The 41,016-nt window shown below is 44.9% G+C and carries 31 protein-coding genes; 19 read left to right on the plus strand and 12 right to left on the minus strand.

The window, feature by feature from the left end:
- The 6 genes from QT979_RS22405 to QT979_RS22430 form a co-directional block, all read left to right on the plus strand.
- Window positions 1-1,022, plus strand: a 1,022-nt coding sequence (locus QT979_RS22405; RefSeq protein ID WP_333311727.1) for a pentapeptide repeat-containing protein, incomplete at its 5' end; no start/stop codon positions are given.
- A 213-nt stretch (window positions 1,023-1,235) separates the two neighbouring features.
- Window positions 1,236-1,418 carry a helix-turn-helix transcriptional regulator gene (locus QT979_RS22410; RefSeq protein WP_333212016.1) on the plus strand — a complete coding sequence of 61 codons (183 nt, stop codon included), beginning with the start codon at window positions 1,236-1,238 and terminating at the stop codon, window positions 1,416-1,418.
- 225 nt (window positions 1,419-1,643) lie between these two features.
- Entirely contained in the window at window positions 1,644-2,471 is an 828-nt protein-coding gene (locus QT979_RS22415) for a M15 family metallopeptidase (protein WP_333212000.1), read from the plus strand.
- A 153-nt stretch (window positions 2,472-2,624) separates the two neighbouring features.
- The gene (gene coaD, locus QT979_RS22420; protein ID WP_333211998.1) at window positions 2,625-3,203 is read left to right on the plus strand and encodes a pantetheine-phosphate adenylyltransferase; all 579 of its coding nucleotides are present in this window, start codon (window positions 2,625-2,627) and stop codon (window positions 3,201-3,203) included.
- Window positions 3,086-3,772, plus strand: a complete 687-nt coding sequence (locus QT979_RS22425; protein WP_333081909.1) for a DivIVA domain-containing protein — start codon at window positions 3,086-3,088, stop codon at window positions 3,770-3,772. The genes coaD and QT979_RS22425 overlap by 118 nt, the downstream gene beginning before the upstream one ends.
- 238 nt (window positions 3,773-4,010) lie before the next feature.
- Window positions 4,011-5,063 carry an acyltransferase gene (locus tag QT979_RS22430; RefSeq protein ID WP_333311728.1) on the plus strand — a complete coding sequence of 351 codons (1,053 nt, stop codon included), beginning with the start codon at window positions 4,011-4,013 and terminating at the stop codon, window positions 5,061-5,063.
- A 13-nt stretch (window positions 5,064-5,076) separates the two neighbouring features.
- Here the strand turns inward: QT979_RS22430 and QT979_RS22435 are convergent, their stop codons facing one another.
- Window positions 5,077-5,808: a TIGR04283 family arsenosugar biosynthesis glycosyltransferase gene (locus QT979_RS22435; RefSeq protein WP_333211995.1), complete on the minus strand. Its 732-nt coding sequence runs from the start codon at window positions 5,806-5,808 to the stop codon at window positions 5,077-5,079.
- Between the two features lie 230 nt (window positions 5,809-6,038).
- On the opposite strand from QT979_RS22435, the gene ubiG reads away from it, so the two are divergent.
- Together ubiG and QT979_RS22445 are read left to right on the plus strand one after the other, a co-directional pair.
- Window positions 6,039-6,884, plus strand: coding sequence for a bifunctional 2-polyprenyl-6-hydroxyphenol methylase/3-demethylubiquinol 3-O-methyltransferase UbiG (gene ubiG / locus QT979_RS22440; RefSeq protein ID WP_333311729.1), 846 nt, complete (start codon window positions 6,039-6,041; stop codon window positions 6,882-6,884).
- Between the two features lie 371 nt (window positions 6,885-7,255).
- Window positions 7,256-8,164 (plus strand): alpha/beta hydrolase, encoded by a 909-nt coding sequence (locus QT979_RS22445; protein ID WP_333311730.1) that lies wholly within the window; start codon window positions 7,256-7,258, stop codon window positions 8,162-8,164.
- Window positions 8,165-8,256: 92 nt separating this feature from the next.
- Here QT979_RS22445 and QT979_RS22450 read toward each other — a convergent pair whose 3' ends face one another.
- From QT979_RS22450 to QT979_RS22470, 5 genes are all read right to left on the minus strand, one after another.
- Complete coding sequence (locus QT979_RS22450; RefSeq protein WP_333067855.1) at window positions 8,257-8,700, minus strand: DUF4079 domain-containing protein; 444 nt, start codon at window positions 8,698-8,700, stop codon at window positions 8,257-8,259.
- Window positions 8,701-8,894: 194 nt separating this feature from the next.
- Window positions 8,895-9,689 (minus strand): WecB/TagA/CpsF family glycosyltransferase, encoded by a 795-nt coding sequence (locus tag QT979_RS22455; protein WP_333311731.1) that lies wholly within the window; start codon window positions 9,687-9,689, stop codon window positions 8,895-8,897.
- Window positions 9,690-10,133: 444 nt separating this feature from the next.
- Window positions 10,134-11,504: an O-antigen ligase domain-containing protein gene (locus tag QT979_RS22460; RefSeq protein ID WP_333169349.1), complete on the minus strand. Its 1,371-nt coding sequence runs from the start codon at window positions 11,502-11,504 to the stop codon at window positions 10,134-10,136.
- Between the two features lie 105 nt (window positions 11,505-11,609).
- Window positions 11,610-12,734, minus strand: coding sequence for a glycosyltransferase family 4 protein (locus QT979_RS22465; protein ID WP_333211991.1), 1,125 nt, complete (start codon window positions 12,732-12,734; stop codon window positions 11,610-11,612).
- A 445-nt stretch (window positions 12,735-13,179) separates the two neighbouring features.
- Window positions 13,180-14,331, minus strand: a complete 1,152-nt coding sequence (locus tag QT979_RS22470) for a glycosyltransferase family 4 protein (protein WP_333211989.1) — start codon at window positions 14,329-14,331, stop codon at window positions 13,180-13,182.
- A 1,192-nt stretch (window positions 14,332-15,523) separates the two neighbouring features.
- Between QT979_RS22470 and QT979_RS22475 the strand changes: the two genes are divergently transcribed.
- Window positions 15,524-15,757, plus strand: a complete 234-nt coding sequence (locus QT979_RS22475) for a hypothetical protein (protein ID WP_333311732.1) — start codon at window positions 15,524-15,526, stop codon at window positions 15,755-15,757.
- A 138-nt stretch (window positions 15,758-15,895) separates the two neighbouring features.
- On the opposite strand, the gene QT979_RS22480 is transcribed toward QT979_RS22475, so the two are convergent.
- Window positions 15,896-16,585, minus strand: coding sequence for a type II CAAX endopeptidase family protein (locus QT979_RS22480; protein WP_333311733.1), 690 nt, complete (start codon window positions 16,583-16,585; stop codon window positions 15,896-15,898).
- Window positions 16,586-16,949: 364 nt separating this feature from the next.
- Between QT979_RS22480 and QT979_RS22485 the strand changes: the two genes are divergently transcribed.
- A complete protein-coding gene (locus tag QT979_RS22485) occupies window positions 16,950-18,539 on the plus strand; it encodes an Hsp70 family protein (RefSeq protein ID WP_333211984.1) in 1,590 nt (529 codons plus the stop codon).
- Between the two features lie 129 nt (window positions 18,540-18,668).
- On the plus strand, window positions 18,669-19,496 hold the full coding sequence (locus tag QT979_RS22490; protein WP_333311734.1) for a DUF1963 domain-containing protein: 828 nt from the start codon (window positions 18,669-18,671) through the stop codon (window positions 19,494-19,496).
- 188 nt (window positions 19,497-19,684) lie between these two features.
- On the opposite strand, the gene QT979_RS22495 is transcribed toward QT979_RS22490, so the two are convergent.
- The gene (locus QT979_RS22495) at window positions 19,685-20,206 is read right to left on the minus strand and encodes a L,D-transpeptidase (RefSeq protein WP_333211981.1); all 522 of its coding nucleotides are present in this window, start codon (window positions 20,204-20,206) and stop codon (window positions 19,685-19,687) included.
- A gap of 101 nt (window positions 20,207-20,307) precedes the next feature.
- Window positions 20,308-20,946 (minus strand): bifunctional 4-hydroxy-2-oxoglutarate aldolase/2-dehydro-3-deoxy-phosphogluconate aldolase, encoded by a 639-nt coding sequence (locus QT979_RS22500; protein WP_333311735.1) that lies wholly within the window; start codon window positions 20,944-20,946, stop codon window positions 20,308-20,310.
- A 370-nt stretch (window positions 20,947-21,316) separates the two neighbouring features.
- Here QT979_RS22500 and QT979_RS22505 point away from each other — a divergent pair, with 370 nt between their 5' ends.
- Window positions 21,317-21,469, plus strand: a complete 153-nt coding sequence (locus tag QT979_RS22505) for a hypothetical protein (protein ID WP_333211977.1) — start codon at window positions 21,317-21,319, stop codon at window positions 21,467-21,469.
- A 338-nt stretch (window positions 21,470-21,807) separates the two neighbouring features.
- Here QT979_RS22505 and ftsH3 read toward each other — a convergent pair whose 3' ends face one another.
- Window positions 21,808-23,646, minus strand: coding sequence for an ATP-dependent zinc metalloprotease FtsH3 (ftsH3, locus tag QT979_RS22510; RefSeq protein ID WP_006633639.1), 1,839 nt, complete (start codon window positions 23,644-23,646; stop codon window positions 21,808-21,810).
- Between the two features lie 343 nt (window positions 23,647-23,989).
- On the opposite strand from ftsH3, the gene QT979_RS22515 reads away from it, so the two are divergent.
- From QT979_RS22515 to QT979_RS22535, 5 genes are all read left to right on the plus strand, one after another.
- Complete coding sequence (locus QT979_RS22515) at window positions 23,990-25,306, plus strand: RNA-guided endonuclease InsQ/TnpB family protein (protein WP_445304804.1); 1,317 nt, start codon at window positions 23,990-23,992, stop codon at window positions 25,304-25,306.
- A 77-nt stretch (window positions 25,307-25,383) separates the two neighbouring features.
- The gene (locus tag QT979_RS22520) at window positions 25,384-28,335 is read left to right on the plus strand and encodes a glycosyltransferase (RefSeq protein ID WP_333311736.1); all 2,952 of its coding nucleotides are present in this window, start codon (window positions 25,384-25,386) and stop codon (window positions 28,333-28,335) included.
- A gap of 128 nt (window positions 28,336-28,463) precedes the next feature.
- Complete coding sequence (locus tag QT979_RS22525; RefSeq protein WP_333211974.1) at window positions 28,464-29,792, plus strand: glycosyltransferase family 1 protein; 1,329 nt, start codon at window positions 28,464-28,466, stop codon at window positions 29,790-29,792.
- 22 nt (window positions 29,793-29,814) lie between these two features.
- Window positions 29,815-34,101, plus strand: a complete 4,287-nt coding sequence (locus QT979_RS22530) for an O-linked N-acetylglucosamine transferase family protein (protein ID WP_333311737.1) — start codon at window positions 29,815-29,817, stop codon at window positions 34,099-34,101.
- Window positions 34,102-34,208: 107 nt separating this feature from the next.
- The gene (locus QT979_RS22535) at window positions 34,209-36,059 is read left to right on the plus strand and encodes a tetratricopeptide repeat protein (RefSeq protein ID WP_333311738.1); all 1,851 of its coding nucleotides are present in this window, start codon (window positions 34,209-34,211) and stop codon (window positions 36,057-36,059) included.
- Between the two features lie 61 nt (window positions 36,060-36,120).
- On the opposite strand, the gene QT979_RS22540 is transcribed toward QT979_RS22535, so the two are convergent.
- A complete protein-coding gene (locus tag QT979_RS22540; RefSeq protein WP_333311739.1) occupies window positions 36,121-37,014 on the minus strand; it encodes a CNNM domain-containing protein in 894 nt (297 codons plus the stop codon).
- Between the two features lie 319 nt (window positions 37,015-37,333).
- On the minus strand, window positions 37,334-38,419 hold the full coding sequence (locus QT979_RS22545) for a hypothetical protein (protein WP_333311740.1): 1,086 nt from the start codon (window positions 38,417-38,419) through the stop codon (window positions 37,334-37,336).
- A 111-nt stretch (window positions 38,420-38,530) separates the two neighbouring features.
- On the opposite strand from QT979_RS22545, the gene QT979_RS22550 reads away from it, so the two are divergent.
- Both QT979_RS22550 and QT979_RS22555 read left to right on the plus strand, forming a co-directional pair.
- The gene (locus QT979_RS22550) at window positions 38,531-39,439 is read left to right on the plus strand and encodes a YihY/virulence factor BrkB family protein (RefSeq protein WP_333311741.1); all 909 of its coding nucleotides are present in this window, start codon (window positions 38,531-38,533) and stop codon (window positions 39,437-39,439) included.
- Between the two features lie 404 nt (window positions 39,440-39,843).
- Window positions 39,844-40,860, plus strand: coding sequence for a glycoside hydrolase family 104 protein (locus QT979_RS22555; protein ID WP_333311742.1), 1,017 nt, complete (start codon window positions 39,844-39,846; stop codon window positions 40,858-40,860).
- Window positions 40,861-41,016: the final 156 nt, after the last annotated feature.

Consider the following 41,016-nt stretch of genomic DNA (forward strand, 5'->3'; position numbering starts at 1 on the left):
CTTGCACTTTACTATTGAGCGCGCGATCAAATAACCCAGGCCACGTAACACGCGGGCGATATATTCAGCAAGCCCTATATAGTGCTAATCTGAATCAGGCAAACTTAGTCAATGCCAACCTTACTCAGGCTAGTTTATCCAGTGCCAATCTGGAGCGGGCAAATTTAATCAATGCCAACCTCTCTCAGGCTAATTTACAATCAGCTAAACTAGAAAAAGCAAAATTGAGCAAGGCGAGTTTAAGAGGAGCAAAACTAGAAAATGCAAATTTTAGTGAAGCCGATTTGAATGGTGCAAACCTCAGCGGGTCTAAACTTAGTCAACAAACAAAATTCACAACTGCAAACCTCAGTCAAGCTAACTTAAGCGGGCTATACTTAAGGAAAACCGACCTAAACAATGCTGATTTGACAAAGGCAAATCTGAGTAATTCTAACCTTTTAGAAGCCAACCTCGATCGAGCAAATCTCAAAGGAGTTCAGCTTCAAGGAGCTATTTGCAATCAAGCAACTTTATTTCCTACTGATTTCGATCCCGTGAAAGCGGGCGCTTACTTAATTGCTCCTTATGTATCGCTGCAAAATGTCGATCTAACTGGTAGGGACTTGAGCAGTGTTAACTTGATGGGAGCCAATTTACAAGGTGTTAATTTGATTTCTGCACAATTGACGAGTTCCAATTTGAGAGATGCGAATTTGAGTGGGGCAAAACTTCAGGGAGCAAACCTAGACGGCACAAATTTGAGCCGAGCTAATTTAAGACAGGTTAACTTGAATGATGCAAGATTACAAAGTGCCGATCTAACTACAGCAGACTTAACCGAAGCTGATTTGCGACAAGCATATTTATATGTTGCAAAACTGCGTGGTGCTGACCTAATTTCAGCAGACCTCCGCGCGGCAAACTTAACAGGTGCAGACTTATCTGGCGCTAACTTAACTGGTGCAAAAATAGGAGGAGCAGAGTTGGCAAATGCTAAACTCACTGGTGCAATTATGCCAGATGGATCTACTCACGAATAAAATTAGTTAAGGGGTTTGCTAAACAAACTCTACTCAAAAAGCCTGAATACATTCTTTCACCATAAAATAAATATAATGAGAGGTTGTCTAAAAAAGTGATTGCTCTTCCGTTTCTAAGGTCGGGGGCCGATCGCCCTTTAATATCTAATTACTTAAATTCACAATACTTGCCCTTTGTCAAGCATAGAATTGGTGAGGTTGCGGATTTGAGAGCTGGCTGCTGAGAACGGTTCGACTCAGACAGAGGTTGCCACTCGATCGGGCGTTCACTACAGCACGCTGAAAAGCTATGCCCGATCGCCCGGTATGGCAATGGCTGACATCGGTGCTCTGCTAAAATTGGCGCGGACGTTTGATGTGTCGATCGCAGAATTGTTCGATTTTGTGGAACAGTAACAAATTACACTTAAAATAAACCAGCGCTACCAGCGCCAACCAGTTCGACCTCGCAGGGACGATCGACTGTGGGCCCAAGTAACAAATGCGAGAGTTGGCGGATGGGACGGGGCGAGGTCAGAAAGAGATGATATACTCTCAGCGGCAATTGTAGCTGTCCGATCGCCCATATCGGTCTACAATTTGTAACGTTGAGCCTTATTGAAGTGCAGGAGTGGAGCTGGCTTGGATAACGCTAGTCTGTCAAGAAAACCCCCGCAAGCCTCGGAGCTTGTCGCCGACGAAATTCCAGAAGCAGTGCGAGACCACCCATACCCAGAAGCACGGCAGAGTCAGTCTAAGAAAAAAGGGCTGATTTGGAAACTGCTAGGGTTGGCCGCCTTAGCCTTTGGGGTCAGCATCTGGCTGCACCTCAACTTTAACTTGTTCCCAGCCACCAGTCAGGCAGAGCAAACTCAACAAGACTCAGCGCCCACCAGTTCCGCGTCTCCGTCTGTCGCGAGTCCAGCTACCACCCCCAAAGTCCCCGCAATCCCAGAAAACCTGCTGGGACACTTGCCATACCCAGAAGCACCAGCAAAAGACTTGGTAAGCGTCACCTCCGACGGTAGCGTCAAACTCCGCACCTCAGCAGCAGCAAAATATCAGGAAATGGTTAACGCCGCAGCGGCATCAGGCATCTACTTCGCTCCCATTTCCGGCTTTCGCTCCCTGCAAGACCAACAGCACGTATTTTTTGACGTGAAAGCCGAACGCAGGCAAAACGCCAGCAAGCGAGCCGAAGTCAGCGCCCCTCCAGGTTACAGCGAACACCACACCGGTTATGCGATCGACATTGGCGACGGCACCGCCCCGGAACACAACCTCAGTCCCAGTTTTGAAAATACCCAAGCATTCAAGTGGTTAGAAGCCAACGCCGTCGCCTTCAGCTTTGAAATGTCATTTCCCAAAAACAATCGCCAAGGCGTCAGTTACGAGCCTTGGCATTGGCGGTTTGTGGGCGACAAGCAAAGCCTCGAAACTTTCTACAAAGCTCATTCCATGAAAAAGTAGATGTCAGTTGACAGTTGACAGTTGACAGTTGTCAGAAGGAAGGCACTACACGGATTAACACGGATACAAGGATAATAGACTCTCCCACTCCCCCGCTCTCTCTCCTCTTATGCCACATTCCCCCACTCCCCCCCACTTCGTTGAGCCAAACTCGTGATTGCAATCTATCCAGGCAGCTTTGACCCCATTACCTTCGGTCACGCAGACATTATCGAGCGGGGATCTAAACTTTTTGACCGGGTAATTGTTACCGTCGTCAGAAACCCCAGCAAAACGCCTCTCTTCACCGTAGAGGAACGGATCGAGCAGATCCGGCGCTCTACCCAACACTTGCAAAATGTAGAAGTAGACAGTTTTGAGGGTTTGACAGTAAACTATGCTAAGATTCGACAAGCCAAAGTGCTGCTGCGGGGGCTCCGGGTATTAACAGATTTTGAAATGGAACTCCAGATGGCCCACACCAATAAAACCCTTCTGGGTGAAATTGAAACAGTTTTTTTGGCAACTTCTAACGAGTACAGCTTTTTAAGTAGTAGTGTAGTTAAAGAAATAGCCAAGTTTGGTGGCTCCGTAGATCATCTTGTTCCGAAACACGTCGCCCTAGATATTTACAAATGTTACGCCAGCAGGAACCAACTCGCATCGAACCCGACACTACCGGACGCGGCACTGAGAACGAATCACCTCAGAACACAGCCACCTTCGGAGACCCCACCCGAACCGCAGGAGTAGACATCCAGCGGGAATTGAATCGGCTTGAGGAAATTGTTCTCGACAGTCCGCGAATTCCCATGACCAGACGCACTCTGGTGGATGAAGAACAGTTGCTCGATCAGTTAGACTTGGTGAGGTTAAATTTGCCGATCGCCTTTCAGGAAGCCGAGACGATCATCCGGCACAAGGACGACTTGCTTCAAGAAGCGGAACTTTACGCTCAGGAAGTGATAGAAGCAGCAGAACAGCGAGCAGCAGAAATTTTAAACGATATGGGCTTGCTCCAGCAGGCGAAGATAGAGGCAGATCAGTTGCGACAGCAAGTTTTGCTCGACTGCGAGGCAATTCAGCAGGCGACGCTGGCGGAAGTCGAACAAATTCGCTACCAGGCTCAAGAAGAATTGGAAGAGATGAGAGTCAGGGCGATGGCTGAATGCGAGGAAATTCAGAACGGAGCTGATGATTATGCCGACCAAGTTCTCGATAATATCGAGCACAAGTTGAGCGATATGCTGCGCGTGATCCGCAACGGGCGCGATCAGTTGGATAGTGTTTCTGCGTCGCACATCCATCACAGCAACGGTTAGCCAACAGTGAACTCATTGCTTGAACATTTCTAAAAGTCTACCTAATTTAGGTAGATTTTTTTTCGCAATAGTCTCTATAGTCTTTATTCCTCAGTCCCAGCAGTCGGTGACTTATTTTTGCCGGCCTAAGTTTTGTGAAGATAGGAGCAGATATAAAATTTCATGCTAGAGTTTGGTGAAAACTAATCAGACAAAAAATTCTTAATTGGGTTCCAATTTTTACAATCTAATTTTTACCATGCAAAAAGTTTCTAATCGGTTCGCTGAATTTGATTTGATCCGAGCTTTAGCAATCGTCAGTGTGGTGATTACTCATGCTGGGTTCTTTACATTTCGCGATCGCAGAATTTTATTTGTGGCGATCGATACATTTCAACTATTTTGCGTACCTGCATTTTTACTGTTGAGCGGTTTTTTTCTTAGCAACAAACTGGAAAATCAAAATAATCCCGCACTGGTAGTCAAAAAAAGACTGTCAAAAATTATACCCCCTTATCTGTTTTGGTCAGTAGCTTTGTACATCTTAAATAATTTGGGAGAAATCCAAAAATTTGACTTACTTTCATTACTCAGAGATATCTTGACGGGTTCAGTGATGCCTCCCTATTACTTCATCGTTGTGATTGTTCAATGCTACGGCTGGTGGTGGCTTCTCGTGAAGTTAAGATTTTTAGAACCCAGAAAAATTTTGGCTTTGGGCTTAACAATTCAAACAATTTTTACAATCTTCTTCTACTTAACCGCTTTCCAATACATATCAATACCTCTACCTTTGATGGAGCGGTGGATTTTCAGTTGGATTTTGCCATTTTCAACTGGTCTATTTTTGGGCAGCTCCTATGACAGAATTCAACCCGTTCTCGAAGGAATGAAAATGCCAATTTTAGGGGCTACCATCCTTTTTTATCTAGCTAGCATTTGGGAATTTTACCTAAAAAGTGGAGTTAATTCGGAGGCATGGTTTCTCCGATCGTTTTTTAAACTATCTGCTCAAGGATACGCAATTTTATTCGTATTGTCGATCCTCGCATTTTCTAAGAATATTGCACTTCCCATTAGAGTGTCTGGGTTAGTCAAAATATTGGCTGCTTACTCATTCCCTATATATCTGCTGGATTCGACAGTAGTGAAATATGTCTTGTTAGTGTTTTATAAGTTTATTGACCCGGTAAATCCGCTACTGAAGCTCGGCTTTTTAGTTACTGGGACTTTGTTAGGTTGTTGGGCGATTATTTACCTGTTGCAGAAAGTTTTGCCGCCAAAATACAACCAATACATTCTTGGAATTTAAGCGGGTTTTGTGTTCAGCGGATGTCTTCATAAAACTGCTTGAGATACCTTGGGGAAACGCCAAAACCCCACAAAAAACCAATCGAAAGATAGATCGCAATAGCTTTAAATTCGCCCCAAGTTGCAACTCGACGGTCGCTACTTTCCACTACCCGATTGACTAACTTAAGTCTTCCCCGTCGCACTAACTTCAAACACAAATCCGCTTCCTCCATAATTGGCAGCGCGGCATCGAAACCAGCGCATTCCCAAAAATCGGTACGGCGGCAAAAAATAACTTGGTCGCCAAACAGCAAGCGCAATCCTTTGAAAAATAAATGAGGTCGAAATAACAGCGGCGCGTAATAAGTTTTTAGGTAATTGTGGAGGGAAAAACCCCATCTTGTTTGCTGCGAACCAGCCATCATGGAGATAAACCCGCCGCCGGCAATTTCGGCATCGGACAATGTTTTCTGGATGACTGCTACAATGTCGTCGGGAACTAAAGTATCGGCGTGGAGAAAGCACAGAATTTCACCGGTGGCGACTTGAGCACCTAAGTTCATTTGCACGGAACGTCCGGCTATACTGCTAGAAATAACGCGCGTGGCGGCGGAAAGTGCGATCGCCACTGTTTCGTCTTGACTGCCACCGTCTACCACCAACACTTCCCAAGCGGGAGGATTAAGGATGCTGAGTTGGCGGAGGGTGCGTTCCAGACAAGTCGCTTCGTTGAGGGCTGGGATGATAATAGAAACGCGATCCATCTGGTTGAAATTTATGCCAAAGATATTATAATAAACAACTGTGGCGATTCACAATTCACGAGAAAATAGAACTTACGCCCACAGATTCAAAAACCCGGTGTCTGCCTGTGAACTCGTCACGAAACATCCGATTTTATACAGAAATTGGGTTTTTTGGCGTCATTCCTATAAAATCACGCAAAAGTGCAATCGCCATCTATATTTTCCACTAAGTCAGGACAGAGAAAATCGTGCAGAAAACAGAAGTAAAAAATGATTTAGAATTTTATGAGGAAAATGCCAATAATTGGTGGGACGAAAATGCTAAAATTTATGCCTTATACCATCTAAATAAACCCAGATTTGAGTTTTTCGACAGACACGCGACTAATTGGCAAGGGCTGAAAACCTTAGATGTCGGGTGCGGCGGCGGCTTTTCTTGCGAGTTTATGGCCGAGAGAGGTGCTATTGTTTCTGGAATAGATCGATCGCAAAAATGTATTGTAGCAGCTCAAAATCACGCATTTACCAGCGGTTTCGAGATTAACTACAGGCAAGGTTTTGCCGAAAATATGCCCTACGAAGACAATACCTTTGATGTTGTAATCTGCGTGGATGTTTTGGAACATGTGGCCGATTACAAAAAAGTTGTGTCTGAGGTTCACAGGATTCTTAAGCCTGGGGGACTGTTCTTTTTTGATACAATCAACCGAACTTTTTCCTCGCAAGTTGTGATGATTGGGCTGATGGAAAATATTTTGCAGGAGATTAGGCGGGGCGTTCACGATTGGGAAAAATTTATTACCCCGGATGAACTGTCTGTTGTAATGCGCGATACGGGTTTCGGCAAGATTGAAATTAAAGGTTTTGATATGTTTGGAGAAATGGGCGCTATTTTAGCCCAGATGCACGGTTTTTGGGGGAATCTTACAAGTGGAAAGCAGCTATTTCCTTCGGGGGAAAGTTTCCAACAAGTTTCTCAAGTGCTAATCTCTAATATCGCTAACTATTTTGATTACAAAAAGTCGGGCTTGTTTAAAATCAAAATTAATGAGGATACGTCGATTATGTATGTGGGCGTAGGGGCGAAGAATTAGTCGGTTAATTGGTGACTCTTGTCATTAGGGGCGGGTTTTAGACTGGTTTTTGCGATTGACAAATCCGGCTAAACCCCGCCTCTATTACATTTTTTAGGGTAAGCACGCAGCGGTACACCTTATCCTGTTGAGTGCAATACACATATTCCGTAGGCACGGCGCCGTATCCTTACTGTATTGCGGGCAATTGAGAATTGCTATATTGGCGAGCGCACGACAAACCTAAGTCTGGGCTCAGGGATACTGAGTATCGATCGAATTTTCATGACTCGCCCCAACTCCTCAAATAGCGATCGAGCAAGCATATATACTTAAATGTTAGGGCGGACATAGTGGCATCGCCCCTACCGATTCACAATTTATCAAGAATTATGCCAGCAAGTTTTCTGCCAAAATCGATCGCACAACTTACAGAATCTACCTCAATTGCCTTAGCCCAAAGCATTCAACAAGCAGCAATTACAACTCCCCTATCTTCTCGACCAATTGCCACAACCTACGTGCGCCAAGGCAGTGGCAACACACCAATTTTGCTAATTCACGGCTTCGACAGTTCCTTGTTTGAATTCCGCCGCCTGTTGCCGCTGCTAGCTGCCGAAAATGAAACTTGGGCGGTTGATTTGTTGGGTTTCGGGTTTACAGAAAGAGCGGCAGGCTTGGCATTCAGCGCGAGGGCAATTGAAAGTCACCTTTACTATTTTTGGAAAACGCTAATTTCGCAGCCTGTAATCTTAGTCGGTGCTTCAATGGGAGGTGCAGCAGCAATTGATTTCACTCTCAATTATCCAGAAGCTGTAAAACAATTAGTGTTAATAGATAGCGCAGGTTTTGCCATCAGTTCTAATAAGGGAAAGTTTTTAATTCCTCCTTTAGGGTATCTGGCAACTTCATTTTTACGCAATCCCAAAATTCGCCAGCGAATTAGCGTCAATGCTTATTTCGATAAAAATTTGGCTTCTCAAGACGCTCAAACTTGTGCTGCTTTGCACTTGGAAATGCCCAACTGGAATCAAGCTTTAATTGCGTTTACCAAAAGCGGAGGTTACGGTGGTTTTGGGGAAAAATTATCGCAAATTCAGCAGCAGGCGCTGATTTTGTGGGGAAAACAAGACCGGATTTTGGGGACGGCGGATGCGGAAAAGTTTGCCAGGGCGATCACAAATTCTCAACTAATTTGGATACCCGACTGCGGGCACGTTCCCCACTTAGAAAAGCCACAGATTACCGCGCAACATATTTTAGAATTCATCACAAAAAGCGGACTCACGCAAAAAAATTAAACCTAGGGTGCGCTGCGGCGCACCTTATATATATGTTATATATATGTTTTCCCTTGGATATTTGGTATAGTTTGAGGTCAAATAGACAGGTTTCAAACTTTCGGCAAATACTTTTGTACGATCGTCCATCCTGTGAGCAACACAGTCACAAATCCCCCAAACAAGGCCAAATTAGTGCCGATGTGGAGGGGGCGCGCCCAGGGATGTTTAGGACCAATTTGCAGCCCGCTGCCAACAGAAACCAACACCAAAGCTACAACAGCTAACCCCGCCGGTAAATGAGCCGAGTGACCCAAATTGCCGTAGTATCCTAGCGTACCGACTACACCAATTCCCAGCAGTAAAATTACCAAAGTCGCCATCCCCGCACCAGTGGCTAAATGAAAGGGACGCAGCCATTTTGGGCGCGGTTGTTTGGTACTCCTAGCGGCAAACATCCACGTTCCAGTAACGGCCAGCAACAAGTAAGCCAACAGGGAAACACCCATTGACCAAGCCGCTATTTTCCACAACCACAAGAAAGAAGGCAGATTCATCGGTTGTATCCCTAATTAGGATTTTCCACAAAAGGTTTCTTTCCGATTTTAGCTGGACTTGAAAGCAAAAATGAATTATTTTGAGAGAAAGTGCGATCAGACTATCCACAGATTGCATCAGTCTTACCTTAAAGTCAAACCCACTTTCTCCGATACTCAGCTTAATTTATGCTAGAGATTGGTCGCTCACCTTTTTAGGAGCCACCTTTCCATTCTAGCTGGCTGGTTTTGCTCTCCAGGAAAGGCATTTTATAAAACCCTAATTTTTGTTCTAAGATTAACCGGAAAAAAGGCAGACCTTCAATCAAATATCTTTTCCACAACCTTCTCGGTTCACTTAACAGTCGGTACGCCCATTCTATGCCGACTTCGCTCATCCATTTGGGAGCTCTGGCTTTGCAACCAGCTTCAAAATCAATGGTTGCACCTACGGCTAAGAAAATTTTGACGTGTGTTAATTTGCTCCTGTATTTAACCAGCCACTTCTCTTGCTTGGGCGCTCCCACTCCTATAGCGAGAACAGTCGCTTCTGATTTATTGATCGCGTCAATTATTGTTTCACATTCTTCCTCGTTTTTTTCAAACCCAAAAGAAGGAGAAAGTGCTTCAACCACTATTTCTCTACCAATTTTTTGGTTAATTTTTTCCTGGGCTTTCTTAGCAATACCTTCAGCCGCTCCTAGCAAAAATATTTTAATCTTCTCGTTATCTTTGTGATACATATAAAATGCAGGGAACAAATCAGAACCAGAAATCTTTTCTTTGAGAGGAGTACCCAAAAACTTGGAGGCATACATCAATATTTGACTGTCGCAGACTCTATAAGTAGATGTATTGTAAGCTTCATAGAAGTCGCGGTCATACTGCAACTTAATCAAGTGGTCTACATTGGGTGTAAATACGACACCACCTTCGCAGTCGAGTTTTTCAAATAACTCTGTGATTGACAAGTTATCTATCGAGACATTCAATAAATTAACTGTTTTCATTTATGATGCCCTTCCCGCTTTATATTAAACTACAACCCAAACTATTATAACCCACAATTCAGTTTCGTGTTTTAACTACCTGGGTGCTTCAGTGAACATACTTTTCTCAGTATATCCTCCTACACCCTGCCTGTCTAGTGAGGATTTTTAAAGATTATGTAAAGAATCAGCTCGTTTTAGAAAAAGTGTATAAAGCCAATTTTTAAGTTTATAAGTCGCAACACAGTTTCAAGTAAAAAGCCATCCAGTGCTAATACTTGTTGAAGCATTGCAAATGAATGTAAAAAAAAGAGTTTATGAGATTAAGAGTTTAACCTAGTGACAAATATCTGGCAACTTCCGAACTGGATTTCATCCAAAAGTGGTAGATTTTTTAGTTTTTGTCTCCAGGGAAGGCAAGCTAGTGTCAAGCTTGAAGTGAAGCAGCGATCGCCTTCAGGAAAATCATCCGGATTTTTGGTGAACCAGCGCCTGTCTTCTTGGTGGCGAACTGGTTTTCTTTGCCTTAAGACTTTCTGGAGCTTTTAAGACGAGACCCGATATTCCTCCAGCAATCAGCGCAAAAATCGGGTTAGTCATAGCATTCAAAACACAGTCAAACACGTACATACTTAAGGCTACTCCCAGGGCGGCAGCAGGGGCTACTTTGGGATTAGACCAGGTTCTGGCGGGATATTTGAACAAGCAAAAGACGATAACAGGAAGTAACATTGAAGAAAATAAACTAACTAAACCGACTGCACCGTTGATGCCAAATGCAATAATCCATAAGCTGTCGGTGACCGAGATATCATCACCGTACTCGTTATACACGCGGTTTCCGCCGGAATCTCCCCAGCCAAACATAAATCTTTGCCGCGCCTTTTCCCCCAATATCTCTTCATTGTCAAATCTAAACTTCAAAGAGGCGGCTCGTTCTTCGCCAAATATTTGAGTAATGAATGCAACCACGTCTTGGCTCGAAAATTGACCCGATGCAGCTATGTACAGATAAAACACTATATATCCAATTATCAAGAGCAAGGGCAAAGAGGTGCGAAAAATCTTGGCAGAGAATAATACGAGCAACGCCATTCCAAATAAACTGTAGGCGCCAGTAGAACGGCACAGGAAAAAAGCTATAGTTAATATAATTGCTAAAGTCTTGATGTTACGGCCCATAAACTTTTTGAGCGTCCCAGTTTGCCACAGCCAAACAGCAATTAAGGCGGCTGTCATCATCCACAGGCCCACCATCAAACCGTGCTGCATAAACACTACTGGTCTCCACCCCCCCAAACGCCTTGCTTGACCCCAGTCCTCAAAGGCATTGACGCCGTAAATCATTTGGTGCAGAATTGGGCCCCTAACCCCTTCAATTAAAGTAAAAGGAATGTAGGCTAACCCACCTGCAAAAATGCCGATCGCTAATTGTCGCAGCCCGTCTAAACTACCCACATACAAGCGTCCTAAAAAATAAGGCAGACCCCAAGTAACGATTTGGTTGATAGTCGGAGAAATCGGGCTGCCACCATTACTAACTTGTGAAATAATTGGACACAAACAGTAAATTACCATTGGCACGTCCAGCCAACCGGGCTTAAAAGAGGTGAGGCGCGCAGTATCGTAGATAAGAGTCCCCAGCAAAATCCCGTAGCAAGCTGCAGAGATTTTGGTATACGGTGGCAATGAGGGGATGGGATAAGAAGCTTGCGGTAAAAAAAGCCACGCTACTACAAAACTTATAATTACCGCCCGCTGAGCCGGAAACCTTATAAACAGGTAACAAACGACTGGAATAAAGCCGAACATAGCCAGTGGGATCAATGCAACCATAGGTCTTTTTTGGCAGTAAAATTGTAGAAAGAAAACTCAAATTGCCCGATAAAAATTCTCGATTAAACGATCGCCCAACCCCACTCTTTTAAATCAACCTCAATTTTACATCTTGTTCGTTAATTGTGCCTGACGTTCCAAAGCAGTGTACAGTGCCGCCTCGAAGAGATTAGTTGCATCCTCCCAAGTATAATTTATTACCGTATCCAAAGCTGCCTCGGACATTGCGCGCCATTCGGCATCAGGCAACTGACAAATCTGCTCGATCGCTTTTGCCATATCCTCTGGGTCTTCTGGCTTGACAAGTATGCCACCCCCGCCAGCAAGTAGTTCCGGAGCCGCACCAGCAGGAGTGCCGATGACTGGAGTGCCACAAGCCATAGCTTCTAAAATTGGCAAGCCGAAGCCTTCGGATCTGCTGGAAAACAGCCAAGCATCGCATTTGCTGTAAAATTCTTTTAGTTGGTCTTGAGTAGGTTCCTTATTATACTCAGTATCCTCTGGCATCAAATGGGGAAGAGGACTATCGTCGCCGGAACTAAATGCAACTAAACGAAGGTTAGGAATTTTTTTAGCAGCTATAGACAAAGCTTTCAGGGCAATATCGCAGCCTTTCCAAGGAGTTGTAGTATAGTACATTCCGACTGTAGGAACTAATTGCTTGCCTCGTGGCTGCTTCGCTCGCGACTGGGGGTCGTAAAACTGTTTGGTGTCCACCGTAGGAGGGACGAGAGATACAGACAAATCGCCGTATTCATTCCGAGCTATGTCGGCCAGCCACTGGGCCACAGCGATTTTGTGCATCGGCAGCCGCCAAGTTGCCTCTACTCGACCTTTTGGTACGTAGTCAAAAGCCTCATAATGTTGGAGAAAATATACTTTCGCTCCTTTGCTGGGAGAGAGTTTTGCCACCCACTCAGCAGTTTCCCACCAAGTAGCCATGATAATATCGGCATCAGGCACGTCCAGGTCGGTAATTGGACGGTTGGTTTCGAGAACTCGACTTTCGACATCCACTTTGTCAAAGTGAGACTTTTGTGTCTGGGAAGCGGACAGCCAACCCCTACCCCTCAGCAGTGATCGCAATTGTTGGAGCAAAGTTGGTTGCGGCACGGGCATAGACACGATAAATATTTTGTGTCCTCGCTTTTGCAGCAGTTCTGTGTAGATAGATAACACCCTCATACCACCTGTAAGGCTCAGGGTAGGAAGGACAAAAGTAATTTTCATGAATAGATGCTGAAGATTGATACTGGTTAAAACTCCTCCATAACAGCAAGTTCGCACTTACCAGCCTATTTTTGGCTTTTTTGCGGGGTGCGGATCTGTGCTGGAGGCGATCGTAACTCGATAGTCGAGCCGATCTTAACTTTGTCGTCAGGGACTTTTCCCAATTACAAATCGGGAGATGTTTGATGACAAGACAAGTTTAACCGGTAACGGAGCCAGCCTTAAAACCTCCGTTGCCCTCTAGTTAAGATTTTGGCAGATCAATTTATAACCTGTATTCCGTCGTCGCTGCGGTCAGAATTCGTGTCGAGACTGCTGCGTAGAAAACAGGACACAGGCGATTTTATTTGTAGCAGAAGTACCCCACCAAACGATATTGAGTTTCTCCCCAGAATCCGGCGCCGAAAACGCCCGTAGCGCCGAATTTCAAATGGCAGCGCGGCACTTAGCATTCAACCAGAATTTTTTTGTCCGCATAGTAGGGAGAAAAGCAATCTATGTTAACCTCGCGGTTTTTAGATTTGTCTACAGCAACTTCCAATGCCGCTTCAAAATGATCCGTGGCATCTTCCCAAGTATAATTGTTTACCTTGGCATAGGCGGCTTCAGACATGGCTTGCCACTTGGAATTTGGCAACTGACAGATAGACTCTATGGCTTTTGCCATTTCTTGGGGATCTTCTGGTCTTACAAGTATGCCAGTACCGCCGCTCAAAATTTCAGGAGCAGCACCTGCTGGGGTACTGATGACGGGAGTGCGGCACGCCATCGCTTCGATAATTGGCAAGCCGAAGCCTTCTGATCTGCTCGCCAGCAGCCATGCATCGCATTTGCTGTAATAGTCTTTGATTTTGTCTTGGTCGGGTTGAATTACATACTCGGCATTGGCCGGTAGGGGCAATTCCGAGGATGGGGCATCTACACCGAAGGCAACCAGACGCAAGTTGGGGATCTTTTCGGCTGCTAGGGAAAAAGCTTTGAGGGCGATGTCGGTTCCTTTCCAGTAGATTGTAGAGTACATTAGGCCAACTGTAGGAACCGATTGTTTGTTGCGAGGACAGGCGTAAAATTGTTTGGTGTCCACGCTAGGAGGAGCTAAGGAAACTTGGTCATCGCCATATTTAGTCCGAGCTAGCTCAACTAACCACTCAGAGATCGTAATTTTGTGCATGGGCAGCATCCAAGTTGCTTCTACTCTTCCTTGAGGTAGATAGTCAAAAATTTCGTGGTGCTGGATAAAATAAGCTTTTGCTCCTTTGCTAGGAGAGAGTTTGGCTACCCACTCGGCGGTTTCCCACCAGGTGGCAACTACTACGTCAGCGTCAGGTACATCTTTGTCTTCTACGGGGCGGTAGCGATCGGTAATTTTGTGTTCTACACCTAAGTTATCGAAAAATGAGGGTTCATTTTCAGGTGGGGAAATCCAACCCCGTCCTCGCAGCAGCGACTTGACTTGCTGGCGCATACTCGGCTGGGCACTGGGTACAGAGATGACGAACACGGAGTGTCCTCGCTTTCTCAAAAGTTCTGCGAAAATAGATATTACTCGTATTCCACCAGTCAGAGACAGAGTAGGAAGAACAAAGGTGATTTTCATTTTTAAGTCCCGCTGACGACTTTAACTCGCTCTCGGCGCTGCTAGCAGCGCTGATATTAGAGCCCAAAAGGAAAGAGGGGCGGGTGAATATTAATTACCGCTTTCCTGGTGTTTACATAGAATCCAACTGATCGACTGTTCGCAACACCCCAACATCTATCTGCCAAAATATCACTGTCATTGCATTGATGATAAGGATTTATTTGATCGCGAAACAGTTCCTAGAGGGATAATTTTCAGGTCAGCGAAAGTTCCTCCTGAAGATAGATTCCTCATCAAATAGGAGCTTTGTTCGCGACAAACACCAAGCTAGACAACACCCTCTGTTAAAGATAACATCATTTACGATTAAACAGACAGAGATGTACGGTAAACCGAATATCAGCCAACTTTTAATGTGGGGGATAAAGGTAGCATTAACAACAATATGCAGTAGATAGACACCGCTTTTGGCAAAATTTTATACTCGATTCAAGAGGGGAATTCTTACCTTGAGAATGTTGATTGCCTCATTGAACCAACAGAGCTAAATACAATCAGTGGCTGTGGTTTTTTGGTAACTGTGCTGTCGGTATTGCTTGATACAATATCCTATTTGGTCAAGATTCAGAGATGGTGGTTTTCTCAGATACCAGCAGGGGCGCGATCGCGCGAATCACCGTTGTGAACGCGCGAATGAGGGGAGAAACCCTGTTTTTCAAGCGATATCCCTAGCCCTCACTTGTCGTATGTTCGTGTAAAAACCCGGTTGATGCGTCCACTGTTTGACAAAATAGGTTTCCCAATCGTGCTAAAGAAGATAGAGTTTTACCGATATAAATTTAGTTAGCTGCCTGAGTTTTAAATTTGTTAATAAAAGGCGATCGCATGAAAAAGTTCCCAAAAGAGACTGCCACTTCGGGGCAAAGTATATGTAGCGTCCCTGCCCAAGTTCTGTATAAGTAATTACCGTAAAAAACTTCTTACACAAATTATCAAATTATCCTAGAAAGATCAAAGGAATACTCAAGGTTGAGCCGCCTATATCGTGCAAACCTTGACTCCTAAGCAGTAGCAGCAACTTCGTGGTATGTATCAAGCGATTTCGCGTACAAAAAATTTCATGTTATGAAGGGATCATTTTTCCTAAGTTTGCAATTCCAGATGACAATCGGTGTGCTGTTGGGGCCCGGCCGCCGATGATTGTAGCGGTATGTGGGCCAGTTTTCATGCAGCTAAAATTATGCGATCGCCAGCAAAACCCAACCTAGAATTAAAATCAGATGCCTTAACGAGAAGCATCTTCCGGTGGGAAGATATGAACGGTCGATTATTGCACAGCATCAGTCAAGAGCTCAGTACAATCAGCATCAATGCCAGCAAACACTTGTCGCTGCTAGTTGGCATCAACCGCAGCTATAGCCACATATACCTTGCCGAATTTTAAAATTTGTCAGGGTACATTATCGCCCGCGGCAGTGGCACGCCGCCCGGATGATGGGGGGAGAGATTAATCTGGAGAGTGAGTTGGGCAAAAAGTCAATTTTTACTGTAGAATTGCCTGCGATTGTCGCTGAAAAAGCAGCTAGTTAAAAAGAATTTCCCAACCAATAGTTGCTAGGGCTAAATCTGCGATCGCGTGGCTGATATAACTCGACCAAAGCGAACGGTAAGTCACATAAGAGTGCGACCAAATTATCCCGGCGGCGAAGACAGCTAATGAACCTAATAGCACAGCCTGCCAGTCGCTGTAAGCTGCTATTACAAAAATGTGGTGGAGGGTGAAAAATAGCGAACTCAGAAATATTGCTTTTGGGCCCGGTATGAGAATCTGGCACTTGTTGCAGACAAACCACCGCCAAGTAAATTCTTCAATCAGCGAGTTAACTAGCACAAAATATGCTTCTACAATCAAGTAAATAGTAGGGCTGCTAATACCTAATTGGTACGATTTTTCTTTAGCAACTACAGGATCGATCCACTGCTGACCGAAAAGGCTAGAGATACCCAGAATTACGGCAAACATGAATATTCCCCAAATAGATCCAGCCAGCAATTCTTGGCGCTTGGGCAGGGATAAACGGAGCTTTTTGCGATCGACAAAAACAGACCACGCGATCGGAAAAACCAACAACCAAACTTGACAAAAGACTGACAGTGTTTGTCCCCAGCTTCCAGGGGCAATATACAAGGCTGCTATGATACCGATACTAGCGGCAGGGACAAGCAGTGTTAAAGCCAATAGTGCTGAGTTGCGATCGCCCATGTCCAACATTTTTCACGCTTCATTACAAAATTGGATTAATACCAAAGGTAAAAAATTGCGACGGCGGAGAGATTATACCATTTTCAAGAAACAATGCAACTTTATGCCCAAATTCCCAACCCTTATGCAGTTAGTCATTCTCAAGGTTTTAATATAAAATCTAAAAGGGGAGGAGTTTTGTGCCGCTTATAAAAGTGGCGCTTATTTGTTGCAAATAAAAATATGCAGTTGCACAAAATTGAAGACTCGGCCGCGAAAGCTGTTCCGGTTGTAACAAAATCTTTATTCAAGCACAATTTGAGAATCTATTTGCATTTGCCGCTCCAAATACCATATTATAATCTAATCCCTAGTAGCTGTGTATTTTGGCTGAATGACGATCGCAATTGACTTTGGAACTAGCAACACCGTCGTCGCTCGCTGGAATCAAGTCCTCCAGCAGCCCGAAACTTTAAAATTACCGGGGTTGTCGGCAATCTCGGCTCAAAATCCGCCCCTAATTCCCAGTTTACTCTACGTTGAGGACGCTGCTCAAAGTAAAGTCATACTCGGTCAGCAAGTCCGCGACAAAGGCCTGGATTTGAGTGGAGATTCTCGGTTTTTTCGCAATTTTAAGCGGGGAATTGGCACTTCTGTTCAGGGTTTTGTGCCGGAACTTGACGGGCAACTTATTACTTTTGAACAAGTAGGTGAGTGGTATTTAAGCCAAATTGTGAACTCAATTCGCGAACTGCCTTTGCCGATCGACTCTTTGATTTTTACAGTGCCTGTAGATAGTTTTGAAGCTTACCGCCATTGGTTGGGCAAAGTGTCACAATCTCTGCAAGTAGAACAGGTGCGAATGTTGGACGAACCTACGGCGGCTGCTTTGGGTTACGGTTTAGCCGATCGCGAAAATCTGTTAGTAATTGATTTCGGCGGCGGAACTCTAGACCTTTCTTTAGTGCGTTTGGACGCTTCCACCGACAAAAAGCCCCTCGGTTTTATTCTTAAGTGGGGCGAAAAGCTATTAGCTGAATCTTCAGCGCAAAAAACAAAAGTTGCCCGGGTTTTGGCTAAAGCCGGACAAAATTTAGGCGGTTCTGATATTGATAATTGGCTAGTTGACTATTTTGTTAAAACAAAAGGGCTGGCAAAATCTCCGATTACAACGAGATTAGCAGAACGGTTAAAGATTCAGTTATCTTTAGTAAATCAGGCAGTTGAAGTTTATTTTGATGACGAAAATTTTGAGAGTTACGAATTAGAATTAGACAGAAGTCGTTTTGAATCTATCCTCGCGGAACATCAATTTTTTGACAAACTAGACGACTGTATAAATCAAGTATTGCAGCAAGCGCGGCGCCAAGGCTTAGAAATTGGCGATATTGATGCAGTTTTGCTAGTTGGCGGTACTGTACAAATTCCCGCTGTCGGGCGTTGGGTGCAGCAATATTTCGATCCGGCAAAAATTTGCTGTGACAAACCCTTTGAGGCGATCGCCCAAGGTGCTCTGCAACTGAGTCAAGGCATAGAAATCAAAGATTTTCTCTATCACAGTTACGGCATTCGCTACTGGAACCGCCGCGACAATTGCCACAGTTGGCACAGTTTAATCAAATCCGGCCAATCTTATCCGATGAGCGAACCCGTAGAATTAGTCTTGGGAGCTTCTTTAGAAAGTCAGCCAAGTATAGAATTAATTATCGGCGAATTGGGAGCGGAAACTGGTGGCACGGAGATATATTTTGACGGCGACAGGCTAATTACTCGCCAACTCGCGGGTCAAACATCGGTACAGCCCTTAAATGATAAAGAAGGTGCACGCAGCATCGCTCAATTGACGCCGCCTGGGTATCCGGGGAGCGATCGCATAAAAGTTTTGTTCCGCGTTGACGAACAGCGCTTTTTACGCATTACGGTGGAAGATTTGCTGACAAATGAAACTTTGTTAGAGGATAAACCCGTGGTGCAGCTAAGTTAAGCATTCCTGAACGCATAGGAGCTCAGAAACCGGGTTTTTTACGAAAATCCTTCGTTGCAGCCCGCCGATTAAGTGAAAAACCCGGTTTCTTTGATGGAGTGTGTCCAAAACTAAAATTATTAAAAGCAGATGAACTACAAACTAGAATGTCCACTCTCTCCAGAACTAGAAAAGTATCGCGACAGAATCGAAGCTACCATTAAACCTTACATCGAAATTCAAACCCAGAATAATGATGACGTTAATTGGTGGCAGAGTAAATTTGGGGGATTGCCCTATTTACCTAAAGGCTTTGAATATCCCAAAACTTGTGACGGTAAATATTTATTTTTGCTAGCGCAACTCAACTTTGATGAAATACCGCCTTTAGATGGTTTTCCCGATCGGGGTATCTTAGAGTTCTATATAGCTGACGATGACCTATATGGTTTAAATTTGGACAATTCTGCCAATGCAAATAATCATACAATCGAAGACCAATTCAAAATAATCTATTTTCCTCAGCCCGACTTCAAAGTTGAAAACATCATTACCAATTATGATTTTTTGCCGGAACCAGAATATTTTCCTGTTCAGGGCTGTTACGGCTTGCAATTTACTAAAAAATATGCGCCGATTAGTACAAATGACTACCAATTTACCGAACTTTTAGGATCGGAAATTGAAGAGTTATTTATGAACTCTGAAATAGAGGATGAGTACCTAGAAATATCACAACCCGTTGGTCATAAAATAGGTGGTTATCCTGATTTTACACAAGAGGACGTAAGAAAATATAGTAATACATCTGAGCAAAAACAAAAGCTAGACATTCTTCTATTGCAAATGGATACCGATTGCAATGAGACAGTAGATATCATGTGGGGAGACACTGGTGTAGGTAACTTTTTTATTGATGAATCAGCACTCAGAGAATTAGATTTTAGTGAGGTTTTATATAATTGGGATTGTGCTTGAAGGCAGTAATGAAGTAAGCAAGCTAAAAAAACCAGAACTGATGAACTCCGATCGAATAAACCGGGTTTTTGACCGAATCTACGGCTGTAACGCAGTATTTCCCAAAAAAACCCGGTTTCTGACCATCGGTGCATAAGTTCTAATAATGTTCGACTATGCCCGATGCCCGATGCCCAATTCCCAATTCCCTAAACCTGAGATTTGTGCACAACCACGGGTGTTCCCACCGAGGCCCATTCAAATAGCCATTTAGCGTGATTGACAGCTACATTTGTGCAGCCGTGAGTAACGGGATTGCCAAACAAATTGTGCCAGTAAGCGCCGTGAATTGCCATGCCTCCGTCGTAATACATTGTATAGGGAACGTCGGGTACGTCGTAGTCCGGCCCAGTCATTCTAGTAACGCGGTGTTTGGTTTCAACGGCAAAGGTTCCCGTGCGGGTGGGAGTCGATGATTTGCCGCTGGAAATAATCACGGCGTAAACGGGTGTATTTCCTTCCCAAGCTATTAACCTTTGTCTTGACAAATCTATTTCTATCCAGCGTTCGCTGGATTGCTGCAACAGCATAATTTTATTGGCAATTATGTTGTGCTGTTCGCTGGCAAATGCGGTCATTGAACCGCCGCAGAATGTAGCAAAAGTGAGGGCGAAGCCGGCACAGAAAGTTCCAGCGCGACGGAAGTAAGTTGAGTTAATAATCCTGTTCATTTCTCACACCTCGTACTATTTTAGATTTTAGGTTTTAGATTTTAGATTGGCTTGTCCTATTTTAGATTTTAGATTTGAAATGTTGGATTGGGAAAGTGGACTTAACAAGTTGTTAAGTTTTGGGCGAGAGTTCGGGCAATTTGGACGATCGCCCGCCAATCGCGATTTTCCACTAAGTGTTTAGGAAATAAGTCTCCGGCTAAACCAACGGCGATCGCCCCGGCGTCAATAAATACTTTGGCATTTTCCAGCGTCACCCCGCCAGTGGGAATTAAAGGAATGTTTCCCAGGGGGCCTTGCAGGCTTTTCAGGTAAGCCGCGCCTCCCAAAGCCGATATCGGAAATACTTTAACGCAGGTAGCGCCTGCTTGCCACGCCGTCACAATTTCCGTGGGAGAAAAAGCACCGGGGACGATCGGCACTCCGGCGTCAACTGCTGTTTTAATCATCGCTAAATCGGTGTGCGGAGTAAACAGAAATTGAGCGCCGCAGTCTATTGCTTGTTGCAACTCTTTTAAGTTTAATAAAGTGCCGGTACCAATACTCAAAGTAGGAAATTCTGACCGGAGTTCGGCAATTAATTCAGCAGCTTTGTGCGTGTTCCAAGTGATTTCAATAAACTGGATTCCTCCTGCTGCTACCGCTTTTGCCATCTGGGAAGCGAGTTCTTTTTCGGAGGAGCGGATAACTGCGATCGCGCGGTGTTTTTTTAGTAGTGTCAGCCAAAATTGATGATTCATACAATTTTAGATTTTAGATTTTAGATTTTAGATTTTAGATTTCAGCGTGCTCAGTCGAAGGATTTTAAATTGGGCAGATCCCAAATTTGAAACTCCTATCATTCTGACTCGCATCTAATTTTAATACAGGTTGCTAACTTCGATATATGGCAAATTACAATATGTGCGACGTTCAATTTTTAACGGACAATCTAGGCAACAAAACCGCTGCAATTGTTGACCTCAAAAACCACATAGATTTTTGAGCTGACGGCGTTGCTGATTTACGGTAGGAAAGGGTAAATATGCAAATCATAGAAACCAGTATCTATAAAGCTTCTGGATTTTCAACTAATTTTTTCATACCCTGATTAAGCAACGCCGAGCTGACGTGCTGGCTGAATGCGGCGAACCGACAGACTTTCTGTTTTTATATCAATTCCTGTTGTATCGGAATGATGAAACCGCAGAGGAAACAGAGGATACAGAGAAAGGGAAGAGAGAGATGAATAATTCCGATGCCAACGGATTTGATATTAGTTGAGTCTTAAGGCTAAAAAATCGCCTTACTGCTTGACTTCCAGTACCCAGACGATATCTGGGAGGATGTTGAGGACTGTCGGATTATTGAATATAGAAAAGATGAAAGAAGATTTCCCTGGGAATAATTTAAGCCCCAGCTTGAGGGAAAGCGTATGTTGAATGTCTGATTGCTTGGCTATTCTTTAGATTAAATCTAAAATCCAAAATTTAAAATCTAAAATCGCTCGATCGCGCTCATAAAAAAATCGGGGCGATTCCAGACAATCCCAGAATCACCCCAATTATTGATTTCAAACTTTAGATTTAATCTAAAATCCAAAATCCCAAATCCAAAATTGATTAGGCGATGGTCGCCATTTTTACATCGCTATTAGCTAACAAATTTTGCAATTCATCAGCATCCACCGTTTCCTTTTCAACTAGCATATCTGCCAAAGCATTAAGGACATGGCGGTTGCCGACGAGTACATCTTTAGCGCGACGGTAAGCTTGTTCTACCAACAAACGCACTTCATCGTCGATCGTCGCTGCGGTTTCTTCCGAGAAATCGCGTTCAGCCATAATATCGCGACCCATGAACATATTGCCTTGTTGACGACCGAGAGCTACAGGGCCTAGCCGATCGCTCATTCCGAAGCGAGTCACCATTTGCCGCGCTACTCTTGCCACTTGCTGCAAGTCGTTAGATGCCCCAGTCGTTACTTCTTCTTCGCCGAAGACAATTTCTTCAGCAATGCGGCCGCCCAAAGCTACCGCCATTTGATTTTGCAAGTAAGACCGAGAATACAAGCCAGAATCCATCCGATCTTCGCTGGGTGTGAACCAAGTCAAACCGCCAGCGCGGCCGCGGGGGATAATGCTAATTTTCTGCACCGGGTCATAATCGGGCATCAGCGCGCCGACTAAAGCGTGACCGGCTTCGTGGTAAGCTACCAAAGTTTTGCGCTTTTCGCTCATCACGCGGTCTTTCTTTTCCGGGCCTGCGAGCACGCGGTCGATCGCGTCGTTGACTTCATCCATCGAGACTTCGGTCAAGTTGCGACGGGCGGCTAAAATTGCTGCTTCGTTGAGTAGGTTGGACAAATCCGCACCTGTGAAACCGGGTGTCCGGCGGGCGATTTTTTCCAAGTCCACGTCTTTGGACAAAGTTTTGCCGCGGGCGTGAACGTTGAGAATTTCTAGGCGGCCTCCGAAGTCGGGGCGATCGACTACAACTTGGCGATCGAAGCGACCCGGACGCAGCAGCGCCGCATCGAGCACGTCGGGGCGGTTTGTGGCAGCAATCAAAATGATGCCAGTATTGCCCTCAAAGCCGTCCATTTCTGTCAGCAACTGGTTCAGGGTTTGTTCCCGTTCGTCGTTACCACCGCCCAAACCAGCGCCCCGCTGGCGGCCTACTGCGTCAATTTCATCGATAAATACGATACAAGGAGCGTTCGATTTAGCTTGTTCAAACAAGTCACGGACGCGGGAAGCACCGACACCCACGAACATTTCCACAAATTCTGAACCGGAAATCGAGAAGAAGGGAACGCCTGCTTCTCCAGCCACTGCTTTTGCCAGCAGGGTTTTACCAGTTCCGGGAGGGCCGACCAGCAGCACGCCTTTGGGGATTTTTGCTCCGACTGCGGTGAAGCGGTCTGCATTTTTCAGGAAGTCCACGACTTCTGCGAGCTCTAGCTTGGCTTGTTCGATGCCCGCCACGTCGCCGAAAGTTACCTGAGTTTGTGGCTCCATTTGGACTCTAGCTTTGGATTTGCCGAAGTTCATGGCTTGGTTGCCGGGCCCGTTTTGCGCGCGCCGCACCAGGAAAAACAGTCCGACCAAAAGCAAGATCGGGAAGAACAGGCTGCTGAGGGCTTTTACCCAGAAGCCTTCGTCGCTTTGGGGCAGAACTGAAATATCTACGTTATTTTTGGTCAGGATGTTGATCAGTTCGGGGTCGTTCGGCAGGTTAACGAGTACCTTGTTTCCGTCCTGGGCTGTGACCAGGGCTTTGCTGCGATCGGAACTGATATTTATTTTGTCTACTCTCTTGCCTTCGACTTCCTGAATGAATTGACTGTACTTCCAAACTTCGCGGCTTGGGGGCTGTTTGTCAAAAAAAGCCGTTGCTAAGGCAATGACTACAATAGCCAGCAGTGCGTACAGGCCAGCGTTTCTCCACCGTTTATTCACCGAGGTCGATCCTCCTAATTTTTAGTCCCTGTGATTTGGGAATTTTTATTTATGTTCATCAATCTTAACGTAATTGTAACTTGTTTTTGTGTGGTGAGGAATCCCGGCCATGCTGCGGCGGTCTGATGTGAGGTCGTGGAAACCGAACTGCCCTGAGCGTCGTCAGGAGATGCGGGTGCTGTCTTAATCGTTGAATTTTCGCCTACACTATAAGACAGAATTTGTCAATAGATTGTCTCTCGATCGACTGATAAATTAACTTGTTCGCAGTTGCACGCTCTTTGCACCGCGTGGCATTGAAACGCAACTTCTGTTTAGACCGAAAATGTGACCGGAAATTTGGGTGCAAGCCCCTTCTTCAGTGGCCGGCTTTAATTATTTTATTGAAAAAGCGTCCCGACGTTCGCTCATGGTTGTGGTAGAGTCAGGTAGGAGGATAGAGCAAATGTTTAATTTAACCTACGAATTCAAACTTAAACCAACAACGGGACAGACAGCAATCTTTGAGGATTGGCTAGAACAATGCCGTGGCGTGTATAACTACGCATTAGCTGAACGTAAAGACTGGTTTAAGTCTCGTAGTTGTCAGATTAACGCTTGCTCTATCCGATCTGAATTCATCATAGGAGCTGAAACAAAACGACCAACTTATGCCAGCCAGTGCAAAAGTTTAACTACGGCTAGGGCAAACATACCTGCTTTGGCTGCTGTTCAGGTACACGTTCTACAACAGACACTGAAAAGACTTGAAAAAGCTTTTGTAAGTATGTGGGAACAAAAGCACGGTTTCCCTCGCTTTAAGAAAGCAGGAACAATGCGATCGTTTGTATTCCCACAATTGGGGGTTAACCCCGTCCAAAATCAAGCGGTGAAGCTTCCTAAGATTGGTTTGGTTAAGTTTCATCAATCACGGACTATCCCTGATGGTGCAACGATGAAGCAAGCAAGGATAGTCCGTAGGGTTAGCGGTTGGTACGTGATGTTAACCCTACAATGGGACGTTTCAGCGCCAAATCCAATGCCCCACGGTGAAGGTATCGGAATTGATGTTGGATTAACTAATTTCATAGCAACTTCTAACGGTCTTTTAGTCAAGCGCCAAAGATTTTTTAAAGACGCAGAACGCAAGCTTAAATTGCTGCAACAACGTGTCTGTCGTAAAAAACTAGGTTCTAACAATTGGCGTAAAGCTCAAAAAAAAGTCGCAAAACTGCATGAGTACGTTGCTAACAGTCGGAAAGATTGGCATCGTAAATTATCTCATCAAATCTGTCAAAACGTAGGAATGATTTTCGTTGAGGATCTGAATCTGATTGGGCTCTCTAGGGCGATGCTAGGGAAACATTGCTTAGACGCAAGCTGGGGTCAGTTCTTCACGATCCTAGAGCAAACTTGTTTGAAATATGGCGTGTACTTTCAGAAGGTAAGCGCCCACAAGACAAGTCAGACTTGCCCTAACTGCCTAACGGAAACGGGTAAAAAAGAGCTGTCAGAACGTACTCATTCATGCTTGAATTGCGGCTATACAACCGACAGAGACGTTGCAGCAGCCCAAGTAGTTCTAATTAGAGGACTTGCAGCCGTAGGGCATACGGTCAAGATGCTTTCTGAGGGTAAATTCGTCGGAATCCCTGCGAAGAAAGAATCTCCATGCCTTTAGGCTGGGGTATGTCAAGTATAAATTAAGATGCACCGATCGCAATTCACCGATCGCCAATAGCCCAAGGAAAACTCAAAATGTCAGATTCGCAAGATACTTTCATTTTCAACGGTCAACGGCTCGCCTACAACCGGCTCAAGCACAACAACTATCCCGCCTCGGAGAGAGCGGTAGAAATACCAATAGCCTACAACTTTATTGCCGGATTGAAGGATAAAAGCAGACTGCTGGAAGTGGGTAACGTGCTGCAATATTACCCCGAACTGCTCCCGACAGATATTGCCGAAATTCAAGCTAGAAGAATTATCGACAAATACGAAACTGCTGTGGGAGTAGACAAAATTGATTTAATGGATGCCGATCCTGAAGAGAAGTATAGCGGTATAATTTGCATCTCTACAGTAGAACACATAGGACAAGGATCTGACCCAAGTGAAGCTTACGGTGAAGAGCAGGAAAAATATGATTGGCAAGGGCCTTTAAAGGCGATCGCCAAAATCTACGATTTGCTGTCAGATAATGGTAGAGCGCTGATTACAGTACCCTTCGGTAAATTCCTCGAAAGGGGGTGGTATATCCAATTCAGCCAAGATTACTTAAATCTCTTATTTGAGCAATACAATATTCCTAAAAATGCGGTCAGTGCCAGTTATTTAAAATTAGTTAAAGTTGACCCATCCCAGCCGCACCCTTCAGTTTGGCAACAAGCAAATCCCGAAGAACTTGTTAGCGCACAATACAATGCACCTTTTCCTTTTGCCAATGCGATCGCCGTCCTAGATATTACCAAAATTCCCGCAACTCGAGGGGCATTGACTCAACCCCCAACCGCCGACAAACAGCCGCTAGTATTTAGTAGAGTAACAAGCAAGCTGTGCGTCAACCGAGACTTCGAGACAGATTACTATGAGCATTGGATAGACAAACTCCAAGCTTCCAAAACTATTCACCGCAAAAATTGGGAGTGGGTTGTCATGTCTCAAGCTTTGAATGAAAGAGGATTTCTCAAACCCGGAAAAAAAGGCATGGGTTTTGCGGTTGGTAACGAACCGCTACCGTCAGCATTCGCTTCTTTAGGGTGCGAAATTGTCGCCACCGACCAAAATTACGACATTCCGGAAGCCCAGGAACACTGGGCCACAACAGATCAACTTTGTCGCGGCAAACAAGCACTTAATGAAAAGCAAATCTGCCCGCCAGAAACCTTTGACAAACTTGTCAGCTTCCGCGAAGTTGACATGAACAATATCCCCGAAGACTTAAAGCAAGGTGAGTTCGATTTTATTTGGTCTTCCTGTGCCTTTGAGCATATAGGTTCGATCGAACACGGACTCAGATTTGCCAAAGAATCTCTGAAATGCTTAAAGCCCGGCGGTATGGCAATTCATACAACAGAGTTCAACTGTTCATCAAATGAAGGAACCTTAAACACAGACAATTTAGTATTCTTCAGACACAGAGACATTCAGCGTTTAATCAGCGAACTAACAGCCGAGGGATATCGCGTAGAACCTCCAGATTACTGGATGGGCGACAGCAAATACGATTTGACGCCGATGAAAGATCTTAGCAATCAATGGGCACCGCACCTGAAAATAGAATTGGGCGGTTACATTGCAACTTCCTTGCTTTTAATAATCCACAAACCCCAGGAAATATCTGCCGAATCTTACCCGCCAGTCTATGCGTATAGCGAAAAACAGCAGGAGTTGATCAAGATTTTTTATGACATATCCGTACTGGGATACGGACACTACGATTCGCGTTCTCGAACCGGTGTTGCCAGAGTCATCGAGAATATCGCATCGGGTTTAATTGCCTCGAAAGAGTTGGATTTATCTTTTTGCGCGACTAATTCTTGGTACGCCGTGAAGTCTTGCCTGGATTACTTGCAGACTCAGCCGAATTTTCGCGGGATACCTTTGGCTCACTCCAGCTTTTTCAAAAACTTTGAAAGCAAATTAATGGAGCTTTACAAGATGTTAGAAAACCGGGAAAAAATCTTCCCGGAACACAGCCAAGAACCCCAATCCAAACTTTTAACAGACAACTTAAAAAAATACCTCTCAAATTCGATCGGCATTTCAAAGCAACGCAGCCATTTAATCGACCAGGAGAGCTTGAGCGAAGCCGATATTTTCCACGCGACATTCTATCAGATTCCCAACCAAGCACGCGAGTGCAAAAAAGTCAAAAAAATTGCCACTGTTTACGATTTGATTCCCATCCTATTGTCGCAGTTATTTATCGGTAAAAATGATGAGGATTATCAGAGAATGCAGGCATCTTTAAACAGCTTAACGGCCGAGGATTACATTCTCTGCATATCTCAAGCCACCAAAAACGATTTGCTAAATCACGTCAAACTCAACCCGGAAAGAGTTTTGGTAACTCATCTCGCGGCAAATACCGCTTTATTTTACCGCTGTAATGATGCGGAAAATATGGCATCTGTCAAGCAGAAATACGGCATTCCCGACGCACCGTATATCTTGGGTGTCAGCACATTAGAACCTCGGAAAAACCTCGAACACGTCATCCGCTGTTTCGCAAAAGTCGTGCAGCAACAAGGTATCAAAGACCTCAACTTAGTTTTAGTCGGTGCCAAAGGTTGGGAGTACGAAAAAATATTTCAAGAAATTGCTAACTTCGGTCTCTCAAAAGACCGTATCATTATAACTGGCTATGTAGCTGATGAAGATTTAGCCGTCATCTACAGCGGTGCGATGGTTTTTGTTTACCCGTCGCTGTATGAAGGTTTCGGTTTGCCGCCTTTAGAAGCAATGCAGTGCGGGATTCCTGTGATCACCTCGAATAATTCATCGTTTCCCGAAGTAGTCGGCGATGCGGGAGTTATGCTTAATCCGACAGATGCTGACGGACTTTGCCACAGCATCCTAACACTGTACCGTACACCTGCTTTGCGGCAAGAAATGTCTTTAAAGTCGCTAGCACAAGCGAAAAAGTTTAGCTGGGAAAGGTGCACTCAGGAGACAATTGCTGCTTACAAAACAGCTTTGTCTGGTTGAGAAATCCCAGCAGGTTGACTGCGTAATTCCAGTCTGTCATTCGCAAGTGTGGCGAAGAATCTCAACCCTTTTCAACACCGCCATTGAGTGCGTAAGTCCTGTAAGTGTACGAAGCGAGTTAACCGAGTATGTCAATTGCACGGGAGAATCAAATTAAAGTTATTTACGATATCTCTGTCCTCGGACAGGGACACATGCACCAGCGCGCTAGAACCGGCATTTTTAGAGTTGTTGAAAGTATTGCTGAGAATTTAGCAAACTCGAAAGAATGCGATTTGTTATTTTGTGTCAGTCAGTATTTGCATTTGTTGGATGCGAGTTTCGATTATCTGGAAACGAATCCAAAATTAGCGGGTATTCCCCTGCTGCATTCGAGCTTTGCCAGGGTTTTTTACAGGCAGCTACTCGATGTTTACAATATGCTGGGTCTTCAAATCCAAGCAAATGAGGCGGGCAATGCTGTCGCGGAAAAAGCTGTTTTTGACCATTTGAAGAACAATTTACAAAATGCCGTTCAAATCATGGGTGGTTCCTGTGTTCCGGTAGATGCTAATAATTTAGAGTCAGCAGATATTTTTCACTCGCCCTACGATGAAATCCCTGTTTGGGCAAAGCAAACAAGTAAAGCTCAGATTTTTTTGACTATCTATGACTTGATTCCTATTTTGTACCCGCAGTTTCTGCTGAGCGAGCAAATCCCTTTACTTTACAAAAAAACCTTAGCAAGCATCTCTCAAAAAGATTGGGTGATTTGCATATCGCATTGTACTAAGAATGATCTTTGCAACTATCTAAAAATTGACGAATCGAGAGTTATTGTCACTCACTTAGCTGCGGAACCGAGTATATTTTATCCTTGTCGCGATGCTGCAAAGATTGCCTCGATTCGCAGCAAATACGGGATTCCTGATACGGGTTACATTTTGAGTTTGGGTACGCTAGAACCTCGGAAAAATATAGACCACGCTATCCGCTGTTTTGCTCAACTGATTCAGGAACAAAAAATCAAAGATTTGTATCTGGTGTTAGTGGGGACTCCGGGGTGGAAATATGACAAAATTATGGCAGAAGTTTCCAAGCAGGGTTTATTGAAAGAGCGGATAATTTTTACTGGATACGTGCCAGAATCAGATTTGGCAGCTCTTTACAGCGGTGCTTTAGCTTTTGTATATCCTTCTTTTTACGAAGGTTTTGGTTTGCCGCCTTTGGAAGCGATGCAGTGCGGAGTACCGGTGATTACCTCAAATACATCTTCGCTTCCCGAAGTAGTTGGGGAAGCGGGAATTATGGTAGATCCAAAAGATACCGACGCGCTTTGTCATAGTATGCTAGAAATCTACAACAAATCATCGCTGCGAGAAAGTATGTCTTCCAAATCTTTGGCACAAGCTAAACTTTTTAGCTGGCAAAGGTGTACTGACGAAACTATCGCTGCTTATCGAACTGCTTTATCGTAATTTTACAGGAAACTCACTAATCATGAAAATAGTTATTGACGGCATATTTTTTCAAAGCCAGCAAAAAAGTGGGATTGCTCGCGTTTGGCAGTCTTTGATGGAAGAATGGGTAAAAAGCGGTTTCGCTGAGCATATAGTAATGCTGGATCGCGCAGGCACTGTACCGAAGATTGCCGGCATTCAATATCGCTCGATTCCGGTTTACGATTACAACAAAACCGATGCTGACAAACAAATGTTGCAGCAAATGTGCGATCGAGAAAATGCAGATTTATTTGTTTCTACCTACTATACAACACCGATTTCGACGCGATCGGCATTTGTCGCCTACGATATGATACCCGAAGTTACGGGAGGCGACCTGAATAATCCCATGTGGCGAGAAAAACATCATGCTATCCGCCAAGCATCTTCCTACATCGCCATTTCCCAAAGCACGGCCCGCGACTTAGTAAAGTTTTTCCCCCAAATATCTCCCGCATCAATTACTGTCGCTCACTGCGGCATTCAAAAACATTTTTATCCTTCTAGTCTACCAGAAATAGAAGCATTTAAAACTGCACACCGAATTGTAAAACCCTACTTTTTAATAGTGGGAGAAAGATTGGGATTCAACGGTTATAAAAATACGATCGCTTTTTTTCAAGCTTTATCGAGACTCAGCAGCAAGTCGGGATTTGATGTTGTTTGTACTAGCGGTCAACCTTCGCTAGAACCTAAATTACAACCGTACACTGCTGGTGTCAACGTCCACCTGCTGTATTTGGGCGACGCTGAATTAAGAGCGGCTTATTCGGGTGCGATCGCCCTGATATTTCCCTCAAAGTATGAAGGTTTCGGACTGCCAATATTGGAAGCAATGACTTGCGGTTGTCCCGTCGTCACTTCTCCCAACAGCTCGATTCCAGAAGTAGCAGGCGAAGCAGCATTGTATGTAAGTGAAAATGATGTTAATGCGCTGGGAAATGCCCTGCTTGACGTGCAGAAACCGGATATTCGCAACTCGTTAATTGCTGCCGGACTTGGACAATCCCGCAAATTTTCTTGGTCAAAAATGGCAACAACAGTTAGTTCAGCGTTGATGCAAGCCTGTGGCAGCCAACAGCAAATCCCGGCAAAATCGCCGGAAGCTCCAATCTTATTGTCAAGCATTATCGAGCAATACCAGAAAAATTCCGCTGATTTATCTGCACTAGAAAATGTCCGCCAAGCTAGAAAACAAATTGCTGCTATTTGGCTTAGCTTACCAGCCGAACAAGTTGCAAGTGCCTTTGCAGGCGAAGCAGGCAAACAGCACCAAGCGCTGCTGGCCAGCGACATTAGATATGAACCGCTAACGGATACAGAAGAGAGTTTTGTGAGCGAATTAGTCGCAAATGTGGCGAAAGGATTTAACGAGCCAAAAGCGATTAATTACCTGCTCGCAGCCATGCTGTACCGACGGGCAGACCAATTGCCGCTCAAGTACGATCGCGCTACAGTGCCTAATTGGTTCGCCAACGAATATCTCAAATTCATGTTTACTTGTCCGAACGTATTTCAAACCCGAGGAGAAGCAGACACTTACTATCAATTCATCCAAGGCTGGATTGATTACTTACATACTAATTTGTTCAACAATCCAGATTCGCCACTGTGGCAAAATATTGCTTTGTTGTTCGCGCAAGTTGCGAACTTTATCCCGCTTTATTTTACCACGGCAAACCTACGCGATATTTACACCAAACGGGCGGAAATTATTGAGTTTTCGCTCAAAAATCGCGGCAGTTCAATTGATTGTGTCTTCCCCGCGCGATCGCCAAATCGGACAAAAATCCGCGTGGGCATCATCAACGACCATTTCGCGCCGCAAACCGAAACCTTCGCTACCATCCCGGTTTTCGAGCATTTAAACCGCAACGAGTTCGAGATATACCTGTACGCGCTCAACACCAGCGGCCACCAATTAGAACAATACTGTCAAAGTCGCGCCGACAAACTGGTTGCACTTCCGAAAGACTTTGCATCGCAAGTCCAAACAATCCGCGCCGACGACTTAGATATCCTGTTTTTCGGTACGAATTTAACAGCTATTAACAAACCGCTGACTTCACTAGCAATGCACCGTTTAGCGCGGGTACAAACTACATCTTTCTGTTCCCCGACAACCACCGGAATCCGGCACATGGATTACTACATCGCAGGTCAATTTACTGCGCCGGATGCTAGTTATCAAGAACAATATCGCGAACAGTTGGCTGTTCTTCAAGGCAGCGGTTTTTGTTTCACATACGCAACAGAATCGGAAGTAGCTACAGTTAAACCTACCCGCCAAAGTCTGGGGATTTCAGACAATACAACCGTTTTTATCTCCGGCGCCAACTTCTACAAAATTCTGCCGGAGTTGAGAGAGAGTTGGGTAAAAATTCTAGCTGCTGTACCCGATTCAATCTTGATTTTATATCCCTTCGGACCGGCTTGGACTCGGACTTATCCAGCGACACCTTTTGTCAACAATCTGAACGCTGTTTGCGCTAAATACGGGGTCAATAACAACCGCTTGCGGTTCGTAAAACAACTGCCAAGCCGCGCGGATGTGAAAGAATTTTTGCAGCTAGCAGATATTTATCTCGATTCCTATCCTTATGCTGGGGCAACATCGTTAATTGATCCTTTGCAAGTAGGATTGTCGGTGGTGGTTGTGGAAGGAAATGCTTTGCGGTTCCGCCAAGGTTCGGCGATGCTGCGGGAACTGCAAATGTCTGATTTAATTGCTTATGACGAAGCATCTTACATTCAGCTAGCTGTTACCCTCGGCACTAACCCGCAATTGCGGCAGCAAAAACGGCAGGAAATTCAGCAAAAAATGCAAGCTAATCCGGCTTGTTTTGACAGTGTTGCATACTCTGGGGCGATCGGCAAATTATTCCAAGAACTGTTTTGCCAATGGCAAACCAGCCACCTGGAAGCATCGCGAAACTTACAGGATAGCATTCCCAAGCAGCCAGATTTGGACGAGATTCTCTCGAATGCCCTCAAGCTTTACCAACGAAACTCCTCAAACATTTCAGCAATATCCGAACTGCGTCAAATCCGCAAACAAATCGCTGATTTTTGGCTGAACCTTCCCACTGAAAACCTGGAAACCGCTTACAAAAGCGCTTCAGGTAACAGCTATAAAATCCTGCTCAAAAGCGATTTCCAACGTCAACCGATGATCGAAAGCGAACAAATATTTTTGCAGCAATTAACCCAGATTAGCAAAGGATTAGTGCATCCCAAAGCTGTCAACGCCTTACTCGCGGCGATGCTGTATTTCCCGCCGGAAACTATGCGAATTCCCGCCGCTCGCAACCGTTTGCCGCACTGGTTAATTGGGGATTACGAACAAGTTTTTGAGACGGAAGCCGCCGCCAAGTCTGATTCAACTTCTGACTTGCTCGCTCAATACATTCAATCCCCGCAATTTGTGAATCAACTGTTAGGATGCGTCAATCTTTACCGCATTGATCCGTCAGACGAATCGGTAGTTTTGGAACTCCGCCAAATCAGGAAACAAATGGCTGATTTTTGGCTGACTGTTCCTTCGGAGAAACTAGAAAATTTTTACCGAGGACAAGTTCGCAAGGGATATCAAGCAATTCTTAGCTGCGGCTTGCAAGCAGAATCGATGACTGAAGTCGAACAGCAGTTTTTGCACAAATTGACTGAAATTAGCAAAGGGTTGGTGCAGCCTCAAGCTATCAATGCTCTGCTGGGGGCAATGCTGTATTTTGTACCGGGTAAAATGCGGGTTCCCGATGCTCGCACCCGCTTACCCCAGTGGTTGCTTGAAGATTACGAAAAGGTGTTTGAAAGCGCATTGGCGACCACAGAACAAACAGTGATCCAACAAGATTATATGCCGCAGTTTCTCAATGAATTAACTGCTGCCGTCAATCTCTATGAAATTGACCCGACGGATGAATTGGTAATAGCAGATTTGCGGCATATTCGCAAGCAAATTGCCGATTTGTGGCTGAGCGTTTCCGGCGAACAAGTAGAAGTTTTGTACCGGAGCGATTTGGGCAAGGGTTACAAAGCAATTCTGGGCAGCGGGTTTATTAACGAGCCGCTGAATGAGAGCGATCGCGAGTTTTTTAACTCGTTGGTTGTTGAGTTGAGTAAAGGGTTTGAAGGGCCGAAAGCTGTGAATAATTTGTTGGCGGCGATGCTGTATTGTCGCCCTGGACAGTTGCGGGTTCAGGATGCGAATACTTGTTTGCCTCCGTGGTTGTTGGCGGATTACGAGAAGTTGGTTGGGGGTGCGGTAAAGGTTGCTGTTGGGTGAAAAAGTGCGTTAGCGAAGCCCTCGAAGAGGATCGCGCTGCTGTTTACATCGGTACTATTGACTGGTATATTTTCTAAAATTACTACCGAAGTTTCCATTTTCTACAGATGAACAGCACCAGCGATCGAGACTCCAATTCCAACAGCAATTCGGATGCAGGAGCGATCGCCCGCAAGGATATTTCAGCGCTCAACCGCCAAGCTGCTGTATATTTTACTCAGGGGAAGTTTGCAGAAGCGATCGCACTTTGCCATCAAGTCATCATCATCAAACCGGATTGCGCTTTAGCCTACGACATTCTGGGTGCTGCTCTCATGTCACAGAAAAAAGCAGCCCCGGCTATTCGCTCGTTTTCTCAAGCCCTAGCAATCAATCCTAACTCAGCACAAATCCTTGCTAAATTAGGCTATTGTTTGGTTGCAGAGGGGCGACTGGATGAAGCAATAACTACTTACCAAAAAGCCCTTCAGTTAAACCCGAATTGGGCTGATGTTTATTTGAGAATGGGCAAGGTATTGAGTCAGCAAAACCGCTGGGAGGAAGCTTTAGATTGTTGGCTTAAAGTTGCTCAAATCGCTCCGACAAGCATTAGTTCCCAGTCATTCTTAGAGTTAGGAAATTTTCATTTTACTCAAGGTAAATTAGATATGGCGAGCGCTTGTTACCGCCAGTCGATTTCTCATAAACCCGACTGTAAGTTGAGTTACTTAAACTTAGGAGTTGTCCTCAAAAAGCAAGGAAAAATCCCAGAAGCGATCGCTACTTGGATTCAACTCCTTCAAATTTTGCCGTCTGTGGACGAAGCTTACTACTATTTATTCAAATTATTTACACATTTAGGTAGAAAAGATGAGGCTATGGCTTGTTACTACAGCGCAATTCCTGTGCACCTAATTCGTGAATTTTGCCCTTCTAGCCTCGATAGTCAGTTAGTTACCTCTACATCAAAGGCGAAAATACCTGTTCTATCCCCGCAATTTCTACCCAGCGAAAACCTTGACTCTAATTCCCCAGCAAGTGAGGGTGAAAACGCACAACCATTTGTAGCTGTTATCCCTAACGGACGTGCTTGGGGAGATAAATTTACTCGGGCCGTCATTACTTCAGACGATCGGCTGTTAGAGGATATATCTACAGGTAGTCCCAGTTTGATTATCTCTTCAGATCGGTTGCCTCCCCCGGTTGCAATTGAAGGAACAGTAGCTTTTTTCGCGAAAAACTACTGTCACAATTATTATCACTGGATGTTTGAGTTTTTGCCACAGATGGAATTGCTCCGCCGATCGGGTATAGATATAGGTAGTATCGATAAATTTGCTGTCAATCATTGTTGCTTCCCGTTTCAGAGAGAAACAGTCAGCTTGTTGGGTATTCCGTTAGAAAAAATTGTAGAAATCGATAATAATAATAATCACATTCAAGCTCGTCAATTACTGGTGAGCACTGTCATCAGAGAAAGTACAAAATGGGCCTGCGATTTTCTCAGAAGAGAATTTTTAAATGATTCCATCATTGGCTTGCAGAAAAAACAGCGAATTTTTATATCTCGCAAAGAAAGACGCAGAGTGATTAATGAAGATGAATTAGTGGCATTTTTAAGTAAGTTTGGCTTTAAGAGTCTCGCGCCCGAATCACTGTCTGTTGCCGAACAAGTATCGCTGTTTGCTGCTGCTGAAGTTGTAATCGGAGTTCACGGTGCGGCTCTGACTAACACAGTGTTTTGCAGTCCAGGTACTAAAGTTATAGAAATATTTGCACCGGATTATGTCAACCCTTGTTACCGCAAACTTAGCAGTCAAGTTGGTCTCGAATACTGGGAATTTATCGGCGAAAGGGTTCTCGATCTTGACTCGCACAACCAGCAGGAGGGAGGGGAGAAAATTCACTACGTATTTGAAGATATTTTAGTCAATATTGCTGCGTTATTAAATATGATGAAATTGGCAGGTGCGATCTAGCCACCCTAAATGATTCCTGTAGCTTCTTCCAGGCAGAGCCTGGAAATTAAAAAAGGTTAATTCAATTCAACACCAGTTCTGGCTGCTGAGTCTCAAACAAAGGGCTAGTTACCTGACGCAGCAGCACTGTTTCTAAACTGCCTTCTACTACATTTGCTGCTTCTATTTCCAACTCGCCCCACAATAGCCGATCGCCTTGATTGGGCATTTTACCTAAATTGTGGATCACGAATCCGGCGATTGTTTGGTAAGCTTGGTTAGTTGGCAGGTTTAACCCTAGTTTTTCGTTAACTGCTGTCACTTCCCAATTGCCAGAAATGAGTGCCGAATGAGCATCTTTTTGAACGAAAGTTGCCTGGGAAGATGACACCAGCGGTTGAGACTCTTTACTGGTAATCCAACCAGTCAGCAGCCACACAGTACCGTTGAGAATTACTAGCAGCGGCCACAGTAATTTTGAGCAGAGTTCGAGGGCCGGCATCAGCAGCAAAGCGGTACGTTCTGGGGCGTGGGTTGCTAATACTTTTGGGATGAGTTCTCCTAAGACTATTTCTACGTAAGTTACTAAGATAAAAGCTACGGGAACTGCGATCGAATGAGCAGTCAGCACGGCCGGCAAATGACCGATCGGCAATTTCTCGATCCACGGTTCGATCCAGTGTACAGTCGCTCCCTCACCCAACCAACCCAGCAGCAAACTCCCTGCTGTTGTGCCAGTTTGAGTCACAGACAGGTAATGCGGTATGTTGTTTTGAGCTTGGTGGACGAGTTGGGCGGTTTTAGCGGTTGGGCGATCGTCCAAGTGGGCAAGTTGGCGGATTTGATGGCGATCGGCTGATACTAATGCTAGTTCGGACGCCACAAAAAAGGCGATTAAAAGTGTTAAGCCCACCAACATTGCTAACCTCAGCATTGTTTGAGCGACTTCTACTTCCAGGCAAGTAAGGTTGTTCAAGATAGATATCTAATATGATAGATGTTTTAAGTTAATTCTTTTATTTTAGCTTGGGATTCAGATATGTTTATCCCCCGACATTTCGGATATCCCCACTACCCTTATTCGTAGGTGCACCGAGGCGCACCTTACCCGTAGAACTTGCAAACTCTTTCTCTTCTCTTCCTTCGCGCCCTTCGCGTCTTCGCGGTTCGTTTTAACTGAGATATTGCACCATTCTCAATTACTTGTTTAGGAACAGGCATCTTGCCTGTTCTTGACAATGGTGCAAGATGTGAGTAAAAAAATCTAATTCACAAAGCCGGAACTCATTGCTGTATCAACTCTCCCTTACTCCCCTGAGCGAGTTAATTTCCGTAAAAGTCTGCACCGGATCGGACTTCAATCCGCCTTGAATGTAATTCAACTTCACTTCTTCTAACAAATCCGACAGCAGCGACTGCAATTCCGCGAGAGTTTTCTCATCTTGCAATTCCCGTCGCAAACTTTGATTAAATTCTTGGCTGAAATTATCGAGAATTTTTCTACCTTTATCGTCTTCATAAGTAGTAGCTACCACATCCACAGCAGTTTGAGCCAAATAATTCGCTAACTGTTCCGTCATCTCCGTCGGCAAAATGTTAATCGGAGAGAAAGTTTGCAGGATTTGATAGAAATCCGACTGTTTGATTGTTGTTTCCAAATTGTGGTGCAGCAAATCTTCCAAATCCGGTTGCACCTGCGGCAAAACTTTGTAAATTGTCAGATCCAAAATCCGCTTGGTAATTTGTTCGATCGTATTTTCTTGATTGACGTGAAGGTACGGCTGCTGCGCCAGCAACATCTGCGCCGCGTCGCCCTGTTTGATCGAACTTTTAGCTTGATTGATAAACCGCACCATCATGTATTCCGACATCGTATTGGCTAAATAAGCCACCGGTTCGTAGGTAACTTGAGTAACTACGCGATCGAGATTTACCAAACCCGACTTGTGCAGCCGCACCAATACCGGCAGAATCCGCCACCCCTGCCAAATCGGGATCACCAGAAACACTTCATACCAGCGCCTCAGCACAAAATTAAACCAAGTTACCCCCGGTTTACGGCGGGTGTGGAACAGACTTTTAATCAAAAATTCCGCCCCAAAAAAACCGATAAAAAACGTATCAATTCGCCAAAACTGGTCAGCGCTTTTCAAATATTCGGGATTTTGCAAACTCGAATCAATGCCTTTAATCGGGTCATAAATTTTAACTAAACCCGGAAAATAGCTCTGATAAACAGGACGCAACTGAAGGTAACTGAAATGGAAAAGCACCAGCAAGAAATTGACCACCGCTACTAATGCGCTCATTTTGGCCCAAGAAATTGCTTTTTTGGACATTTTTCCCTCGGTGTTGTTAACTGTTGTGTGGGAATCTGACATAAAAATAATCTTCCGAATTTGCTACTCGATAAATCTATCTTGTGGCTGAGGCTAAAAGACTCTTAACCTAGTATAATTCCTTATACTCAAAGTATAAGGAAACCAAATGCCGTGAAATTAAAAACAGTCATATCGCTGCTCAAAGAAACTTTTACTGAATGGCAAGAAGATAAAGCCCCAACCTTAGCCGCCGCCCTAGCCTATTACACAGTCTTCTCCCTAGCCCCGCTGCTAATTATCGTAATTGCGATCGCCGGTTTAGTCTTTGGTGCAGACGCAGCCCAAGGTCAAATCGTCGCCCAACTCCAAAGCTTAATCGGGAAAGATGGGGCCGAAACCGTCCAAGAACTAATCCTCAAAGCCTCCGAACCAAAGTCGGGAATGATTGCTACTTTAATCGGTATCGCTACACTTTTGTGGGGGGCTTCCAATGTGTTTACTAATCTCAAAGAAGCCCTCAATACTATTTGGAATGTTTCACCGCCTCCTGGACGCGGGATCTGGGGATTTCTGCAAGATCGCGTATTGTCTTTTGCAATGATTTTAGGCATAGGCTTTCTACTGCTAGTATCTTTAGTAATTAGTGCCATTTTAGCCGCCGTTAGCTATTGGTTGAACGGCTTGCTGCACTTACCAGTCGGCATTTGGCAGGTTGTGGACTTTGCTCTCTCCTTTGGCGTAGTTACGCTGCTTTTTGCCTTAATTTACAAACTTTTGCCCGATGTCAATCTTGCCTGGAATGATGTTTGGATCGGCGCCGCCATCACCTCAGTGCTATTTACGATCGGCAAATCCTTAATTGGAGTTTACCTAGGTGGTAGCGGTATTGCCTCTACCTACGGTGCTGCTGGCTCGTTCGTGATTATCTTACTTTGGATCAATTATTCGGCTCAGATTCTCTTCTTAGGTGCTGAGTTTACTCAAGTTTGGGCTAACCGCTACGGTTCCCTGATGCTGGCAAAACGCAAAAATTTGCTCAGCATTCAAGCTGAGGAATCCTCCGGGCCCAAACACCGGTAGAATTCTTAATATTAGATACAAAAAAATGCGATCGCTCGCTTTTGAGCCAGCCGGATGCCAGTACCTTGAAACCTATGTCAGTTGGGATGGCGAGGTCTGTCGAATCACTAAATTTTAGACTCAAACCATCGCCCAATCTGCCCGTGAACTTGACCGGGCGAACACTTAGTAGTATCACTGGATATGGTTGAAACCAGTTTATCTTGATCCCTATCGCTGCCCTTCGGTGATGACCGAAAAATTTGAAGTTTGCGATCGCCCCGAAAGAGATTTGTTTCCTTGCCAGTCCCCAATTTCAACAGTGAAACCAATCTCAAGTCCACAAACTGGGATATTTCAACCTGAACTGATATCAGGAGGTACTTTTGTACGCATCAAAACATCTGGGAAGCCACCTGCTCCCTATGTCAGACATGGAGCTAATTCGCCTGTGGGTAAACCGCAAACCCCCCCGCAACCGGCGCTTTAGCTGGCAGGCGGCCAACCATTTTCGAGTGTTTGTCGCAAAACCGCTGGCACAAGTTACTCTGACAGATGTGGAGACTTTCGCCAGAGCGATGAGATCTCGGAAACTTCCACCGCGTTTCTACCAGCAAACCTTGCTAGCGCTGAAATCGCTGTTCGCCTTCGGCCAGCAAACGAAAATTTTGCCCGCAACACTCCCCCTTCACCGGTGGCCGGTTCTGCGCCGGAATCACTCCAAACTCCTTCGTTTTCAACTCTCTTGGGGTTTCTTAATCTGTTTGTGCTTTTTCTTGGGTCGAATGACGCCGAGGCTGTTGTGGGGACAATCGGTCTCGGCAGGAAGCTCGCCCGCCCCGAAACGCCTGCAGGAAGTTGCGGCGCTCGATTCACCAGACAAACGAGAGGATAACATCGATCGCGATCGAGCACCAGAAACTGCAACCCTGAATTCACCAGCTCCCAGACAGGATAGCAGACTCGATAGCATCAGCCCGGAACGTCGAGTCAAAGCCTTTCTCGACACCATCGCAGCCGCCGAAGGAACCGCTAGCCCCGACGGCTACCGCACCCAGTACACCGGTACAAAATTTGTCAGCTTTCAAGATCATCCCAGGGAAATGAGGTGCGGCCGCCGCTATGGCAAAAAACTCTGTTCCGACGCAGCGGGGCGATATCAGTTTCTCAGCACCACTTGGGACAGATTTGCTAAAAAATTTGGTGTCCGCGATTTCAGCCCTCAAAATCAAGATTTGATGGCTATAGAGTTAATCCGAGAAAAAGGCGCATTAGAAGATATAGAAGCGGGTCGATTGGAGTCAGCAGTCAGAAAACTCGCTTACATCTGGCCTTCTTTTAGGCGTTATGGCGGTTCCGTGGAATCGTCGATGCCCAAACTCGAAGCAATGTACCTGCAAAATTTGGGGATTTACCGGCAAGGATTGGTTGTTAGAAATTAGTCAACAGTTCCAGGACAAGTTTAGATTGGGGTTGGGCAATTTTGGATTAAATTTTGACATCCAAAATTGAAAATGGGGGAGTTATGGGTGATGTCTATTCTTCGGAAATTTAAAAATTAGGCTAATTTTCCATCTTCCATGTGAAGGATGCGATCG

Source organism: Microcoleus sp. w2-18bC1 (assembly GCF_036700365.1).
Lineage (GTDB): Bacteria > Cyanobacteriota > Cyanobacteriia > Cyanobacteriales > Microcoleaceae > Microcoleus.

Bases quoted from the DNA above. Each gene is read 5' to 3' on its own strand.
- QT979_RS22425 (WP_333081909.1), top strand. From the start codon at position 3,086: ATGTTACGCCAGCAGGAACCAACTCGCATCGAACCCGACACTACCGGA.
- QT979_RS22520 (WP_333311736.1), top strand. From the start codon at position 25,384: ATGTCAGATTCGCAAGATACTTTCATTTTCAACGGTCAACGGCTCGCC.
- QT979_RS22430 (WP_333311728.1), top strand. From the start codon at position 4,011: ATGCAAAAAGTTTCTAATCGGTTCGCTGAATTTGATTTGATCCGAGCT.
- QT979_RS22480 (WP_333311733.1), bottom strand. From the start codon at position 16,585: ATGTTGGACATGGGCGATCGCAACTCAGCACTATTGGCTTTAACACTG.
- QT979_RS22545 (WP_333311740.1), bottom strand. From the start codon at position 38,419: ATGTCAGATTCCCACACAACAGTTAACAACACCGAGGGAAAAATGTCC.
- QT979_RS22500 (WP_333311735.1), bottom strand. From the start codon at position 20,946: ATGAATCATCAATTTTGGCTGACACTACTAAAAAAACACCGCGCGATC.
- QT979_RS22445 (WP_333311730.1), top strand. From the start codon at position 7,256: ATGCCAGCAAGTTTTCTGCCAAAATCGATCGCACAACTTACAGAATCT.
- QT979_RS22460 (WP_333169349.1), bottom strand. From the start codon at position 11,504: ATGGTTGCATTGATCCCACTGGCTATGTTCGGCTTTATTCCAGTCGTT.
- QT979_RS22475 (WP_333311732.1), top strand. From the start codon at position 15,524: ATGTGGGCCAGTTTTCATGCAGCTAAAATTATGCGATCGCCAGCAAAA.
- QT979_RS22490 (WP_333311734.1), top strand. From the start codon at position 18,669: ATGAACTACAAACTAGAATGTCCACTCTCTCCAGAACTAGAAAAGTAT.
- QT979_RS22470 (WP_333211989.1), bottom strand. From the start codon at position 14,331: ATGAAAATCACCTTTGTTCTTCCTACTCTGTCTCTGACTGGTGGAATA.
- QT979_RS22435 (WP_333211995.1), bottom strand. From the start codon at position 5,808: ATGGATCGCGTTTCTATTATCATCCCAGCCCTCAACGAAGCGACTTGT.
- QT979_RS22485 (WP_333211984.1), top strand. From the start codon at position 16,950: ATGACGATCGCAATTGACTTTGGAACTAGCAACACCGTCGTCGCTCGC.
- QT979_RS22455 (WP_333311731.1), bottom strand. From the start codon at position 9,689: ATGAAAACAGTTAATTTATTGAATGTCTCGATAGATAACTTGTCAATC.
- QT979_RS22495 (WP_333211981.1), bottom strand. From the start codon at position 20,206: ATGAACAGGATTATTAACTCAACTTACTTCCGTCGCGCTGGAACTTTC.
- QT979_RS22530 (WP_333311737.1), top strand. From the start codon at position 29,815: ATGAAAATAGTTATTGACGGCATATTTTTTCAAAGCCAGCAAAAAAGT.
- QT979_RS22525 (WP_333211974.1), top strand. From the start codon at position 28,464: ATGTCAATTGCACGGGAGAATCAAATTAAAGTTATTTACGATATCTCT.
- QT979_RS22535 (WP_333311738.1), top strand. From the start codon at position 34,209: ATGAACAGCACCAGCGATCGAGACTCCAATTCCAACAGCAATTCGGAT.
- QT979_RS22465 (WP_333211991.1), bottom strand. From the start codon at position 12,734: ATGAAAATTACTTTTGTCCTTCCTACCCTGAGCCTTACAGGTGGTATG.
- QT979_RS22555 (WP_333311742.1), top strand. From the start codon at position 39,844: ATGTCAGACATGGAGCTAATTCGCCTGTGGGTAAACCGCAAACCCCCC.
- QT979_RS22450 (WP_333067855.1), bottom strand. From the start codon at position 8,700: ATGAATCTGCCTTCTTTCTTGTGGTTGTGGAAAATAGCGGCTTGGTCA.